This is a genomic window from Pseudaminobacter salicylatoxidans (genome assembly GCF_003148475.1).
GTDB lineage: Bacteria > Pseudomonadota > Alphaproteobacteria > Rhizobiales > Rhizobiaceae > Pseudaminobacter > Pseudaminobacter salicylatoxidans.
In genome coordinates this window covers 173,015-223,587 of record NZ_QGGG01000009.1, presented here as the reverse complement: position 1 = coordinate 223,587, position 50,573 = coordinate 173,015, and the positions used below count along the sequence as shown (strand labels likewise).

Sequence of the window (50,573 nt, the reverse complement as noted above, 5' to 3'; positions counted from 1 at the left end):
GGACTGCCGAAGGTCCCATCATCCGAAAAGATCTTCCTCAACCAACACGGACAGATCGAAGGACTGTTCTGACGAATCCGCCGCTACGCGGCGCATTTCTCCCAAGCCAGCGCGCCCTTCAGGCTTGGCACAATGCTGCCAAGCCTTTTTTTCTTCCTACGGGACTCCCCACAGTTCGATCGCTTTGCCATGCACCGCGATCCCGGAAGTCCCAGCTGTGGCCGAAGTCTTCGGAATTTGCCGAAAACTGGATCTCCTCTTCGTCCGAAATTTGTATCGATGACCATACAGCCCCATTCGATTGAATAGGGCTTTGCGCCATGACTGACGGAAACTCTACGCGGCTTCGATCGAGGCCGCTCGCAAGCCGTACTCGAGTGAAGAGTCAGCGATCATACGATACAGGCTATCGGCGAAGCTGGTAAATACCGCGAGATTGTAAACTGGTAGCCCTTCTGTACTGTCAGCGTCGCGCCAGATATTGACCGCAGTATGATCGACGGAGGTGGTGGCCGCAGCGTTTACCGCAAAAACGTCGTCATGCAGATCGAGCGACGTGAACTTGGCCATGGCCTGCGTCGCGCACGAACCGGAAATGCGCAGCAGTGAGCGGCCATCCGACTGATCCGACAACGAAGCAATGCCTGCGAAGGCTTCAGTGATCCGCCCAAATTGGCTGCCGTCGCCATATGGCGCAAAAACCAGAAACTGATCTGGCCCGGACCATATCAGCGTGGCGCCATTGCCGAACGCTGCGCCTGGTGCGGCTGGCGGTTCGACACCGAACAACTTTCTCGCAGCCTTGGCGGTTTCAGCCGTCTTGCCGCGACGGGCCATTACCTGCACCAACAGGATGCTCCGGATCTCTGTCAGCGTTACACCCGTCTGACCGTCGACACCGTGGACGCCGGCCACCAGCGCCTTGTCGAGGGGCGATTGACGTTCCCAAGAAAAATCAGCCACGTTGACGCACTCCCTCCGGATCGTAGAAGACCGGGCTGCAAATCTCAGCTTCGTAATCCTCGTTCCTCAGCGGATCATGGATACGCACCACCTCGCCGTATCTTTCGCGTCCGCGCCTGACCAGTCCAAGGCCCAGCCACTGGTTATGCGTCGGGGAGAAACACACGGAGGTCACGTAACCTTCATCGGTGTCCGGTCCAGGAAGCTCTTCCTTCGGGATCACATGAGCACCGGAACGGAGGCGGCGCTGCACGTCAATCGGCTTGATACCGACGACCACCTGGCGATCTGGCGCGGTCAGCGCCTCACGCCCGGCCATGATACGACCGATAAAGTCCTTCTTCCTGGACATCATCTTGCCGAGACCAAGGTCGTCCGCAGTCGTGGTGCCGTTGAGTTCGGGGCCGGCGACGTGGCCCTTTTCGATGCGCATGACGCTCAACGCCTCTGTGCCATAAGGCGTGACGCTGAAAGGCTTGCCGGCGATCATCAGGTTCTCGGCCATGGCATTCCCGTAGCGTGCCGGCACGGAAATTTCGAAGGCCATTTCGCCGGAGAAGGAGATTCGGAACAGGCGGGCCGTGACGCCACCGCGCAACTTGACCTCACGAGCGCCCATGAATGGGAAGCCTTCGTTGCTGAGGTCTTCGGCTGGGTCGCATAGCGCCTGCAGGAGATCGCGTGTCTTCGGCCCCGCGATGGAGAACTGCGCCCACTGATCGGTGGCCGACGAAAGCTGCACGTCGAGCTCCGGCCACAGCACCTGCCGGCAGAATTCCAGATGCTGCATGACGACGCCGGCCTTTGCAGTCGTCGTCGTCAGGAAATAATGGTCTTCCGCCAGACGCGATGTGGTGCCGTCGTCCATGACTATACCGTCTTCGCGCAGCATCAAACCGTAGCGCGCCTTGCCGATGGCGAGCGAGGAAAAGGCGTTGATGTAGACACGATCAAGGAAAACCCCGGCATCGGCGCCTCGCACGTCGACCTTGCCGAGCGTGGAGACATCGCAAAAGCCAACGCCGTTGCGTACGGCCATGACCTCGCGACTGACCGATTGCAGCCAGTCTTTCTCAGCCGGTTGCGGGTACCACTGCGCTCGCTTCCACAGACCGACGTCGACGAACACCGCACCGCGTGCCGCTGCCCAATGGTGCGACGGGGCGAGCCGCCAAGCATGGAAATTCTCGTCGCGATTGTGACCTGCGAAGGCACCGATCGCGACCGGTGCATAGGGCGGCCGGTAAATGGTGGTACCGGTCTCGGGAATAGAGCGGCCGCTGGCGGCAGCCATAATTGCCAAGCCGTTGATATTTGACGTCTTTCCCTGATCGGTCGCCATGCCAAGCGTTGTGTAGCGCTTCAGGTGCTCGACGCTCTCATAGCCTTCGCGCTGCGCCAGCGTCACATCGGACGCGGTGACGTCGTGCTGGAAGTCGACAAAAGCCTTACCCTTGCCCTTCACCTGCCACAGAGGCGAGATCGCATAGGCCTCCTCTCCCGCTTGTGCCGACGTGCCGGCATTCTTGTGATAGCCACAATCCGCAGCGGCAGCGGCGCCTGCGGCATGACCGTCGCGCAGGCATTCGCCGAGCGAGAACTCACCCTTCGCCGCACCTGCCATCGTCATCCCGGCCGGGCAATCACCTGGAACGAAAGCGGCAATATCTTCATGCCACACCGGCCGACCGCGATGAAAGCACGAGAGCCCAACATTCGGATTCCAACCGCCGGAGACTGCAAGGCAGTCCGCCGAAATTCGTTGGCTGCGACCGTCGTTCCCAATGACCACGATGCCACGAACGCCGTCCACACCGCCCTTGATATCGGACACGACCCCGGACAGCATACGCAGCCCGGAAGCCTTCGCCATCGCCTGATAGGCGGCAGGAATCTGGCCACGCGGGTCCACCACTGCCGCGACTGAGCCCCCGGCATCCTGGATCGCCTCCGCTGTGCGCCAGCCATCATCATTGTTGGTAAAAAGCGCAATCTGCCGGCCCGGCATAGCTGCAAAGCGGTTGACATACGTGCGAACGGCGGAAGCCATCATCACGCCGGGACGGTCGTTACCCGGAAATACAATCGGCCGCTCCAGGGCGCCTGCGGCAACCACGCTGCGCTTGGCGACGATGCGCCACAAACGCTGGCGTACCTGATGCGATCCAGGAACCGGAACATGGTCGTTGACACGCTCCAGCGCAGCATAAGTGCCGCCATCATAGACACCGAACAGAGCCGTGCGCGTCATTATACGAACGTTGCCCATCGCCTCGAGTTCGGCCGAGGTTTCACGAAGCCATTCGCCGGCCAGCATGCCGTCGATTTCGCCCCCGTCACTCAGCAAGCGACCACCAAGGCGCGTGTCCTCTTCCACCAGGATGACACGAGCACCCGTGCGCCCAGCCGCGAGAGCAGCCGACAGACCGGCGGCACCCGATCCGACGACCAGTACGTCGCAATGCGCCCAGACCTTGTCATAATGGTCCGGGTCGGGCTGACCCGCGCTCTTGCCCAGACCAGCGGCGCGGCGGATCAGCGGCTCATAGAGCGTTTCCCAGAACTTTGCCGGCCACATGAAGGTCTTATAATAGAACCCGGCCACGAAAATCGGCGACAGCAGCGAATTGATCGCCATGAAGTCGCGCCGGAGCGAAGGCCAGCTATTCTGGCTGCTCGCCACGAGGCCGTGATAAAGCTCCTGCGTGGTCGCTCGCGTGTTCGGCTCGCGGCGAGCGGCGGAACGCATCTCCACCAATGCGCTCGGTTCCTCGGAACCGGCCGTCATAATGCCGCGCGGGCGATGGTACTTGAACGAACGGGCAACAAGCTTGACGCCGTTTGCGATCAGCGCCGAGGCCAGCGTATCCCCGGCATAACCGGTCATTACCTGACCGTCGAAAGTAAAGCGCAGCGGCGCCTTGCGATCGATCAGGCCGCCAGTACGAAGCCGATGCGACTGCGCATTGCCCACTGCGCGCGGGCCTGCATCTTCTTCCTTCGCGGACGTCCTGCTGAAGGGTTGGGATTCGGTATAACCCGACATGCTCATTCTCCCTGCAGCGTCACCTTGGCCGCCCCCGCTCCAGGGGCAGCCTGCACCGATTTGAATTCGTGGGTGAGCGTGCTGCGCTCAGCTATCAGCCAGGAGCGGCAGCCGCCTCCGTGATACCAATATTCACGCATGGTACCGGCTACGTTGTCGCGCAGATAGACATACTCGTTGAAAGCTTCCTCCAGCACCACAGGATCGGTGCCGTCGTCGATGGTATAATGTGGGCGTTTGGGTGAAGCGTCGCCGAGATAGCTGAATTCGCCGACTTCGCGTTCGCCGCAGTAGGGACAAGCAATGCGCATTGGACCGATCCCGTTTTCAGTGAAGGTTTGGCTGGGCGCCCTGGCCCTTCTCGTCGATCATGGCGCCGCGCCGGAACCGGTCGAGCCGGAAGAGGGCCGCCTCGGGATGCGGCTCGTCGCGCGCCATGAGATGGGCGAAGACGAGCCCTGAGCCGGGCGTTGCCTTGAAGCCGCCATAGCACCAGCCGGCATTGAGATAGAGCCCCTCGACCGGCGTTCTGTCGATGATGGGCGTGCCATCCATCGACATATCCATGATGCCGCCCCACTGACGCAAAAGGCGCACACGACCGAGCATCGGCATGATGGCCATGCCGCCTTCGCAGACGTCCTCCATCACGGGCATGTTTCCGCGCTGGGCGTAGGAATTGTAGCCGTCGAGATCACCGCCGAACACCAGACCGCCCTTATCGGACTGGCTGACGTAGAAGTGACCGGCACCGAAAGTCACCACGCCCGGAATGAGAGGTTTGATCGCCTCCGAGACGAAGGCCTGCAGGACATGACTTTCGATGGGCAGTTTCAATCCAGCCATCGCGGCCACGCGTGAGGTGGAGCCGGCGACAGCCATGCCGACCTTACCAGCGGCGATGTTCCCACGGGTGGTCTCTACGCCGGTGATGCGACCGTTGGTTCGCTGAAAGCCGATGACCTCGCAGTTCTGGATGATATCGACGCCCAGATCGTTGGCGGCGCGCGCATAGCCCCACACCACCGCGTCGTGGCGGGCGGTTCCGCCACGCCTTTGCATGAGGCCACCCATGATGGGAAACCGCGGGTTGGAATAATTGAGGAAGGGCAGTTCCTTGCGGATTTGTTCGGCATCGAGCAGTTCGGCGTCGATGCCGTTGATACGCATGGAATTGCCCCGGCGCGCAAAGGCGTCGCGCTGCGCATCGGAATGGTACAGATTGATGATGCCGCGCTGGCTCACCATCGTGTTGTAGTTGAGGTCCTGCTCCATCCGCTCCCAGAGCTTCATCGACAGCTCGTAGAAACCGACATTGCCGGGAAGCATGTAGTTGGAGCGGATAATGGTGGTGTTGCGCCCGGCATTGCCGGAGCCGATCCACCCCTTCTCCAGCACCGCGACATTGCGGATGCCATATTCCTTGGCGAGAAAATAGGCGGTGGCCAGACCATGGCCGCCACCGCCTATGATAATCACGTCGTAACGGTCCTTCGGCACCGGATCGCGCCAGGCTCTCGTCCAGCCCCGGTGACCGGACATGGCAGCCTTGGCGAGGGAGAAGATCGAGTATTTCATCGTATATGCTCCGGGGATTTGCGGGCGATCCGGTGCGCCGGCTCAGATGTCGAGAGCGTTATCGCGTTCCCACTCGGTGAAGTGCGAGACGTAGGAATTCCACTCTTTCATCTTCATCCTGACGAAGGCATCCACCAGTTCGGAACCGAGCTGCTGCTTGAACTCCTCGCTGCCGTCAAGCAAGCGAAGCGCGTCCAATAGGTTGAGCGGCAGTCGCGGTGCATCCTTGATGGAGTGCCCGTCCTCATACATGTTGATGTCGCTGCGCGTGCCCGGATCCAATTCGTCGCGCAAGCCGGCAAGACCTGCAGCGAGGATGACGGCCTGCATCAGATATGGATTGGCGGCGCCGTCGGGCAGACGCAGTTCGAACCGACCGGGACCAGGCACGCGAACCATGTGGCTGCGGTTGTTACCTGTCCATGTCACCGCATTCGGTGCCCAGGTCGCACCCGAGGCGGTTCGGGGCGCGTTGATGCGCTTGTAGGAATTGACCGTCGGGCAGATGATCGCGGTCATCGCCGGCGCATACTTCATGATGCCGCCGAGGAAGTGCATGCCACGCTTCGACAAACCATCGGGCGCATTGTCGTCGGCGAAGATGTTCGTCGAGCCCGACAGATCCCAGGCGGAGATATGCGCATGGCAACCGTTGCCGGTAAGGCCGGGAAACGGTTTGGGCATGAAAGTGGCCCTCAGACCGTGCCGCTCGGCGATCGTCTTGATCATGAACTTGAAAAACGAATAGCGGTCGGCCGTTAGCAAAACATCATCGAAACGCCAGTTCATCTCGAACTGGCCGTTCGCGTCCTCATGGTCGTTCTGATAGGGCTCCCACCCGAGTTCCGCCATTGCATCGCTGGCTTCCGCGATGATGTCGTAACGACGCATGAGCGCCTGCTGATCATAGCAGGGCTTGGCCAGACGATCATGCTCGTCCGCAACCATCTTGCCGTCGGGCGTGGTCAGGAAGAATTCCGGCTCGACACCTGTCTTGACGCGGATGCCCTGCGCTGCAGCCTCGGCGATCAACCGTTTCAGCGTATTGCGCGGCGCCTGCTCGACGCTTTTACCGTCCATGGCGCAATCCGATGCCAACCATGCGACTTCCGGCTTCCAGGGCAATTGCGTGACCGACGCGGGATCTGGAATGGCCAGCATGTCGGAATTGGCCGGTGTCATGTCCATGCCACCGGCAAAGCCGGCAAAACCGGCTCCTCCCTTCTGCATATCGGCGATGGCACTGGTCGGAACCAGCTTGGCCCGCTGGTAGCCGAGTACATCGGTATAGGTGATCATGAAGAACTTTACGTTCCTCGCCCTCGCGTAAGCTTCAAGATCGATTTGTGCAGCAGCGTCCTGTTTTGCGTAGAAAGTGGTACCCATGAATTGCTCCTCCTCAATCCGGGCTTGTCAAAAAGCGCTTTTGCCAGGCACCCAATCCGTTCCTGCCAGTGGCACACCGGCCATAGCCGCCGCCTCGATCGTCAAGGCGCACAGATCCTCCGGCTCAAGGTTATGCACATGGTTCTTGCCACAGGCGCGGGCGATCGTCTGCGCCTCCAGCGTCATCACCTTAAGGTAGTTGGCAAGCCGACGGCCGGCGGCGACCGGGTCCACCCGCTTCATCAACTCCGGATCCTGCGTGGTGATGCCCGCAGGGTCCTTGCCCTCATGCCAGTCATCATAGGCACCGGCCTTCGTGCCGAGCATCTGATACTCGCTCTCCCAACGAGGATCGTTGTCACCCAACGCGATAAGAGCAGCTGTGCCGATCGAAACGGCGTCAGCGCCGAGCGCCAACGCCTTGGCCACATCCGCGCCGTTGCGGATGCCACCCGACACGATGAGCTGCACCTTGCGATGCATTCCCAAGTCCTGCAGCGCCTTGACCGCCGGACGAATACAGGCCAGCGTCGGCTGGCCGACATGCTCGATGAACACTTCCTGCGTGGCGGCGGTGCCGCCCTGCATACCGTCGAGCACGACCACATCGGCACCAGCCTTCACGGCCAGCGCGGTGTCGTAATACGGGCGGGCACCTCCGACCTTTACATAGATCGGCTTTTCCCAATCGGTGATCTCACGGATCTCCAGGATCTTGATCTCCAGATCGTCCGGGCCGGTCCAGTCAGGATGACGGCAGGCCGAGCGCTGATCGATACCCTTGGGCAGTGTACGCATCTCGGCAACACGATCGGAAATCTTTTGGCCCAGCAGCATACCGCCGCCACCGGGCTTGGCGCCCTGGCCGACCACAACTTCGATGGCATCGGCGCGGCGAAGATCGCGCGGGTTCATTCCATAGCGGGAGGGAAGAACCTGATAGACCAGTTTTTCGGAATGACCGCGTTCTTCTTCGGTCATGCCGCCGTCGCCAGTCGTCGTGGACGTTCCCGAAAGCGTGGCGCCTCGGCCAAGCGCTTCCTTTGCCGGACCGGACAGCGAGCCGAAGCTCATGCCAGCGATCGTGATGGGGATTTTCAACTCGATGGGCTTCTTGGCGAAGCGGGTGCCCAGTACGACAGACGTATCGCAACGCTCACGATAGCCTTCCAGCGCATAGCGCGAGATCGAAGCGCCAAGAAAGAGCAGATCGTCGAAATGCGGGACCTTGCGCTTGGCGCCGGAACCGCGGATGTCATAGATGCCGGTGGCAGCCGCGCGCCGGATTTCCGACATGCTATATTCGTCGAATGTAGCCGATGTGCGCGGAGTGGTCGGTGGATTGTGGTAGGTCATCTCGGTGGCCCTCAATACGCGTCGGCGTTATCGATGTTGAAGTTGTAGAGGGTGCGCGCCGAACCGTAGCGCTTGAATTCCTCCGGTTTCACATCCGCGATGCCGGCGCGGTCCAGCAGATCTTGCACGGTCCCGATATGCTCGGGCCGCATCTCCTTTTCGATGCAGTCGGCGCCCAGGCTCTTGACCTGACCACGCACGAACAGGCGCGCCTCGTAGATGGAATCGCCAAGCGCATCACCGGCATCGCCAAGGATCACCAGATTGCCCGACTGCGCCATAAAGGCCGACATGTGCCCCACATTACCGCGCACGACGATGTCGATGCCCTTCATGGAAATGCCGCATCGCGAAGAGGCGTTGCCCTCGATAACGAGCAGTCCGCCTCGGCCGGTTGCGCCGGCATATTGTGAGGCATCGCCCTTCACGATCACCGTTCCCGACATCATGTTCTCCGCGACGCCCGGACCGGCAGAGCCATGGACAGTGATCGTGCCGCTCTGATTCATGCCGGCGCAGTAGTAACCGACGCTACCGCGCACATCGACAGTGATGGGAGCATCCACCCCGACAGCCAGAGCATGACAACCCTTGGGGTTAAGAACCTCCCAGGCAGAATCGCGCGCGACTTCCCGAGGGTCGTGCAGCGCGCGATTGAGATCGCGCAGCGTAACTTCCGCCAGATCGACGATCCGGGCTTCATCGGCCTGCACGCCGACGGGCACGGTGGCAAGATTGGATGTAGGCATCGTCTCAATGCTCCCAGAAATAGACGGTGGACGGTTCGGGCTCCCACACCCGAGCCTGCTCGATACCCGGCAGGTTGGCCAGAGCGCGATACTCGGACCCGAACGCGACATAGCGGTCAGTCTCGGCCATGACGGCCGGCTTGCAGGCAATCGGGTCGCGCACGACGCCGAAGCCGTTCTTGGTGCCCACTACGAAAGTGAAAAAACCGTCGAGATCGTTCAAGCTTGATTCAAGTGCTTCGCCCAGCCCCATGCCGCCGGCGATCTTGTGCGACAGATAAGCGGCCGCCACTTCAGTGTCGTTCTCCGTCTCGAACGTCATGCCCTCGCGCTTCAGTTCGCGGCGGATATTGTTGTGGTTGGACAGCGAGCCATTGTGCACCAGGCACTGGTCAGGACCGGTCGAGAAGGGATGGGCTCCCATAGTGGTCACAGCCGACTCGGTGGCCATACGGGTATGGCCGATGCCATGCGAGCCAGCCATCTTCGACAGATCGAAGCGCTTGGCCACCTCCCCCGGCAAACCGACCTCCTTGTAAATCTCGATCGATTCTCCGGCACCCATGACGCGCGCATCCGGACGCAACTCGGCGATAGCGGCGCGCGAAGTGTCGACTTTGTCTGCCGGAATCTCGAGCACCGCATGGGTGGACTTGACTGTCATGGCCACAGGCGCGCCGATCTTGCCGGCAACCTCCTGATCGAGATTAGCGAAATCACGCTCCGGCGACGGGGACTGAATGGTAATTTTACCACGGTTCTTCTCAGGCGATCCATAGATCGCGATGCCGGCGCTGTCGGGCCCCCGGTCAGTCAAACAGACCAGCATTTCCGACAGCATCGAGCCCAATTGCGGCTCCAGCGATTTGTCCTTCAGGAACAGCCCAACAATGCCACACATCGTATTCACCTCTTCCTCTAGCCTGCCCAGGCACGGTAGCAAGCTCTGTTTTCAAATTCAACTGTCATGAATTTTTTTTTCATACTAGACAAGTCATCTCCCAACTGCCGGCCTGGTGCTGCAATTGTTTCTACGAACTGGAAAATGCAGGACAGATCAGATGAACCGGGATACCGGCACGCCGATTGACCCGGTAAGGCTCCTGGCTCCACATCATCGAGGCCATTAGCCAGCTTCGTCGGGGGTCGGCGCCCATGACAATCGCCGTACATCCTTGACACGCAGCCTCCCGAAGAATGCTTCTGGAGGGGGTGCGCGTAACGACGATATGACCATCAGCCTCCACGCCGAGTGCCTCCAGCCTGGAGATGGTCCAACCGACATTATCCTCCTGCTCGGCCACCTCACGCTTGCTCGGCCGTAATCCGGGATTGGGAAGGCCGAAGCTGGTCCCCCACAGCCGGGCGACAGTCAGCACACGGACGCTGCCGCCATGGCCGCGCGCGAGGCGCGCAGCCGTCTGGATAGCGTCCTCGCTGAAACGCCGCCCCTCCGAAGCGATCAGAACCTTCGGGGTCTCCTGCGAAACATCGCGCAAGGGCCTTCGCCGGAAAGGATTGCGAAACATCGCCCGTCCTCCTAGTTGCCCATCATGGCCATCTCACTCGGGACCACGCCGTCCCTGCGATCCTCCCATTTCCGATACCAGTAGAGCGGCAGGTACATGAAAGTGGCCGCAACGCCGAGGAAGTAGTAGATCGCCTGTCCGCCGATGTACGAATAGATAATTCCACCAAAAAGCCATACGAAGAAATAAAGAGCAGCCAGAGCAAGCGCGATGTACTTGAAATATTCAGGCAGCCGGAATGGCCGATAGACATTGGGCCGATCTTTGCGAAGCAGGTAATAGCCGATCAGCACAGGAACGAACGAGCCCAGATAGCCCACGTTTGAGAAGGAATAGATCTCGATCGCACCGCCCATGAAGGCGATCAGCAGGCTGGCGCCGACATTGGTCATCATGGCGCGGTCCGGCACATGGTGTTTGTTCAGATGCTGGTAGAAGCGCGGGAACTGACCGTCGAGCGACATCTGATAGAGCGAGCGCGAGCAGCCCATCAGCGAGTTCAGCGCCGACAGCACCAGGGCGATGATGAGCATGATCGCCATCAGCCATTCCATCACGGCACCGGCCACACCGGGGAAGATGTTGCTGGCAAATGTGACAAACATGGTCTTCGGATCGACCAGCGCAGGATCGGAGATGGCGCTGGCACCCAGCACGACCACGAAAGAGATCGGCAGCATCGTGTACACGAACACGCCGTAGCCGCCCTCGAGTGTCATCGCGATCTTGGCGTCACGCCCTGGATGCTTGCACTCGCCGATATAGCAGGCCGCCGCCTCATAGGCGATGACCGTCCACAGAAGCGGAAATGCGTAGGCTATGTACATGATCCAGGCAGGGTACCCACCAACGGGGTCGAAGAACCCGCTGCCGTCGAGATGCGGGAAGCCGCTCAGTTCATTCCAATTTGCGGTCTCGAGATTGAAGATGAAGCCGATAGACAGAAATGTCAGCGGAATCATCGACAGCACCGCCAGGATCGTCGCCATCGAGGTGCCGAAACGGATACCCAGATAGGCGGGGATCGCCAGGATCATCAGGCCCACGGCGGTGATGCCCAACGTCCACCATGGGATGAAGGTACTGACCGGTGTGATGCCGTGCGTGGCGTCGAGCCCCAGCAGGTGGGTGATATAGAACGACGCCAGTATCATGTTCAGCGGAGCCACCGGCATCCAACCGACCCAGTACATCCAGGCGGTGACGCCGTTGACATGCGGCGCCAGTCGCGGCCAGCGCTCCTTGTAAGCCGGATAGGCATAGGATGGCGAGCCGCCCGTGCGCCCTGGCATCATGGCCGACAATTCAGCCAGAAGGAGGCACAATATCACACCCGTCAAAGTGAAGAAGGTGATGAAGGGAATGTAGGAAGCACCGAACACCGTCAGGAATGCAGGCGCAGCACCCGTTACCAGTATGGTACCGGCAAGACCGATGACGAACGCCCCCCACCAGTTCGTCCCGGTCTGAAGATTGCCTTGTTCGTATTCAAGTACGTCTATCGTCGCCGTATCACTCATAGGATGCTCCTCCATTCATCCATGTCCAAAACGGTCGAAAGCACCCGATGGGCGCCACGCGGTCGGCAAACGCAAAGTCAGGTATTTGCTCCATCACTCGAATCTCCTCCATTCGGATTGGAACACCTGGATGTGGAGGCGACCGGCAAACGCCATCGTCGCCCCTAGCAACAGCTAAGAACCTGATAACTCTCCCTCTTTGGTCGGCGATGTCCCCACACCGCTCGACCCCGCCAACGGCGGCCTTTGCTTATGATTATATACTGTCAGGCAAATAAGTTTGATGTGGATGAAATCATCGGCTCTGGCCGTTGTCAACCCGGCTTCCCTAAAGTCACCCCATCCCCCACGAAATACCTGTCCCTCGCGATCGATGGCGAGATAGGCCACGATGGTTTGCCGAGGCATCGACCCGCGCTCAGATGGCCGCCGTCCTGAGTTCCGTGTCGGTTGGTCGCAAACCAGCCGAGACCGGTGACAGTTTAGATCGGCCCCATCTCGGAAGACGCGATCAAGGTTTCTCCCGATGACAGCTGGCGCCCGAACGGAATTCCTATATCCATCACCGGGAAGAAACATCGGTCGAGCGCACCATGGACCATGGATGGATTGTTCCCGGCGAGATCGTCCAGGAGCGCTGCGGCACCGAGACCAGGCGCCTGCAACTTTCCGTCATCTCTTGGTCCCAGCTCAAAAACTCCGCATTTTAAATCATATCAATCGCTTCAACGTCATGGCGAAGTGGAAGCTGTGTGCCGAGCCTTCGCCTGGTTTTCCTATCAGAACCTCTGATGCCCGCTCCATATCCTAACGCTACCTGCCGCGGCCGGTTTCCGTTGCGCCTCAATGCGACGCTACCAGATGTTGTGAAATGCCGACAAAATGTTTACCTTCAGGAAAGTTAATCGATGGGGGGAGCGGGCATGGCAAGGATGAAAAATTCAGAAAAGTTGGCGAAGGAGGACGGGGAACCCACCCGCATCGGCAAAGGGGCGGGCCCGGTGAACCGCGTATCACCTCTCATCCAGGATCCGCATACGGTACGCGATGAGCGGGAGAACGTACTCGAAGTCGCAATCGGCCACGAGGTACGGGCCTTCCGGAAGAAGCTTGGCATTACCGTGGCAGATTTGGCCGCTGCCACCAACATCTCGTTGGGTATGTTGTCCAAGATCGAAAATGGCATCACTTCGCCGTCGCTGACGACCCTGCGGTCGCTTTCGCGCGCACTTGGCACACCGCTCACGTCCTTCTTCCGCCGTTTTGAAGAAGAGCGTAACGCCGTTTTCGTCAAAGCCGGACAGGGTGTCGATGTTGAGCGCCGCGGCACGCGCGCCGGCCACCAATACACATTACTCGGACATGTCGGTTCGAATTCGGCAGGTGTCATGGTCGAGCCTTACCTCATCACCCTGTCTGAAGCGTCCGATGTCTTTCCGACCTTCCAGCATGGCGGCATGGAATTTCTTTACATGCTGGAAGGTGAAGTGGTGTACCGGCACGGCAATGAGCTCTACCGCATGACACCGGGTGACAGCCTTTTCTTCGACGCCGATGCGCCGCACGGGCCAGAGGAACTGACGCGTCTGCCCATCCGTTATCTGTCGATTATCTCCTATCCACAAGCCAGCAACCGCGACTGACGCTACCGGGCAGCTCCAGTCTCAGCCTCTCGGCGCTTTTGCGTTTCTTCCGGGCTTGACCACTTCAACCGTTACGACAACTTCCAGTGACGGCCGGACAAGCCCAATACCTGAACAATCGCCTTGAGCAGGGCCATCGATGTACGGAGCGCCGGATCAACGGCCTGCGCCGCCACGGGTCGTGTGATGGCGCAAGGGAACAGGAACCCCGTTCCGCCACACCAATTCTCAAAGGTCGTTGCTCTGCGGCAGGATAACGAGGTCGCGGATGGTGACATTGCGCGGCCGCGTCAGCATGAACAGCACCGCCTCGGCCACCTCCACCGGCTCGATCAACCCGCCTGCTGCAAGCTCGGCTTCCAGCTTGTCCCTGGGCCAATCGCTGATCAAGGCCGTCACGACCGGGCCGGGCAGTACCGCGCCGACACGGATGGAATGTTTGGCTACCTGCCGGCGCACAGTATGGACGAAGGCCTGCACGGCGTGCTTGGACGCGGTGTAGATCGGCTCCCACACGACCGGGACCACGCCCGCGATCGAACTGGTCACGATGATGTCGCCTGTCTTGCGCCCGACCATATGCGGCAGCACCGCATGCACGCTGCGAAACACGGCGTTTATGTTGAGGGTCAGCATGCGATCCCATGCATCGGGATCGCCGTTCAGGATTTCGCCACCGACATAGGAGCCGGCATTGGCATGGAAGATGTCCAGTTGCCCTGCCGCCTCGAGAATTCCAGGCATCATGGTCGCAACGCTTTGCGGATTGGTGAGATCGACCGCCAGCGGGATGGCGCTCGGGCCGAGGTCCGCGCAGACATCACGCAGTGCCTCTTCGGCACGGTCGACGAGAACGACACGCGCACCCGCATTCAACAGGGATTTCGCGCATTCGAGTCCGATGCCCGATGCCGCGCCGGTGATTGCCGCGACTTTTCCGGCGAGATCCTGAGCCATTAATCTACCTCTTCAAATGCATATGCGTGGAAAGCGTCCCGCACCGGATACGTGGGAAAGCCGGCGCTGGCCCTGGGAAAGGACCCGGCTGTCACATCCGGTGCTCACGCGGCACTTCAGGCCGCAAACAGATGCGACAGTTGCGGATCGAACGCGAACTCGACCGCACTGCCGGCTTCAAACACCTCGTCCTGCGGGATGGCAGCCAAAGCGCGCTCATTCGACATGGTTTCGAAGCTGACGATGGTTTCCGTCCCCAGGCGCTCGACCAGCGAGACATTTCCTTTTACCCGGCTGCCCCCGGTCGCATCGGTGTCGCGCCTCAGATATTGCGGCCGCACGCCGAGTACTGCCCGATCTCCGCTGGAAAAGCCTTTCGCCTCGACTGTTACCGGCGAGACGGTGGGCGATTCCACCGTAACCGACGAACCCGAAACCGCCGTTACCTTCACATTGAGGAAGTTCATTTTCGGCGAGCCGATGAAGCCGGCCACGAATTTGTTCGCCGGCTTCTTGTAAAGTTCGATCGGTGCGCCGATCTGCTGCACCACACCGCCTTCGAGCACCACGATCTTATCGGCCAGCGTCATGGCCTCGACCTGATCGTGCGTGACGTAGATCATCGTCGCACCGAGTTCCTTGTGCAGCTTCGCTATCTCCATGCGCATATCCATGCGCAATGCGGCGTCGAGGTTCGAAAGCGGCTCATCGAACAGGAACACAGCGGGCTTGCGGATGATCGCGCGGCCGATGGCAACGCGCTGCCGTTGCCCGCCGGAAAGCTGGCTCGGCTTGCGGTCGAGCAGGTGCTCCAGCTTGAGGATACGCGCAGCCTCGCGCACGCGCGTGTCTATCTCGGACTTGGGCGTCCTGTTGAGCGTCAGCCCGAAGCTCATATTCTCATAGACCGTCAGATGCGGGTAAAGCGCGTAGGACTGGAACACCATGGCGATGCCACGCGCGCGTGGCTCGATGTCATTGCAGCGCCTGCCGTCGATGAAAAGGTCGCCGCCTGTAATGTCCTCCAGCCCCGCGATCATGCGCAGCAGGGTCGATTTTCCACATCCTGACGGGCCGACGAAGACGACGAACTCGCCATCCGCGATATCGAGATCGACGTTCCTGATGACGTCGGTGGCGCCGAATTTCTTCCGCACACTCGCGAGGCGCAAGCCTGCCATGTCATTCCTCCCCGTTCATGATGCGACGAGTTGATGTTTCCGATTTCTGCAGGGCTTCGAATGCCGCGAAACGCCTGTCGTGCAAGGCGGCGATCTTGCCGCCGGCCGGCTCGAAGCTCTCCCCGACAGAGGACATCGCTTCCATTGCGCCGGAAAGGTTTTCGAACGCACCGGCCGCCGTTGCCCCGAGCATGGCCGCGCCGAGCAGAACGGGATCGGACTGGCGCGAAACCAGAACCGGCACGCCCGTGCAGTCCGCCAGAAGCTGGCGGATCAGCGGATGCCGGCCAGCGCCGCCACTCAGCGCCAGCGTGTCGATGACTGCACCTTGCGCCCGGCTTGCGGAAATGATCTGGCGTAGCCCGTAGCCCAATCCCAGTATCCCCGCGATGTAAAGCGAGACGAGGCTGTCGAGGTCGCGCTCCATGCCCAGGCCGGAAATCACTGCCCGCGCCTCGGGGTCGGCTTTGGGCGACCGGTTGCCGAGAAACTCGGGCACGACCGTCAACTCGTTGGCAAGATATGCCACATCCGATGCATTGGCGGCACGCGAGGCAGCTTCTTCGGCCAGCCATGACGGCAGGGAGAGACCCTGCTCCCCGGCTTTCGACCGCGCCTCGGCGGCGACCGGATGGAAGGAAACGAGCTGGTCTATCGCCGCACCGGCCGCAGATTGCCCGCCTTCGCTCAGCCACAGACCGGGTATCATCGCGGAATAGTAGGGACCCCATACGCCGGGAATGAAAACCGGCTGCGCACTGCTGGCCATCGTGCAGGCCGATGTGCCGAACACATAGGCCATGCGCGTTGTGGCCGAGCCCGCGCCCCCGCGCGCACCGACGGACCCGAGGCCGCCGGCGTGCGCGTCGATCAGCCCGGCCCCTACGGCAATGCCGGCGTTCAGGCCAAGGCCGGCAGCCGCCTCGGAGGTCAGGCCCTGCCCCAGTGCCTGACCAGCCGGCACTATCTCGGTTCCAATCCGCGTGAAGTTATTCTCGGCGAGGTCGCCCAGGCCGACCTGCCGGAAATAGCTCTCGTCCCAGCGCTCTTCGTGGGCGAGGTAAGTCCATTTGCAGGTTACGGTGCATACCGACCGCGCGAGGCTTCCCGTGGCGCGCCAGGTCAGGAAATCGGTAAGGTCAAAGAACTGCCACGTAGCGTCGTAGGTGGCCGGCAGGTTTTCCTTCAGCCACAATAGTTTCGGCGTTTCCATCTCGGGCGAGATCGCACCGCCGACATAGTCGAGCACGCGGTGCTTCGTCTCGTTGATCCTGCATGCCTGATCGGTCGCGCGGTGATCCATCCAGACGATGATGTTGCGCGTGCCGTCGCCGTGGTTGCCGACCGCAAGCGGCACTCCGCCCGGCCCGAGCACGACAAGCGAACAGGTGGCGTCGAAGCCCAGCCCACCGATATCGTCGGCATCCACCCCGGCCGTGGCAACCGCCTCGCGCACGCTCGCGCAAACCGCCTGCCAGATGTCATCGCTGGACTGCTCCACGAAATCGGCGCCGTCCTGAAAGAGCGCGATGTCGCGCCTGGCAGTCGACACCATGTTCCCGTGCAGGTCGAATATGCCGGCACGGGCGCTGCCGGTGCCGACATCGACCCCCACGAAATAGCGAGACGCCATAACCATCTTTCCTGTTTCAGCTCGCGATAGTCCTCGTCGGCCTGCGGCCCGGCAGGCGTGCAGCCCGGCCGCACGCCATCTCAGACGACGACCTTGTGATCCGGAGCTGATGCCCGCGTTCCATCCGGATTACGCAGATAGACACCGCGCTCGAGCTGCTGGCGACGCAGTTCCTGCACATCGATCTCCGCAGGCGCCCTGTTCCCGCGAACGGAGATTTTGGCCGCACGTCCGGCCGCCTCGCCCATGGCCATGCAGGTGGCCATGACGCGGATGGCACCCATGGCTTCATGCGTGGCCGAAATGCTCCTGCCGGCAACCAGAAGATTGCCGACCTTGTTGGGCACAAGCGAACGGTAGGGAATGTCGTAGCAGTCGCCGCACCAGATCAGCGTGCAGCCATCGTCGCCGGGACGGTGGATGTCGATCGGATAGCTCGCTACCGCAACCGCATCATCGAAATGAGTACAGCTCAGCACGTCTTCCTGCGTGAGTACGTATTGCCCCACGATGCGGCGCGTCTCGCGAATGCCGAGGAAAGGCGCGGTCTTGGTAAAGTAGGCCGTTTCGAAACCGGGAACGTAATTGATCAGATAGGTGACGATGTCATCGATCTGGCGTCGCCCCTCGATCTCGCCATTGGTGAGGCTGCGTGCATCGGTGCCGTCGGTGCCCTTCACACGCGTCATGTTGATCCACACCTCGCCCTTCTTCAGGCCGGTGATGATGATGGTGCGCTCATTGGGGATATCGAGTCCGCGTTCCTGCTTGGCCTTGGCCATCAGCTCGCGCAGGCCCACCACGATGAACTGGTGGTTCTGGCCGAAATATTCGGCCGGAATGAAATCGGTCAGGTAGGTACGGGCCTCGCGCGGTGTATTGGCGATGCTCATGCGCAGCTTGTCGGTATCCACGCCGCCCAGGCAGAACATCAGCGTCGGCGGCTGCATGCCGCCATTGCCGTCGCCCTTCTCGGTCGGCACACCGGCCTGGTAGGCGACATCGGCGTCGCCGGTGCAGTCGATCACCACCTTGGCGAGGATCGCACTGCGCCCGCTCTTACTCTCGGTGATGATGCCGCGAATCGTGTCGCTCTCCACGATGGCGCCCGCAAAGAACGTGTAGAAGAGCACATCGACGCCGGCGTCAGTCAGCATTTCCAGCGCGACGGTCTTCACCGCTTCGGGCTCGACCAGCGTTATGCCCATGTGCAGCGGGCACGGCCGGTGTTCGCTGGCGCCGTCGCGCTCATTGCGCAGACGGTCGATGAATTTCTGCGGCAGGCCGTCAATGATCTGGTTGCCCTTCTGACCGAGAAAGCCGAGCACCGGCAGGCCGATCGTCATGTTGCCGCCGACGAAGCTGCGGCTTTCGATCAGGCCGACACGCAACCCGTCCTCCGCTGCCGCGAGTGCTGCCGTCAGACCGGAAGGACCGCCGCCAACGACGAGGACATCATACTCGGCCGAGACCGGGATTTTGCGAGCAGGCTCTTCAATGGAGCGGACCGCGGGTGTGGACATGATCTGTTTTCCTGGTGATGTGTTCGTTTCGGAGTCGCCGGGCAAAGAGCCCGGCGACCAACCCTTTCTCAGGCTGGCATCATCGGCTTGACGCGCTCGATGATCGAGGCGACGGCTTCCTTGACCGGCTTGCGGCCGAGCACTGCGAGTTGCACTTCCTCAAGCAGAGTCGACTGGGCCCGCGCCGCCTCCGGGAAGGGCGGAAACGCGCCGCGCGCATGCGCCAGCACGCCGGCCTCCACCTCCGCAACCGGGTTCTTGGCGACAAAATCCTTTTCGGCATAGGTGGAGACGCGCACAGGCCCGTTGCCGTTGATTGCCATACCAAGGGTGACGCGCTTGCTCGAAACCTCCTTGATGAACTTCCAGGCCAGTTCCTTGTCCTTGGCGTTCCTGGGGATAACCATGCCCCAGGCCTCGACCACCGATGCCATCGGCGTCTTGCCCTTGAGCGCGGCGGAAATGGGGAATTCGATCGCCTTGATCTTGCCCGGGAACTTGCTCTGCTCGGGATTGTTGAGCTGGCCGTTGCGGGCAAAGGGCAGGACGGTGAAGGCCGCGCGGCCCTGCTGCATCCAGGTCACCTGATCGTCGTTCCTGGTGGTCGCGTAGCTGCGCGGCAATGCGCCCGCCTCGAACATTCCCCTCAGCGCATTCAGCCCTTCTTCCATGGCTGCCGGATCGGGAACCAGCTCGAAATTCTGCGTGATGAAATCGCCGCCGAAGGCGCGTGCGAACATGACCGGGAAAACGGCCAGGTCGCTGGCGAGAACCATGCCCACTACCGGCGTGCCGGCATTGGACTTGAACGTCGCCTTCTTCGCCTGTTCCACCAATTCTTCGAGCGTGGTGGGCGGCGCGCTGATGCCCGCCTCCTCCAGGAGCTCCTCATTGTAGAAGAGCCCCTGGGTGGCGTGGCGTACCGGAATGCCGATCAGCTTGCCGTCCACCGTCATGCCCTGCACCAGGCCAGGGGCGATGTCGCCGAAATCCTCGATGCCGTCCTTCTTCAGATAATCGTCCAGTGGCTCGAAAAGCGCGGCAATGTCCGAGGTCGGGCGGTTGTCGATGATGTAGCCCACGCCATAGTCGGTCTCGCTCAGGCTCGCTTCGCGGAACAGGCGATCCTGCAGCGGGTTGGAATCGAAGGTCGTCCAGGAAATCCCGGCATCGTTGGTCGCCTTCCAATCCTTCATCAGGTCGCCGTCATCCGCGCCGAGCACAGTCTGGTGAACCTTGTGGCTCAGCACGTTGAGCGTCTTGCTTGCGGCCCATGAGGGGCGCGTGGCGAACAGCGCCGCCGCACCTGCCGCGGACCCCAGGAATGCGCGTCGATTGATCGTGGCAAATCGCTTGTTGGACATGTTTTCCTCCCTGACAGACATTGGCTTATCCCTTGGTTGCGCCAGCGGTGAGACCGGCAACGAGGTAGCGGTTCATGAAGATGACGAAGAGCAGGACCGGCGCGAGCTGCACGGTCGATGCGGCGAACAGGATTCCCCAATCGACACCGTCGATGGAGCCGAGCATTTCGGAGATTACCAGTGGCGCCGTCTTGGCCCGGGTGGCCGTAAAGATGAAGGCGAACAGGAATTCGTTCCACGCGAAGACGACCACGAACACCGCCACCGCCAGGATGCCCGGCGATGCGAGCGGCACGATCACGCGCCGCAGGATGGTCAGCCGTCCCGCGCCGTCGATCTCGGCCGCCTCATCCAGCTCGCGGGGAATCTGGTCGATGAAGGTGCGCATGAGCACCGTGCCGAGTGACACGAAGAAGGTTGCATAGAGGACCATCAGCACGATGTGCGTGTCGTTGAGCTTCAGCGCGTTGACGATGGGAAACAGCGGCAGCGTGACGACGATTGGCGGGATCAGCCGCACTACGATCAGGGACAGCACGCTGGCGTTGAGAAGACGGCTGCTGTTGCGCGAATAGACATAGCCGGCGCAGGTGCTGGCCACCACCGCAAGTGCCGTCGCCCCGGCGGTAATGACCGTGCTGTTGATCAGCCCCTGGAAGAACACGCCCCACCGGGTCCACAGCTCGGCATAGTGCTGCAAGGTCGGCTCGAAGATGTATTTGGGCGGCACCGCGAAGATGTCCGCACCGGGCTTCAGCGAAGACATGACGATGAAGCCGATCGGCACGAGCGACCACAGCAGGATCACGCAAACGGCGACAGTCTTGCCAATGCCTGTAAGGAGGGTTTTAGCGCGCATTGGCGGCCACCTGCCGGCGGAGAATGAACACATAGCCGGAAGCCAGCAACAGCGATGCCAGCACCATGATCCACGCGGTGGCGGCAGCCGAGCCGAAGGCGTTGTAGCTGAAGGCTTCCTGATAGAGATAAACCGCGACGACCTCGGTCGAGCGTGCCGGTCCGCCCTGGGTCAGCAGCCAGACCTCGGAGAAGATGCGGAACGCGAAGATATAGCGGAACAAAAGCGCCACGATCACCGCCGGTCCGAGGAGTGGCAACGTCACCCGCCTGAAGGCCTGCCACGGCGTGGCGCCATCGATGCGCGCCGCCTCATAGAGATCGGCGGGGATTGCCAGCCGCGCGGCATAGAGGATGATGAAGGTAAACGGCAGATGCAGCCAGATGGTAAGCAGTGCGATCAGGATCATCGCGTGTGACGGCTCGAACGACCAGTCCAGCGTCGGCAATCCGAGCGATAGCAGCGCCTGCGTCACCGGACCGACATCCGGATCGAACAGAAAGCGCCACATCACCACCGCGATCACCTCGCTCACCGCATAGGGCGCCAGCACCGCCACCAGCAAAACGCGCCGGAACGGCAGGCCGCTGGCAAAGAGCAGCGCCATTCCAAGCCCGATCACCAGTTCGACATGGACGGCCACCACCACCAGCACCACCGTGTTCCAGAGAGCGCTTCGGAAGGCCGGGTCCGAGATCGTGTCTATATAGTTGCGCAGCCCGACGAAGGTCGGCTCCTGTCCAAAGCTGGAGGCATTGAGGCTCAGCCAGACCACATAGATCGACGGCAGCACGATCACGCTCAGGATCAGGATATGAACCGGCGCGAGCAGGGGCACGAGGCTGGTGATGCTTCTGGAACGCAAATTGATCCTCCCGGCCTTTACGACCGTCCCGCTTGCTATTGTGCCGCCTTGAGTATTTCGGCCGATGGCGCACGCTGCGGCTCCTCCGGCCCTTGCCCGATGACGGCTCGGACGGAATCGCGCACTTGCAGGCTGGTCTTGAGCACTGTCGGGCAAGCCGGCGACCTGTCGCCCGACATGCGCCTGCTGAGCCGCTCCCAGATGACGCCGGCCATCTCCTCAATCGGCTGGCGAATGGCGGTAAGCCCCGTCTTGCGCGCGCTCATCCACGGATAGTCGTCGAAGCCTATAACGGATACGGGATCGGGAATGTCGATCTGGCGCCTAGCCAGCGCCGAAAGCGCGCTCAAGGTCGTGACGTTGGTAAGCCCGATGACCGCGCAAGGGCGTTCATTGCGTTCAAGCCAGCCGGAAAAGATCTCGGCCCCGCGCTCGCCATTGGAGGTAAGCTCCAGGACAACAGGTGCAGCGCCAATGGTTTTGTGCAACATCTCGCTGACACCGCGAACACGTTCGCGGATGGGGGAAATCTCCAGGCTCGAAGCGGCCAGAACGATTTCGCGATGACCGAGCTCCATGAGATGCCGCGCGGCGATCTCGCCGGCTTCGCGATTGTCGATGGCCACGGTATCGACGAAAGACCCTTCCGGCGCAACACGGTCGGCGAACACCATCGGCAAGCGGTCGGCTTCACTGCGCAACAGGGCCGGCGCGACATCGGAACACGGCACAGCGATCAGGCCGGACGGACGCCAGCCCAGCAGCGCCCGCAGGCGTGACTGCTCGAGCTCCACATCATCGCGCGAGCTGGCGACGATGACATCATAACCGTCCTTCATCGCCATGACCTCGATGCGCGAAACCAGCGAGGTGAAGAAGACGTCGTCCAGATCCGGGACGAGCACACCGACGACGCGTGCCTGACCGGAGCGGAGCTGCGAAGCGGCGCGGTCGAGCTGGTAGGAAAGCTCGCGCGCGGCCTTCTCGACGCGTTCGCGCAACTCCTGATTCACCGGCTTGGTGCCGCTGAAGACGTTAGAGACCGTGGCGATGGAAACACCCGCCCTGGCTGCAACGTCCTTGATTGTCACTCGCTTGCGGTCCACGATATCACATCTGTTAAACGTTTTACTGTAAAACGTTTAACACCACTTTCATCGCCTCGTCAAGCACCCGGCAAGGGCCGCCGTCGCTGCTGATTATCTCTGGTGTCTGGATTCTAAATTCAGCTCAAAAAAGCACACACCGGATCGGACTGCGGGTGCGGACCTTCCGACCGAAAGCGTGTACGTGGGTAACGGACCGCCAAAGACCTTCCCTTCGACATCCGATTTGTCACAGGACGTCTGAAAGAGATTCCGATTCCATCGCGGATACGCTAGTCGAAGCAGGCTGGAGTCGGTTGCTTCGATCCGCCGCCCTCCTGGCGGATCGGTGTCGCAGCCATATCCGTTGGAGGCAACATGTCTGGCACCCTCGAACCCCTCACCGGCATCGTCACGACCGATCTGGCCGCCGTCACGCGCGGGCGCTTCGTCGCGACGACTGATGTCGAAGGTACCGCGGCGACTGGCGTGGGCTGGATCCAGTCGAACCTCTCGCTGACTGCGTTCGGCAGGCTTTCCACCCCCAATATCTGGAAGTCATCCGGTGATCTGCGCCTGATCCCCGATTTCGGTGCACGCTTTCTGACCCATGCCACCGGCGGCGACATTCCGTTCGACATGGTGATCGGCGACCTTGTGGAGATCGACGGCAGCCCATGGGCAGCCTGTCCGCGCCACGCGCTGCGGCAAGCCGCGGCCGCGTTGGAAGCCGAGGCCGGTCTGAGGCTGAGAGTATCTTTCGAGCAGGAGTTCTACCTGCTGAGAGCTGAAGAGGAGCACGATCACCCCCTGGCTTTTTCAGCCCTGCGGCGCTCCGGCACGTTCGCCCCACAGCTGGTGGCCGGGCTGCGCGAGGCCGGATTGCGGCCGGAAACCATTCTGGCCGAACTCGGCCCCGGACAGTTGGAGATCAGCATTGCCCCCTCGGCTCCGGTTGCCGCTGCCGATCAGGCCGTTGCGGTGCGCGAGATCGTCCGGGAGCTGGCGCACAATCTGGGCCAGCGGGCCAGTTTCGCACCAAAACCCTACGCAGGCCATTCGGGTAGCGGAGTGCACATTCATTTCAGCCTGACGGATTGCGAAGGACATGCGCGAACCTATGACACCGACGGGCCAGCAAGGCTGTCACCGGAAGCCGCGCACTTCTGCGCCGGCGTCCTGCGTCACCTGCCGGCGCTCACCGCCTTCACCGCTTCCAGCCCCGCCTCTTATGAGCGGCTGAAGCCATATAGCTGGAGCGCGTCCTATACATGGCTTGCCGATCAGGACCGCGAGGCAACGCTGCGCGTCTGCCCGGTCCTCGCAATGTCGAAGCGCGCGCCAGCCGATCAACTCAACATCGAGTTCCGAGCCGCGGATGCTACCGCCAATCCTTATCTGGCGCTGGCTACCCTCATCCGCGCCGGGTTGGAAGGGTTGCGCAACGACTACAAACTACCGCCGCTGGCCTCGACCAATCCGGAAGAGCTTTCGGAGACGGAGCGTCAATATCATGGGCTGGAGCGCCTGCCGGCGAGCCTGTCACAGGCGCTTACGCATTTGGAGGCCGATGCTGCTGCAAGGAAATGGTTCCCACGCCCGCTCCTCGACACGTTCCTTGCGGTGAAGCGCACGGAAGCGGAAATCGGCGAAAGCCTTGACGAAGATGGCCTGCGCGAGACCTATCGCACACTTTACTGAACGAACACCCGCCCCGTTTCTGGGGCAGGCGTTGACGAGCTTTGCGGACATCAGCCCTTTGTGGCTTCGAGGAAGCCCAGCGTCTCCTGCGAAGAGGCGACATGGCAGTAGATCATGTTGATGATCTCCAGTTCGTTATCGTGCAACTGTTTGGTGGCGGCCGCGCAGCAGTCTTCCACGACCACGACATTGAAGCTTTCGTCGGCAAGGCTGCGCACCGTGGACGAAACGCACTGGTCGGTGAAGATGCCGACGACGATCACATTCTTCACGCCCATGTTCTGCAGGATGAGGCGCATATTGGTGCCGGTCAGCGCACTGTCAGTCGTCTTGCAGAACACGATCTCGTCGCCCTGCGGCTCCAGTTCGGGAACGATCCTCGATTCCTCGCTGTCCTTGGGCAGCAGCAGGTAGTTCCAGCCCGGCTTCTTCTGGCTCAGCGAGCGATCGCGGCCATCGTTCTTCATGCAAGCGATGCGGGCAAACATCACCTCGACACCCTGTTCGCGGCTGGCGGCTACCAGCTTGGCGATGTTGGGGATGACGACGTCGTTCATACGCTCCCGGAACGGCTCCCAGCGATCGCGCTGAACCGGATCCTCCGAGGGCACGAGATAGGTGCTCTGCACATCGACCACCAGAAGCGCGGTCTCGGTCGGGTCGAGGACGATGTCTTCCGGCTCCGGGGCTCCCTGATAGTAGAACGAGCGATAGTTCGTCTTCCAGTTCATGACAGTCTCCAAATGAACGGGTGGGTGAAATCGGTGAGCCGCCGTGTCAACCGCGGCGTCGCCATTTCCGCCAGGTGGCGCCGAACTCCTCGGCCTCGATCAACCCGCCTGGCCGCAGCACCAGCACAGCGATCATGGCCAGCGCCAGCACGATCTCGGTCAGGCCGACGAGCTGCCAGGGAAACACGGACGAGCTGTTGAGCGCGTTTTCGGTGGCGCGCAGGGCCTCGAAGGCGAAGGTAACGACAAAGGTGCCCAGCACCGCGCCGGATACCGTGCCCGCGCCGCCGATGACCAGCATGCCGAGGATGACGAAGGTTTCCTTCAGGTAAAAAGCCGACGGTTGGTAGGAGGTGATGAAATGTGCCCACAGCCCGCCGGCAAAACCGGCAAACAGGGCGCTAAGCACGAAGCCTTTCCAGCGCAGGAGAGACAGGTTCGCCCCCATGGCGCCGGCAGCGATCTCGTCGTCGCGCACGGCCCGCAGCAAGAGGCCGGTCCGCGATTCCTTGAAATACAGCGCCACCAATGCGGCCAGGATCGCGCCCCCGGCCGCAAGATAGATCGTGGTAGCCTTCGGCACCCCGAACAGGGTGCGCGGACCGTTGGTCACTTCGCTCCAGTTGACCATGATGGTGTGCATGACCACCAGAAGCGCAAAGGAGGTAATGACGGCTGCGGCATCGGAAAGCCGCATCAGCGGATAGGCCACCAGCGCCGCGACCAGCATGGCCGCCACGGCACCCACCGCAATCGCGGCATAGGGGCTGAGCAGGATCGGTTTCAACACCGGATAAAGGTCGGGCAGCACCATACCGCGCATCTGCAGCGGGATGGTGAACAGTGACGATGTGTAGGCGCCAATACCCATGAAGGCGATATGGGCGAAGGACAGGATGCCCGAATTGCCCATGAACGCCTGAAGCCCGAGCACAAGGATCATGTTGATGAAGAGCAGGGTGGCAATGCGTTCGAATACCGGGAAGCCCAGGAAGCGCGCGGCCAGCATGACGGCCAGGACCGGAATGACGATCGCAACGAAGGTGATCAGCTTGCTGTTGTTCATTGTCTTGGTGCCTGTCAGGTGCGCTGGCCCGTTGCCGGCCCCTTGATCAGCCCGTCAGGACGCCACAGCAGAATCAGGATGACGAGCGAGAAGGTGAAAGCATCACGGAATTTGAGAAGCTCGGGCGGGAGCGAATAGTTGAAGGTTGTGACGATGAGCGCCAGCAGGAACCCGCCAACCACCGCGCCCTGCAGGCTGCGCATGCCGCCGATGACGGTGGCGATGAAGGCGACCAACAGCGGCTCGAGGCCGATACCCGGCACGACCGAGCCAATGCGGCCAAGCCAGAACAGCGAAACCACACCAGCCAGCAGGCCACTCAGCGCAAAGGCAGAGGTGATGACCAGATTGGCCGGAATGCCCAGCATCCGCGCCATGGTGAACTTGGTGGCGGCAGCGCGCATCGCCAAACCCAGAACGGTCTTCTTCATGATGAAGGAGAAGATCGCGAGCATTATCGCGGCTGCTACGATGGTGAGGATGTTACGCAACGGAATGGTCGCGCCCCCCAGCACCACGGTATCGGAGAAGATGTCCGGGAGCGGCACGGTGCGGGCGCGCGGCGAGATGAAGAGCAACGCCGCGTTCTGCAGCAAGGTCGAGAAAGCGAAGGAGGTAATGAGCACCGCCGTCACAGATTTGGAACGCACCGGGCGAAAGGCGGCGTATTCGGTGGCGATACCGGCCCCGATGGCCATCAGCACGGCGATTGCCGCCATCACCAGCCAGGGAAGCGGCGTGCCGCCGAGCAGGAACAGCGAATAGCCCGCGACCATGATGAGTTCGCCATACGCGAAGTTCACCAACTTGAGGATGCCGTAGACGATGACCAGCCCGAGCGCCATCAGCGCATAGAGGCTGCCGAGACTCAGCACGTCGATCAGGAACTGTACATAGACCGCCATGGCGTCACCCCAGATAGATCGATTTCAGGTCGGAACGCGCGGCGATGTCGTCCGAAGTGCCAGATGCCGCGACGCGGCCGAGCGACAGCACATAGGAGCGGTCGCTGATCTTGAGCGCCTTGGTGGCGTTCTGTTCCACCAGCAGAATCGTCACGCCGGATTGACGCAGTTCCACGATCATTTCGAAAATGCGGTCAACGATCACGGGCGCGAGACCGAGCGAGGGCTCGTCGAGAAGCAGCAGCCGGGGATCGGACATCATGGCGCGCGCGATGACGAGCTGTTGCTGCTGGCCACCGGACAGCGTTCCGGCCGGCTGGCGGGTGCGCTCGGCAAGCAGCGGGAAAAGATCGAACATTCGTTCGCGGCTGGCCGCAACACCGCGCGTATCCCTGCGGCGGCAGAAAGCACCGAGCTGAAGGTTTTCCTCGACAGTCAGATCGGGGAAAACGTCGCGTGTTTCAGGCACCATTGCCACACCCCGGCGCACGAGCTGTTCTGGCGACAGCCCGGAAATATCCTGCCCATCGAGCCGGATCGTACCCCGCGCCGGTTTCAGGACACCGGCGATGGATTTCAGCGTGGACGACTTGCCGGCGCCATTCGCGCCCAGCAGCGTGACCAGTTCCCCCTGCTCCATCCGCAGGCTGACGTCGCGTACCGCCTTGACGGCGCCGTAGCGCAGTTCGATCCCTTCGATCTCAAGCATGGTCTTCAGATTCCACAGCGTCGGCGCCCAGATAGGCCTCGATCACCGCCGGCAGGCGGCGCACTTCGTCCACACCGCCCTCTCCGATGGTCTTTCCCTGAGCAATGGCCTGCAGGCGATGGCACAGACGCATGATGAGCGGCATGTCGTGGTCGATGATGATGATGCCGAGGTCGCGCTCCTGCGGCAGGCGGGCGAGAACCTGCATGAGTGTTGCCGACTCGTCCTCGTTCATGCCGGCGGCGGGTTCGTCAAGCAGCAGATATTTCGGCTCTGCCGCCAGCGCCCGGGCGATCTCGACGCGGCGCTCGTCGCCGTAGTTGAGCGAACTGGCGAGCTCGGCACGATAAGCCCCGAGCGAGAACTCCTCCAGCAGACGGTCGACGATCCTGCCGGCCGCGCGACGCGAACTGCCTTTGGCGATTGCAGCGACCTCGATATTCTCCTCCACCGTAAGATTGGAGAAGAGGCGCACGGTCTGGAACGACCTCAGGATGCCGCGCAACGCCCTTTCGCGCGGCAGCAATGCGCTGATGTCCTCGCCGTCGCAAGTGACTGTGCCGGAGACCGGCTTCACCTGTCCGGTGAGCACATTGATGAGTGTCGTCTTACCCGAACCGTTCGGTCCGATAAGGCCGAGAATCTCGCGCCGGTTGAGCGTGAGGCTGACATTGTCGAGCGCCCGCAGGCCGACGAATTCCACCGTGACGGAATTCGCCTTCAGGCTTTGATTGACCATATTTATTGCAACCGGATTGTTTGGTTGACCCGGACATGAAGGCTCCGGGCCGTTAGAAGCCGGTGCTGGCGGCCTGATGGAACTGAAACGTCCCGCCCTGCCGCCAGCTGTCCGGCATGTCAGGGAGCCGGCTGGCTCTCGGCGCGACGCCATCCGAGGAAAGACGGCTTGCCACCACTGATGCCGATGAGCGCTGCGGACTTGTTCGGTTGATGACCAAGCTCGGCATTGGAATAGGAGAGCTTGCCCGTGAGCAGGTCGAACTCGTTCTCCTCAAGCGCCTTGGCCACGGCCGCGCCATCGGTGGAACCGGCGATCTTGACCGCCTGCGCCATCAGCATGACCGTATCCCAGCCGGTGGCAACAAAGGAGGTGTCGGGCTCGGAACCATGCTGCGCCTTATAGAGCTCGATGAACTTACCCATGTCGGGATGCGCCTCAGCGCCCATCCAGGTATGGCCGACGAAATAGATTTCGTTGCCGAAGCGCTCGCCCAGAGCTTCGAACAGGCTCGGGTCGTCATAGGAATCGCCACCCATGATCGGCGTCGTGATCCCAACCTCACGGATGGCGCGGATGATGGTGCCGAGGTCCGGCATATAGGATGAGATGAAGATTACGTCCGGCTTTTCGGGCAGCGCCTGCAGACGGGCAAGTTGCGCTGAAAAGTCCTGCGCGCCCTGCGTGTAGGCGTCTTCAAGCACGACCTCACCGCCCAGATCCTTGAAATGCTGGGTGAAATACTTGCTCAGGCTCTTGGTGTAGGCGATGAACTGGTCGGTCACAACATAGGCAGACTTCCAGCCGCGCTCCTTGAAAGCGTACTCGGCTGCGGTGGCGCCCATCGCCGTGTTCCACATCGATAGCGTGAACTGCTTGTCGCCCAGCGACCAGGAGCTATAGAGTGGATCGGAGGCGCACGTCGAGATGCCGACGATATTGGCGTTCTGCGCCTCCCGGCTGGCGGGGCCACCGAAATCGAAATCGCAAGGCGCAATGACCAGTTCAGCCCCCTGGTCGATCACATTGATGGCGTTGTTGCCGACCGTCACGGGGTCGCTCTTGCCGTCGATGTTAATCAGCTTGATCTTCTTGCCAAGCAGGCCGCCCTGATCGTTCAAGGCCTTGACCGCAACTTCCGCGCCCTTGAGACCGGCCTCATCAAGCGGCGCCTGAACGCCGGTCAGGCTGAGCGCGCCGCCGATGATGATCTCGTCCTCCGCCATCGCGCTGCCCGTCAGACCCATGCCAAACGCTGCAGCCAGTACCAGGCGTGAAACTCCCCCGCGAAAAACCACGTCCACTTCCTCCGCTGATCCAAATGAGTTCCGGGACGTCCCGCTCAAGCCGGCTCCCTGGGGTGACGCTAGGTAGAGGCGGCAAAATTGTCAATAACGAAAATTTTCTTATGTGAAAATCAAGTGGGAGCACCATGAGGAGGTCGCGTCGACACGAAGATGATTTCGGCCGGACCCGTGCTCGTGCAGACATAGGCATGGGGAATGCCCGAATCGAAACAGGCGCTGTCGCCCTGCTCCAGAACCAGCGGTTCATCTCCGTCGAGATGCAAGCGTATAGAGCCGGAGAGTACCGTGACCACTTCCTCCCCCTCGTGATTGCTCCAATCGATACGGTCCGGCACTTCCTTGGTATGGACTACCATGATGCTGGAATTCAGCCGCCCATGAACGCGGGTAGCCTGCGGATAGTAGTCGTAAAGCGAAGTGCGGTGCGGCTCGATTTCACCACGCCGCCGCAATACGATCTTCTCGTCCTGATCGACGTCCGGTTCCAATATGTCTGTCACCAGAAGGCCGAGTCCTCTTGCGATCTTGTAGATCGTCTGGAACCCACCGGAGACTTTACCGGTCTCGATCTTGGAAATGGTGGCGAAGGACACGCCACATTTTTCGGAAAGTTCGACGAGCGTCAGCTTCAGTTCCAGTCGCCGCTGCCGCAGATGCCGCCCCACATTGGCCATGGTCTTTGGCGGCAGGGCGTCATCCTGCGCATGCTTGGTTCTCTTCACCGCCATCAGTTGCAGCGCCCTGCCCTGTTCCTGCTCTATCCTGCCGCTTTGCCAGGATCTCCCATTCCCGACCGAAAGTGACCACAGTGACCTGCCACTTCGTCTCTTACCACCACCATATTCGCGATTTTCATCTTTGAAAATGCCCGGGCGGGAGATGCACCAATCGCGACGGCGGATTCATAAGTTGGGGAGTTACTATTCGTCATGCATCGTAATGGCGGGAAAAGCTGCTCGCAGGCAAAGGCGCCGTTGCAGGTCGCGACCGCGCCGACGAGATGCGGGATTTCACGTCGAAGGCGGGATACCAGCCACGGCCACCGATGAGGCAGCCGAGTGGCTGGAAGGCCTCAAGAGTGCATTCCGATCCAGACGCCGAACCCGAGGATCGCAAGCACGCATGCCGAGATCAGAGCATAGGCAAGATCGCGGCGGCACAGGAAGATACCAAACAACACCAGCACGCGCGCGACCGGCAGCATGATCAGCACTGCCACGCCTGTTTTCATCAAGCCATAGCCGAGTGTGCCGACGTCGGCAGTTCCAGAAATCCGAGAGGCCGCTCCCGACAACATCCCGATCGCTATCAGCGTCGAGGCGGCCCATGTTCCGTAGCGGAGGAGCGCAGCAAGTACCCGGCCCAGTCGTTCGTTTTCGACGCTTTCCGACATTCATTTCCTCACATAATCCGAATGCCGAATGCAGCCAGCATCATCACAATCGCCAGCAGCATCAGTACGACCACGAAGAAAAGACGCAGCCTGTCAGCCGGAATACCCATCAAGAGCCGTGCGCCAAGCACGGCGCCCAGCACTGATCCGAGCGCCACAGGTCCGGCCATGTCGATGTCGATGTTCCCACGCATGAAATAGGCCCCGGCACTTGCCGTTGCCGTCACGCCGATCATGAAGTTCGAAGTCGCCGTTGAAACCTTGATGGGGAGACGAAGGGCGCTATCCATCGCCGGGATTTTCAGGACACCCGACCCGACACCGAGCAGCGCCGAAACTACGCCCGCGCCGTACATCAGGGCAAGACCGAGTGGGACACGGCTGACGTGATAGTGCACATCATGGCCGGCGGCACACTCAGGAAAGCTTGAATGGAGGCGCAACAACGTGCCCCAACTGCGGGCCGCCGGGGCAAGACTGCCCGCTTCGCGACGACGCGCCAGCATCTGCAGGGCGGACAGTACGAGGATCAACGCGAACAGCCCATAGAGAAATTCAGTCGGGATGATGCCGATAAGAAGTACTCCGGTCAGGGCGCCGAGCGTCGTCGCGACCTCCAGCACGACGGCAAGGCGAATATTGGTCAGGCGTGCCTTCAGGAAGGGAGCCGCGCTGCCGCAGGAACAGGCGATCACCGATACGATGCTCGCGCCGATGGCCAGATGGATATCGATCCCGAAGAACAGCATCAGGATCGGTACGATGAAAATGCCGCTCGCCATGCCGAGCACGCCCCCAAGGGCGCTGGCCCCGAACGAGACGACGAACAGCCAGAAGATCGTTTCCGCCGACAAGATGCTTCCGATCAGACGGGTGAGCGCCGCGACAGACGCGTCGAGAAGCGGATCAGGTCGCCTCGATAGAAGAGCTTTTCATAATCGACCGGCCGGTTCAGCTCCACGTAACATGTACGCTCGATGAGAAAGATGGCGCTGCCAACATCGACATTGAGCGCGGCCGCGACATGGGCACTCGCCGTAACTGCCTCGAGTTGGTAACGCGCCTCGACAAGCGGCAGACCGTATTTGCCTTCGAGCAGATCGAAAATCGGCTCGGCCTCCAGATCGTTCGCGACAATTTTATCACCGATATCGAGCGGGAGATAAGTTTCATCGAACGACATCGGCACACCATCGCCCAGCCGAACCCGCTCGATCCGCCACACCTGCGCGCCCTGTGGCAGTTCCAGATTGGCGGCTACATCCTTCGATGCAGCGACAATCTCCTTGAAGAGCAGACGCGCGGTCGGATGGCGACCAATCAGCACCATATCCTCGGCAAAGCCGCGCAATTCGGTCAGTTCCTGGGTGATCTTCGGCTCGGAAACGAAGGTGCCTTTGCCGCGCCGTATTTCGACCAGACCGCGAGCGATGAGATTCTCGATTGCCTTGCGCACCGTCGTGCGGCTGACGCCGAACCGCTCCGTCAGGCGGTCCTCCGGCGGCAGCTGCGCGCCGCAGGCAAGTTCGCCCGCGGCAATTTCGGCAGCCAGGATGGCCTCGACCTGAGCGTATCGCGGAAATTCTTCTGACTTGAACGACATAGTGACATCATGACGTCACCATGTCGTTGTGTCAATGTAATGAGGGCAGGAACGTAACGGACGCATCGCGCCCGTTCGATTTGCGCTGTACCCTCCAATAGTTTCCCGTTGTGAGGCACACCCGTCCATAACAGACGCGCAGGCGCAAACATCGCAGGCATCGCCTGAGTGGTGGTCGGGCAGGCCTATCCCTTTTGGTCAAGCGCATCAAGAAAGCCGCGAACCTCTACAAGCCCGTCATATATCGCTTCTTCGGCGCTGCGGGCGATGGTGCAGTCGCCGATGGTGATGAAGGGCAGGCCGCAACCGCCGAGCTCTTGTTCCAAAGCCGCGTCCGGGGCACGGCCGGAACAGAGGATCAGACTGTCGACGCCTTCCATTATGGTCGGCTGCCCGCTGGCGCCATGAAGGAAATAGGCGTTGTCGTCATCAATCCCGAAAAGGCGCGCATAAGGGATGACCTCGATCCCGGCTTCATGCAGACGGCCAGCCCAGTGATCGCGGACATATTGCTGCAGATTCTGTCCGGCTGCGATGCCGTTGACCGCAAGGCGTACATGATGGCCCGCCCGCTGTAAAAGCACGGCGATGCCGATGCCGATCCAGTCGCAGCGCCAATCGGCGACGACCACGCGCGCGCCGGGTCTGGCGCGGCCCGCCAACAGGTCGCAGGCCTCGATCACATTGCCGCTGTCGCGGCCCTCGACCGGGGTTTCGACGGGCTTGGAGCCAGTAGCAAGGATCAGGGCATCGGGGGCAATCCTGGCCGCCAGTTCCGCCGAAACCCGCGTATTCAGCCGTAGATCGACGTCATGACCGGCCAGTTCCGCCAGAAGATTCGTCACAAGGCCACCGAATTCGGCTCTTTCTGGCAACAGTTGCGCCAAAAGCGCCTGCCCTCCAGCCTGCGGCCCGGCCTCGGCCAGAATGACCTTGTGGCCCATCTGAGCGGCGGTGATCGCCGCCTTCATCCCCGCGGGGCCTGCGCCTGCGATCAGGATTTTCCGCTTTTGGCTGCTTTGGGGAATCCCGGCCAGCCTGACCTCGCGCCCGGTGATCGGGTTCTGGATGCAGGAGATCGACTGACCGGCGTGAAAATGGCCGATACAGGCCTGGTTGCAACCGATACAGGCGCGGATATCGTCGGACCGTCCGCTGTGCGCCTTGTTGGGCATCTCGGGATCGGTGATCAGCGCCCGGGTCATCGCGCACATGTCTGCCTGACCTGCGGCCAAGACCTCTTCGGCGATCTGTGGCTGGTTGATCCGGCCCGCGACGAAGACCGGAACGGTCACGACCGCGCGGATGCGTCTGGAATGCTCGGCGACATAGGCCGGGGCGATTTCCATCGGCGGCACCACGTGGACCGAGGCTCCAAGTGCGGCCATCGTTCCCACGGTAGTGTTGACGTAATCGACGAGCCCTGCCGCGCTGAGATCGCGACAAGCCTCAAGCACCGTGGCCTGATCCAGCCCGCCTTCGTCGAGTTCGTCGGCGGAAATCCTGAGCCCGATCATCGGCCCCGCGCCGATCGCCGAGCGGGCGGCTATGAGGCTTTCGCGCAACGCCCGCATCCGGTTTTCCAGAGATCCGCCATAGCAATCCTTGCGCAGATTGCTTGCCGGATTGAGGAATTGCGCAAAGAGCAGCCCGTGGCTCGCCATCAATTCGACGCCGTCATAGCCCGCCTCGATATAGCGACGCGCGCCTTCGGCCAGAGCAGCGACGATTTCGGTCACCATCTCGGTGGGCATTTCGCGCGGCACGGTATGGAAGCGGTTCTCGGGCACCGAAGACGGGGCGAACACCACGCCACGCATGCCGTTTTGCATCCTGCGGCTGACGCGCCCGGCATGGGACAATTGTCCGATGATGCGAGCGCCATGCTCGTGCACGGCACTGGCAAGGCGCGCGTAATGCCCGATCGCGTCGTCGCTGACGATCACGAGATCGGGGCTTTGCGTCATCGAGGAGGAGTGGAAGCGCGCGGCCTCGGTGACGATCAACCCCACGCCGCCGCGCGCGCGTGCCGCATGATAGGCGATGAAATCCTCGCCCGGCAGGCCAGCTTGCGCCAGATAGGTCTGATGCCCGGTCGACAGGATCCGGTTGCGGATTTCATGCCCGCGGATGGTCAGCGGCGAAAACAATCTGGGATAGCTTGCGGACATCGCGGCTGCCTTTGCGGTTGGCTGTCGACGAATGGATGGTCAGCCTCGTGAGAGATAGTCATGGGCCGAAAGCACATGCGTGCGCACGACATGGAGGAATTCCTCGATGTCGACATGCTCGTCATGCGAGCCCATACCATATGGATAGGGGCCGTAGACATAGGCGGGCACATCGGCATAGCGCCACAGCCGCGCATCCGTGCCGCCGATGCTGACGATGGGAACGGGGCGTGGCCGGCCGAAGGCCTCGACATTCTTCTGGATGATGCCGACCATTTCGTGATCGGGGGCGCACCACGAAGGTTCTGCCCCGCCGATTTCGCGCCATTCGGCCTGCGGATAACGCGCAACGATTTCGGCCACTTTCGGCAACAGATCTTCCTTGCTCATGCCCACCGGCAGGCGCAGATCGGCGGTGAAGCGGCAATGCGAGGGGATCATGTTCACCTTCTCGCCGCCTTGGATCATGCCGATATTGAGCGTGACCTGCGAGACGAGATCTCCTGCGCCCTCGCCCATCATCCGGTCCATCGTCGCGCGTCCGGCGTCGATATAGCTTTGCACATTGCCCGAAACCTCGCCGGTCAGCGTGGTCAGCGTCTCAAGATCGCCGGCGATGGCCATGGCGATCTTGGTGGCGCTTTCGGTGGCGTGGACATAGGCGCCATGCGCGCCGGCTGTTCGCACCTCGAATTCCAGCCACAGTGGACCGCGTTCGCCAAAGCGGATCGATTCCGGTCCGCTCGGCTCGCCGTTGAGCATGCAATCACCCAAAACCTCTGGATGGTGCTCGACCAGATAGCGCGCGCCCCATGGCCCGAAGGTTTCTTCGTCGGAGACGCAGGTCAGCGTGAGCTTGCCGAACAGCGCCTCTTGCAGCTTGCTCAGTGCCACATAGGTTACGATCGAGGCGATCGTTCCGGGTTTCATGTCAGACGCGCCGCGGCCATAGATTTTGCCTGCACGCGCCTCGGGCTGCCACGGATCCGAGCTCCAGCCGTGATGATCTTCCGGCACCGGAAAGACATCGATATGGCCGTTGAGCACAAGATGGCGGCCCGGATTGGCGGCATCGAAAGCGGCGACGACATTGGGCATCTCGGGATGGGGCGAGATGATGCGGTGGGAAAGTCCGTGGCGGTCGAGGTAATCGGTGATGACCTTCGCGGCGTCGCGGGTATCGCCGGGCGGATTGGGGCTGCGTGCACGCAGAAGATCCATCAACAGGGTGACAATGTTTTCGCGCTCTGCATCGAGCCATGTGAGCAACCGGTCGCGGGTCGTGGTCATCGTCGTTTCCTATCCTCTGGTCCGGTCGATCCAGTCGCGCAGGTGATACCAGGCCAGAACGGCTGGCAGCATCCAGGGATCGCCGGAGTAAAGCGGCTTTGTCGTGAAGGGAAAGCGCGCGAACATGCTGTCGCTTGGTTGCGCTGAAATCATCGCCCGCGCCGCCTGAAAGCCGAGCCAGCTTTGCATCGCCACGCCATTGCCCTGACAGCCAAGCGCGTAATGCACGCCATCATGCGCGCCGAGATGGGGAAGGAAATCGAAGGTGAAGGCGACGTTGCCATTCCATGAATGCGTCACCTTTGCCTTGGCCAGTTCCGGCCAGACCTGCGTCATCACGCGATGCAGCCGCCGCGCGCTTTCACGCGGATCCATGTCCTGGGTGCCGACGCGTCCGCCCCACAGCACGCGGCGATGGTCGGGCGAGAGGCGGAAATAGCTGAGCACACGGCGGGTATCGGCCTTGGCGCGGGCCTTCGGCGCGATCTTCCGGACGAGGTCCTCGGGCAGTTCCTCGGTTGCGATCATGAAGCTGGCGACCGGAACCAGGCGCCGGCGAAACCAAGGGGTCTCGGGGCCGGTATAGGCGTTGGTCGCAAGCATGACATTTGCCGCCGAAACTTCACCCCGCGTGGTCGAGACAATCCAACCTGAGCCCTCGCGGCGCATGGACGTCATCTTGCAGGCGCCGACCAGCCGGGCGCCTGCCTGCGTTGCCGCCCGCGCGAGGCCGCGGACATATTTCGCCGGATGCAGCGTGCCCGCGCCTTCGGCGACCTGGCCGCCGCGATAATGATTGCTGCCGATCTCTTCATGCTGGCGTTCAGGCGGAACCATCCACGCTCCCGCTCCGGTGAGCCGCGCCACGCTTTCGACCGAGGCCGCAAGCTTGTCGTAATGGCTTTTCGACCATGCGCAGGTAAAGCGTCCCACGGGGGCGAGGTCGCAGTCGATCCCTTCGCGCGAGGTCAGATCACAGACGAAGCGAAATGTTCCGATCGCCTCGGCCACCAGCCTTTCGCGGTCTTCATCAGGCAGTTGCGCGGCCTGCGGGCTGTTCGCGATCTTGAGCCCGCCGGTGATCAGCCCGCCATTGCGCGAACTGGCGCCCCAGCCGATGCGATTTTCATCGATGACCAGACAGCGCACGCCGTTGCGCGCCAGTTCGAGCGCGCAATTCAGCCCGGTATAGCCACCGCCGATGATGCAGACATCGACCTGACCCGGCAGCGGGTCAGGAACGGGGGGTTCGGGTGCGGCGGCCTCCCACCAATAGGGTGCGGAACGGAAATCCGCGGCGAAAATGCTGTCATCCGCCATCGCACGCGCTCCCGCCTCAGACCTTCACTACGAATTCCGGCTTGACGCGGCTGAGAACCTCCGGTGCGCCGTCGCGGGTCAGGATCGTATAGCCGAGCGACATTGCCAGATTGGCCTCCGCATCGACCAGAATCGCATGGAGGAACAGCGTCATCCCCGGCTCGATGATCATCTCATTGCCGGAATAGATCATCGGCGGCACATCCATCCAGCTCGGCCGATAGGTCGCGCCCAGCGAATAGCCACAAGCCGACATCCGCGCATGGCCATAGCCGCGGCGATCGAAAACCGCGCGATGCGCGTCATCTATGCCGCCGATGGTCGCGCCCGAGCGCGCGGCGTCGGTCATGGCGGTGATCGCCTCCAGCGTGACGTCGAACATATGTTCCTGTTTCGCGCTGGCCTTGCCGATGGCGATGGTGCGCATCAGGCAGGCGCAGTAATGACGGTAGCTCGCCGCATGTTCGAGGGTAAGCTGGTCGACCGCATCCATCGTCCGGTAGCCGGTGGCCGAGCGCACCAGAAGCGCACGATCCCCTGAGCCGAGTACCGGGCCGGAGGGCGGTGGATCACCACCTCCGGCAAGGATCGGCACCGCGCCCGCGGCTGCCACCTTGCCCTCAAAGACACCGGGACCCGCCGCATCGATCATTGCCTCAAGCGACTGGTCAGCCAGTTCGGCGGCCTCGCGGACATAGTCGATTTCCGCGGGGCTCTTGATCACGCGCAGGCTGCGCACCAGCCAGGAGGCATCGACCAGTTCGCACCAGCCCGCAAGCCGTGCCGCGATCAACGCATAATTATCGGCGGTGAGGCCGAAGGTGCGCATCTCGATGCCGACCCGGGCTCCTTTGAGCTTTTTCTCCTCGAGGATCGAAAGCAGCTCGCGCGAAGGGTCCATGCCGGGACGGTCATACCAGAGCCGGATGTCGGTGAAAGTCGAGGTACGCCGCGCCTGTTCCAGATCCGGGCGTCGCGTCAGCAGAACCGGCGGGTCGGTCTCGTCGGAAGTCAGCAGCGCGCACTGGAAGAACACGAAGCCGGATGTGTCGAAGCCGGTCAGGTAGAAATGGCTTTCCTGCGCGAAGAGCAGCAGGGCATCCAGTCCCTCCTTGCGCATCAGCGCGCGTGCGGCCTTTATGCGGCGGTCGAATTCAGATCTGTCGAAATGGAGCATCTTGCACCTGTCGGGCTATTTGGAGCGCTTGCGATCCAGAAGCTGGGACAGGCCCAGAAGGAGGATCGAAAGCAATATGAGGATGGTCGAGATCGAGGCGATGGTCGGGTCGATCTCGTCGCGCAGCGCGAGGAACATCCGGCGCGGCAAGGTGGCCATATCGCCCCCGGCAATCAGAAGCGCGATCACCACTTCGTCCAGCGAGACGACGAATGAGAGCAGTGCGGCCGAAAGGACCGAGTTCCTGATCTGTGGTAGCGTCACGGTGACAAAGGCTCTGGGCCGGGAGGCGCCCAGGCTGCGCGCGACCTGTTCCTGATTGAGATCGAAATTGCGCATTCCGGCGGTGACGGTGATCAGCACCAGCGGGATCGCCAGCGCCGAATGCGACAATACGAGCCCGGTGAGCGAGCTGTTGAGTTGCAGCGGCGCAAACAGCATGAAAACGCCGACCGCAAGCAGGATGACCGGAATGATCATCGGCAGCACCAGCAGCACCGACAGATGTTTCGTGATCTTCAGTCGCGAGCAATGCAGCCCATAGGCAGCCAGCGTTCCGGTCACGGTAGCGACGACGGTCGTCCATGCAGCCGCCTGCAGCGAAACCGACGTGGCCGCGCGCCACTCGACGGAGTCGAAATAGGCTCTATACCACCGCAAGGACCACGTTTCGGGCGGAAAACTCAGGAAACGCGACCCCGAAAAACTCATCGGGATTACCAGCAGCGTCGGCACGACCAGATAGAACAAGACAAGGCCGCAGAGGATATATAGCCAGAGCCGCTGCAGATGGGTGATCTGGGTCGAGGTTGCAGGACGGCGTAGCATCTATCTCCCTCCCGCAGCGGCGTTGACCGCACCTGTCAACCGCGAGAACAGCCACAGCATCGCAAGTGTGATCACTAACAGCACAACGCCGAGAGCACTGGCTGCCCCCCAATCGGAATAGACCGCGAGCGAGCGTTCGATCTGCATCGCCCACATCATCACGCGCCCTCCGCCCAATAGCGCCGGGGTGACGTAAAACCCGAGCGACAGCACAAAGACGACCATCACGCCCGCGCCAAGGCCGGGCAGCGATAGCGGCACATGGATCTGCCAGAAGGCCTGCACCGGCGAGGCGCCCAGATTGGCCGCCGCGCGCATATAGTTCTCATCGATGGATTTCATCGCGGCATAGAGCGGCAGGATCATAAAGGGCAGCATGATATGAACCATGCCGATCGCGGTGCCGGTGAAATTATGGACCAGACGCAGCGGCGCGTCGGTGAGCCCCCAGTCCTGCAGCCATGTGTTGAGCTGGCCGCGCCTTTGCAGCAGCACAAGCCACGCATAGGTCCGCACCAACAGCGAGGTCCAGAACGGAAACAGCACGCATAGAAGCACAATCCGCGCTGCCCGAGGCGACATCTGCGCTGCGATATAGGCAAGCGGATACCCCAGAACCACGCAGACCGCCGTGACCAGAAAAGCCAGCTCGAAAGTCGTGCGCAGCGTCAAGCCATAGGACGGATGCAACAGACGCTCATAATGCGCCAGCGTGAAACCATCGGCATCCAGGAAGGACAACCAGAACAGCCATCCCATGGGAATCAGTACGATGAAGCCTACGAGCAGGAGCGCGGGAAAAGACAACGACAACAGCTTCAGCTGTTCTGTGAACGCCTGCCTCGCAAGGGCGGTTTCATTTTGCCGGACCCCGCTTTCAGCGCTGCTCATCGCTCGCCTCCCGCCTGCTCTGCCGCGGGCACCACAATCGTATCTTCGATCCCGTAGCCAAGCCTGACATGTTCCCCGGGTTGGGGCAGCACGACGTTGCCGCGCAGCGGGATGCGCAGGGCGATTTCATGCGCATCGCGAACGGCCACGTAGATCATCACGCTGTCGCCATGGAACACCGACTGGCGCACCTGTCCCTTGATGACATTGACGCCTGCTTCGCCGTCCACGGAATTGGGCAGCAATGTGAGTTTCTCGGGACGCAGCACGAGGAAATACGGCTCCGATCCCGCAATTTTGCGCGGCAGGTGCAGCGCCTGATCAAAAAGCGTGGCGCCGCCATCGTTCACCGTCACCGGAAGAGAAAAGGACTCTCCGATAAAGTCGGCGACGAAATGCGTTTTTGGCCGCTCATAAAGCGCTTGCGGCGGATCGACCTGCTGGATCCTGCCCTTGTCGAGGACCGCGATCCGATCGGACATGGTCAGCGCTTCGCGCTGATCATGCGTAACATAGACGGTGGTCATTCCCAGCCGGTCATGCAGCCTGCGCACTTCAAGCTGCATCTGCTCGCGCAGATTCTTGTCCAGCGCCGAAAGCGGCTCATCCATCAGCAGGATGCGCGGCTCAAAGATCACCGCCCGCGCGAGCGCCACTCGCTGTCGCTGACCACCGGAAAGCTCGTCCACGCCGCGCGCTCCGAGCCCGCCAAGCTGCACCAGATCCAGCGCTTTTTCGACCCGCGCCTCGATCTCGGCGCGGTGGACATGACGCAGTTTCAGCGGATAGGCCAGGTTTCCTGCCACCGTCATATGCGGAAACAAGGCATAGTTCTGAAACACCATGCCGATATCGCGCTTGTGCGGAGGCAACAGCACCACCTCGCGCTCTGCAAAGCGCACGGACCCCGAATCCGGGCGCACGAAGCCCGATAGCACCATCAAAAGCGTGGTCTTACCCGACCCCGAGGGCCCGAGCAGGGTCAGGAATTCGCCGCTGCGGATGTCGAGACTGACATTGTCCAGCGCACGAAAGCTGCCGTAGTTTTTTCTGATATTGCTGATCGTGATGGGAAGCGCAGCAGCGCCTCCCATCCCGTCAGACCGGAGAGGTCCTGATGTCATGCCCTCGCCTTACTGCTGGATGAACAGGTCGAAACGCTGGGTCAGCTTGTCCAGATTGTCTGCCCAGTAATTCGCATCCAGAATGAAGCCCTTCGCGAGATTATCGGGATAGCTCGGCAGCTTTTTCGCGGCATCTTCCGGGATGACGCCGGTTTCGAAGGCCTTGCTGTTGGCCGGTCCGTAATTGATGTAAAGGGCGATCCGCGCCTGAACCTCCGGGCGGCTCATGATCTCGATCGCCTTCATGGCAAGGTCCTTGTTGGGCGCGCCTTTCGGCACGATCCAGCAATCGGTCAGCAGCATCTGCTGATTGTAGGTGATGCTGATCGGCTCACCTTCGTCGGCGATGCTCTGCGCCCGTCCGTTCCACAGGCCGCTCATATCGACCTCGCCGTCCTGCAGCACCTGCGCGGATTGAGCGCCCGAGCTCCACCAGACGGTCACATCGTCGCGCAGGCTTTCAAGCTTGGCAAAGGCGCGGTCGACATCAAGCGGATAGAGCTTGTCCATCGGCACGCCGTCCGCGATCAGCGCCGCCTCCATGTTATAGACCGGACTACGGCGCATGCTGCGTCCGCCGGGGAATTTCTCGGTATCCCAGAGATCGGCCCAACCCTGCGGTTTATTATCGGGATAGGTTTCGTCGTTCCAGGCGAGCACGTTCGAGTAGACCAGATTGGAAATCCAGCCCTTGCCCTTCAGGCTGGCGTCAAAGCCTTCCATGTTCTGGATCGCATCGGAAAGCGGCTCGGCATTGCCTTCCTTGTCGAGAATGGCGCAGCCGTAATTGCCCTGCTGCACCAGATCCCATGTCGGCTTGCCCGAGGCCACCTGAACGCGCACATCGGCAACACCCGAGGTGGTGTCTTCCTTGATGGTGATCCCGAGTTCCTTGGCAACGATGTTAAACCAGGCTTCACGCTGGGCGTCCTGATAGGCGCCACCCCAGGAGGCGATGGTAAGGGTCTGTTCAGCGTAGGCAGCGGTTGCGAAGGTGGACAGGGCCAGCGCAGCCGCCATGCTCATCCTGCGAAATCGTCTTCTCATTATCTAAAACCTCCCTGTTGGTGTGATTCCATCGCAGCCGCGTCCGATGCGCAGTCCTGTCGATCTGATCTCTCTCCCCTGCCGGTTAAGTTCCGGTCGTTCTTGCCTGTCGGGGCAGTAGGTCTGCCTTGGCCGTGGTTCGGCTGTTCTTCTCGCAACTGCATCTTGTCTGATCGTTGAAAGATGCTAGTCTGTGAGAAATTGGCAATCAAATGAAAAATAATCACCTTTCCATGGAGAAAAACTCACATATTGCAGATGCTCCACCCAGAGACGCAAGCGCCATGAGAGAGCTTCCTCCCTTGAACGCGCTGCGCGCCTTCGAGGCGCTTGGCCGGCGCGGCTCGTTGAGCGCGGCCGCCGACGAACTGAATGTGACCCACGGCGCAATCAGCAAGCAGGTGAAGCAGCTGGAGGGGCGCCTTTCCACCCGGCTGATCGCGCGCTCCGGGCGCGGGGTGGAACTGACCCCCGAAGGACGGCGGTTGATGGAGCGGCTCACGCGTGCCTTCGGGCAGCTGGACGCGGCGATGCAGAGTCTTGACGCAGGCGCACATGAAGGCACGATCACCATAAGCTGCATGCCCGCGCTGGCCAGCAACTGGTTGATCCCCAAACTCGAGCAATTCTCGACACTCTATCCCAAGATCGACATCGTGGTCATGGCTTCCAGTTCCGCCGATGCCAACGCCATCGATGCCATCAGAGCCGACCTGCATCTGCTGTATGGCCGGCCCGACTGGCCCGGCAAGGAAATCCGGCTGCTGACCCAGTTGACGCTGTTTCCGGTGTGCAGCCCCGGCGTCGCGAACAGCTTGCCCGGGCTCAACAGCGTGCAGGACCTGTTCAACTATCCGCTGATCGACAATCCCGAGGGCACGCAATGGCGCGATTACTTCCTGTCCTACGGGCTTGATGATTCCGCGGCGCGACGCCCCTATCGTTTTCAGGACTTCACGCTTTGCCTTGCGGCAGCACGCGCCGGGCTTGGCATTGCAATGGGCGACAATGTGAACGCCGAGCCCGACCTCACGGCGGGCAGGCTGGTGCGGCCATTCCGGGAAACGATAAGGCGGCAAAGCCAAGCATATTATCTCGTCTCGCGGCCCGGAAGCCAGAACGCTTCGCTGACCGCATTTTCCAACTGGCTGGTCGCGGAGATGCAGAAAACCGCGACCCTTCCCTGACCCCAATCGCGCGGGTGTTGCCCGGCGCCGAAAACAAGGTGACTAATGGAACTTCGCCCCATCGAGACCATCGTGGTCAACGGAAAGATCGCGACCATGCGCCGGCGCGGGGAATTTTTCGAGGCAATGGCGATCTCGGGCGGGCGTGTCCTGGCGCTTGGCTCCAGCTCCGAGATACGGGCACTCGCGCCTTCGGCGACCGTGGTGGATTGTGGCGGGCGGGTTGTGCTGCCAGGCTTTATCGACAGCCATTGTCACCCCGATCTGCATGGTGCGCGGCTTGGGAGCTGGGTAGAACTTGCCAAAGGACCGGACACCAAGGCTGCCCTGTTGCGCGAAATCGCCGCCACGCTGGCCGATACGCCGCAGGAGCGCTGGTATGTGGGCTTTGGTTATGATGACCTGCGGCTCGGGGGCTATCCGAGCCTCGATGAGCTTGACAACGCAGCGGGCGGGCGGCCGGTCTTTCTCTATCGCCGCGACGCCCATCTCGGCATCGCGAATTCGGCTGCCCTGCGGGCCGTGGGGTTCGACGAGACCGCGGCTGACCCGGCCTTCGGGCGCATCGACCGTGATCCGGCCACAGGCAAGCCGACCGGGCTTTTGCGCGAATCCGCCGCCCATGCCATCGTCAACCATCTGCAAGACCGCTTCACCACCGAGAATTTCCAGGCCGGCTTGCAACAGGTGTTTGCGGATTTCGCAAGCTACGGCATCACCTCGGTGCACAATTCGCTGTGTTCGACCGGAGGCATTTCCGCCTATCAGCAGATGCGGGAGAAAGGCGAGCTGCGGCTGCGCGTCGGCCTTTTGGCCAGCGGACGCGAGGACGCGCTGATCGACGCCATCATCCGCGCGGGCTGGCGCACCGGATTCGGTGACGAATGGCTGCGACTGACGGGGGTGGAATGGTGCCCCGATTGCTCGACCAGCGGGCGCACCGCCGCCTATTACACGCCCTATCTCGGCGACAAGGTTCTGGGCGAGCCCGAAGACAATCGCGGCATGCTTGTTTACGAGGCCGAGGACTTCAAACAGCGCGTCCTGCGCGCGCACAAGGCGGGCCTGATGGTCGGAGCCGATGGCGTGGGAGACCGCGGCATCGATTTCGTGCTGGATGCTTTCGAACATGCCCTGACCCATCACCCGGTTGAGGATCACCGGATGCGGGTCGAGCATTGCTGCAATGTGACACCTGCGATCCTCCAGCGGTTGCAACGGCTGAAGGTGGTCTGCTCTTCCGCCACCGGCTTTGCCTATGATCTGGGAGATGCCTACCGCCAGAATCGCGGCGCCGAGGCCATGCGCCATATGTGGCCGCATCGGAGCATGAACGCGGCCGGAGTCATCGCGCCGGGGCATTCGGATTCGCCGGTCTGCCACCCCAATCCCATGCGCGGCATGCATTCCATGGTCAATCGCGTCACCGCGACCGGTCAGGACCTCGATATATCGGAAGCAGTCGACGTCTTTGACGCGATCCGTGCCTATACGGTGCTTGGCGCCTATGCCGGCAAGGAAGAACACCTGAAGGGCGACTTGTCACCGGGCAAGCTTGCCGATTTCGTCATGCTGGAGGACGATATTTTCGCGAACGACCCGATGGCCATCATCGAGACCCGCGTTGCCGGTACGTGGGTCGGTGGCCGCTGCATTCATAGGCGGGCCTGAACCCTGTGTGGGTTCGGCGCGGCTCAGATCGCCAGTCTGCGCTCGCGCCGATGTCGCCGGGATTTAAAAAAGGCGGCGATGGGTTTTTCCAGGAGTTCGTAGGCCGCCAGCCCGACCGCCGTGCCGCAAACCACCGCCATGCCAAAGGTGATCGAGGGTGGCCAGGAGAGCACGGCGCCAAGCTTGGCGACCACTGAGATTGCCATCGTGTGCCACAGATAGATTGAATAGGACGCATCGCCGAGATATCCGGCCGAAGCGACGCGGGGCATCAAGCCGCTCTTTTCCAGCGCGAGAACGCCGATCAGGAGGGCGCCGGCCAGCGGGCCGAGAATGAAGGTGTTGAAGCCTGAATAGGTGACGCCGACAAAGGCAAAGCCCACGACAGCGGCGACGATGAGTGCCATCCCTGTCATGGCCGTCGGAATCCTGCCTTCCAGCCACAATTTGCCGATGCAGCATCCGAGCAGAAACTCGAGCAGCAACGGGCTGGTATAGGTCATGAGAACGGCGTCTTGCGGCTGAAGCAGCAATCCGGCCGCAATCAGGCCTGCAAACAGGCAGGCCAGGACAAGCAGCCGTCTGCCAGCGGCCAGCGTCAGCACGAAGGCAAACAGGACATAGAAGAACAGTTCGTAATTCAGCGTCCAGCCCTGCACAAGCACCGGCCAGATCTGGCCATCGCTCGGTGATCTGTGCGGCAGGAAGGCAAGCGAGCCGAAGACATGGAATGCAGTGAGCCGCATATTGGGAAACAACCCGGCCAATCCCCCCGCCACCATTACGCCCGTAGCAATCCAGTAAGCCGGCGCGATACGTTCGACGCGGTCGCGCAGGAACGCCGCCGGCGCGGGATGCCGGATTTCAGCGATGACCCACATGATGAAACCGCTGACGACAAAGAAAATGTCCACGCCGGCCGCGCCGATGACGAAATGGCCGCCCGCGCGTTCGGCCGCATGGAAGGCCACCACGCCCAGTGCGGCAACCGCCCGAAGATATTGCACCCCGAGCAGCCTGTTCATGCGATGGCTTTCAGGAACGGATCGCGTTGCCCGGTGGAGATGACTGCATGCCGGCTTCCCAAGGGCGAGGCAAGAAGTCCGGCCACATAGTAGAGTAGGAAACTGCCCACGACATAGGGATTGATGACGTCGACCTCCACGAAGGAGCGTATGAGAAACATCCAGGCAATGCCGAACGCGACCAGCGAGACCGGGTCGTGGCGTGCGCTTGCCAGCCGCGAAATGAATCCGAACGGAACGCGGATCATGAGCATGGCGATGAGCACCAGCCCGACCGCCCCGAGCTCGACCAGCACCTCGATATAGGTGTTATGGAAATGAAAGCCACTGCGCGAACCGATGTAGAATTCAGCCCACAGCCGCTCTGCCTCTGAAAAACCCTGGACCCAATAGGCCTGATAGCCGACACCGAAAACCGGTGCCTGGGCCGCGGCTTCCCAGCCCTGTGACCACAGATAGGTGCGACCGGTGAGCGTCGAATCCTTGCCGAACGCGCCGAGCACGACATCGAATGCACCCAGACTGGTCGCCGCGAAAACCGCGACAACAGCTATTATCGAAGCGGCAACAAGGGCGATCTTGCGGATCGAGGGCGGGAACTTCATGACGACCATCAGGCAGCCAACGGCCCCCAGCGTCGCCACGATTGCCAGAACCGAGGTGGCAGACTGCGCCTTGGCCAGCGCAACGGCTGAAACCGCTCCGCAGACAAGCGCCAGAAGCCGCCATGCCGCGCGCTCACGCAGGATGAAGATGCCGGAAAACGCGAAATAGATGCCGAGCGAGGCGAAGAGCCCGATCTGGTTCTTCGACGAGAAGGCACCGACGAAGCTGTAGGTGCCGTCAAGCGGATCGTAATTGTATTGCCCGAATGCAAAGGAATAGAGCAGCACGACGAAGATGCCGACGATGGCGCCCCGGCACAGGGTGTGCAAGCTGATCGTGCGTGCCGCGATCAGCGCGCAAATCACATGTGAGAGCAACTGTACGCCCGCGCGCGCGGTGGCGGTGGGCGCGGCCGACCAGAACACGGAAAGGCAGGCGAGGACCGCGAAGGCCACGATCCAGCCGAACCGCCAGTAGCAGTCAAGGATGCGCCGGCGATCCACAAGCAGAAGCGGCAGCCAGCAAGCGTAGTAGGCAAGGACAAAGACCTGACCGAACCGCGTCGAATAGGCAAAGACGAAGATGGAAAGCGCGACCGCGGCGCATCCGTACAATGAGTTGCGCTCGGGATCGACCAGAAGGGCCTTGGAAATCTTCATCTCGAATTCCGCTCGCAGCCGGGCCGCACGCTTTGCGCGGTCGGCTTCAGTTCGAGTTCACCTGGGGTGCGGCGACCTCGACCTTGATCACGTCTCCCGGACGAACGGGAGTGTCCTCCTGCGCCTCGGTTTCACTGGATTTGCCGTTCGCGCTGCGCACGATCTTGTAGTGTATCGTCGGTGCGGAAGCTGTCGCGGATGCGGCGGTGGCGGCTGCCTGCGGGGCTCTGCCCAGCGCTTCGGTCATCAATCCCGCATACATGCCCATCTTCACGCTGACCTCGTTGAGATCGGCTTCCGCCTGTTGGCGATCCCGCGCGATCTCCGTCTCGCGGTCGTTCTGAAGGCTGATGGCATCCTGGGCCGCCTTGGCAATATCCTGCTTGGCGCGCAGGCTCGCCGTCTCCATGTCAAGGATCTTGCCCTCGAGCTCGGCATTGCTCTGCTCAAGCGACAGGATACGCTGGTTCACCACCAGACCCTTTTCCTGCAGGTTGCCGATGCTCTTCAGTTCATTGCGCGCCAGATCGAGTTGCCGCGTCTGGGTCGTGATCTTCTGCTGGAGCGATTCGATCTCGGACTGGAGCAGCTTCTTGAGATCGTCGAGCGCCGAAAGCTGCAGCCGCAGCCGCTTTTCCCGCGCCGCCATCAGGGCTTTCTCGTCATTCATCAGCTTGCGCCCGGCGTCGCTCTTGCCGAGTTCATCGGGGAACACGATGTCGTCCTTGCCCTCAGCCTCGGCAACGAGGCGAGCGCGACGGGCGAGCAGGCCGTTTCGCTGCGCGACCAGCACATCATAATTGCCCTGCGCGTTAACGAAATCGCGCGGGCCACCGAGCCCCGCCGAATCGGAGCGGCGCAAGCCGCCGGCCAGACTCAGGGCCTTCAGAACGGTAAGCTGCGGATCGTAAGGATATTTGCCCGGCGTCTGCACGTCACCGGCAATGAAGATCGGCCGGAACTCGGCGATCTCCACCGAGGCCTCCGGCCGGTCCGGCAGGCCGAGCTTCTGCTGAAGCTGCTCGCCTATGGCCGAAGCCAGCTCCGCCGTGGACCGGCCACGGGCAGCCAGTTCGCCGACGAAAGGCATGGAGATGTCTCCCGAGGGACCAACGACATAGTCGCCATTCAGGATTGCCCAGTCGCGCAGCGCACCCTCCGCGCTCTGCCATTCGGCAATGCGCACGCGCAGCCGGTCCATCGTGTCCAGCACATAGCCGCCATCGGTCTGTGCAGCCGGCGCAGCGGTCGCGACCAAGGATGCTATCAGCAGGAGCGCCGCGCCGAGAAAGGCGCTGATTGATGGGGGAACAAAACGGTTTGCGGGGAGCATTTTCAAGTTTCTGCCGTCCTTTTGCGATGCGCGAAGCCGAGACTCCGGGGACTCAGTAGCTTCCACGCGAGGCGAACACCGCCGGAACGGTTCGGATGAGGATTTTGAGGTCAGACGCAAACGACCAGTTCTCGACATAGTGCCGGTCGAAGGCGACGCGGGTATCGTAGGACACGTCGTTGCGGCCACTCACCTGCCAAAGTCCCGTCAGTCCGGGGCGTGACCGCAGGTAGAAGCTGGCGGCCTTGCCGTAAAGTTCCAGCTCGTCCTTCACCACGGGACGGGGCCCCACGAAGCTCATTTCGCCGCGCAGGATGTTGACGATCTGGGGCAGCTCATCGAGCGACAGTTTGCGCAGGACCGCTCCGACGCGCGTGACGCGCGGATCGTTCTGCAGCTTGCGGGTTGCGTTCCATTCTTCCCGGTCACCCGGATTGGCGGCCAGATGCGCGGCCAGGACCTCGTCACCATTTTGAACCATTGTGCGGAACTTCCAGCACCGGAAAACGGTGCCGTTGTGGCCGATCCGGCGATGGCCGTAGACCACGGCGCCTCCGTCGGAGAATTTTACGAGCGCCGCCAACATCACAAGCAGCGGGCTGATCAACACGATCCCCGCCAGTGCGGCGGCTATGTCGAAACTGCGCTTGAGAGCGCCCCCTATCGCAGAAGGCGCTTCCGCCCGCGATCGGGGCGAGAATCTGCTGGCCAATCTGGCGGCGTACCTCATGTCCTGTTACTCCACGAAAAATAGTAACGTGATTGAATACTGCACCGCAGCACGCGGACAATAGGGCGCTGGATATGTCGCGTCTGTGATGAAAATCGGTCGCTTTGGCGATCCATCAGTCAT

The 50,573-nt window shown here is 61.6% G+C and carries 44 protein-coding genes; 4 read left to right on the top strand and 40 right to left on the bottom strand.

Annotated features, from left to right (window positions below; all coding sequences use genetic code 11):
* Nucleotides 1-336: 336 nt before the first annotated feature.
* The 10 genes from C7441_RS14235 to C7441_RS14190 form a co-directional block, all read right to left on the bottom strand.
* Nucleotides 337-963 (bottom strand): sarcosine oxidase subunit gamma, encoded by a 627-nt coding sequence (locus tag C7441_RS14235; protein WP_109613436.1) that lies wholly within the window; start codon nt 961-963, stop codon nt 337-339.
* Nucleotides 956-4,015 carry a sarcosine oxidase subunit alpha family protein gene (locus C7441_RS14230; RefSeq protein ID WP_425326589.1) on the bottom strand — a complete coding sequence of 1,020 codons (3,060 nt, stop codon included), beginning with the start codon at nt 4,013-4,015 and terminating at the stop codon, nt 956-958. The genes C7441_RS14235 and C7441_RS14230 overlap by 8 nt, the downstream gene beginning before the upstream one ends.
* The gene (locus tag C7441_RS14225) at nt 4,012-4,320 is read right to left on the bottom strand and encodes a sarcosine oxidase subunit delta (protein ID WP_109613435.1); all 309 of its coding nucleotides are present in this window, start codon (nt 4,318-4,320) and stop codon (nt 4,012-4,014) included. The genes C7441_RS14230 and C7441_RS14225 overlap by 4 nt, the downstream gene beginning before the upstream one ends.
* A gap of 16 nt (nt 4,321-4,336) precedes the next feature.
* Complete coding sequence (locus tag C7441_RS14220; protein WP_109613434.1) at nt 4,337-5,587, bottom strand: sarcosine oxidase subunit beta family protein; 1,251 nt, start codon at nt 5,585-5,587, stop codon at nt 4,337-4,339.
* A 42-nt stretch (nt 5,588-5,629) separates the two neighbouring features.
* Complete coding sequence (gene glnT / locus C7441_RS14215) at nt 5,630-6,973, bottom strand: type III glutamate--ammonia ligase (RefSeq protein ID WP_109613433.1); 1,344 nt, start codon at nt 6,971-6,973, stop codon at nt 5,630-5,632.
* Between the two features lie 27 nt (nt 6,974-7,000).
* The gene (locus C7441_RS14210; RefSeq protein WP_109613432.1) at nt 7,001-8,329 is read right to left on the bottom strand and encodes an FMN-binding glutamate synthase family protein; all 1,329 of its coding nucleotides are present in this window, start codon (nt 8,327-8,329) and stop codon (nt 7,001-7,003) included.
* An 11-nt stretch (nt 8,330-8,340) separates the two neighbouring features.
* Complete coding sequence (locus tag C7441_RS14205; RefSeq protein WP_109613431.1) at nt 8,341-9,078, bottom strand: GltB/FmdC/FwdC-like GXGXG domain-containing protein; 738 nt, start codon at nt 9,076-9,078, stop codon at nt 8,341-8,343.
* Between the two features lie 4 nt (nt 9,079-9,082).
* The gene (locus C7441_RS14200; protein ID WP_109613447.1) at nt 9,083-9,979 is read right to left on the bottom strand and encodes a class II glutamine amidotransferase; all 897 of its coding nucleotides are present in this window, start codon (nt 9,977-9,979) and stop codon (nt 9,083-9,085) included.
* 130 nt (nt 9,980-10,109) lie between these two features.
* Nucleotides 10,110-10,607, bottom strand: a complete 498-nt coding sequence (locus C7441_RS14195) for a universal stress protein (protein WP_109613430.1) — start codon at nt 10,605-10,607, stop codon at nt 10,110-10,112.
* Nucleotides 10,608-10,618: 11 nt separating this feature from the next.
* On the bottom strand, nt 10,619-12,127 hold the full coding sequence (locus C7441_RS14190; RefSeq protein ID WP_109613446.1) for an APC family permease: 1,509 nt from the start codon (nt 12,125-12,127) through the stop codon (nt 10,619-10,621).
* Nucleotides 12,128-13,050: 923 nt separating this feature from the next.
* Here C7441_RS14190 and C7441_RS14185 point away from each other — a divergent pair.
* Complete coding sequence (locus C7441_RS14185) at nt 13,051-13,770, top strand: helix-turn-helix domain-containing protein (protein WP_244916155.1); 720 nt, start codon at nt 13,051-13,053, stop codon at nt 13,768-13,770.
* Nucleotides 13,771-13,998: 228 nt separating this feature from the next.
* Here C7441_RS14185 and C7441_RS14180 read toward each other — a convergent pair whose 3' ends face one another.
* The 8 genes from C7441_RS14180 to C7441_RS14145 form a co-directional block, all read right to left on the bottom strand.
* Nucleotides 13,999-14,727, bottom strand: a complete 729-nt coding sequence (locus C7441_RS14180) for an SDR family oxidoreductase (RefSeq protein ID WP_109613428.1) — start codon at nt 14,725-14,727, stop codon at nt 13,999-14,001.
* 116 nt (nt 14,728-14,843) lie between these two features.
* Nucleotides 14,844-15,908: an ABC transporter ATP-binding protein gene (locus C7441_RS14175; protein WP_109613427.1), complete on the bottom strand. Its 1,065-nt coding sequence runs from the start codon at nt 15,906-15,908 to the stop codon at nt 14,844-14,846.
* A 1-nt stretch (nt 15,909) separates the two neighbouring features.
* Entirely contained in the window at nt 15,910-17,541 is a 1,632-nt protein-coding gene (locus tag C7441_RS14170; RefSeq protein WP_109613426.1) for an FGGY-family carbohydrate kinase, read from the bottom strand.
* 80 nt (nt 17,542-17,621) lie between these two features.
* A complete protein-coding gene (locus C7441_RS14165) occupies nt 17,622-19,064 on the bottom strand; it encodes an FAD-dependent oxidoreductase (protein WP_109613425.1) in 1,443 nt (480 codons plus the stop codon).
* A gap of 68 nt (nt 19,065-19,132) precedes the next feature.
* A complete protein-coding gene (locus C7441_RS14160; RefSeq protein ID WP_109613424.1) occupies nt 19,133-20,428 on the bottom strand; it encodes an ABC transporter substrate-binding protein in 1,296 nt (431 codons plus the stop codon).
* Nucleotides 20,429-20,453: 25 nt separating this feature from the next.
* Nucleotides 20,454-21,287 carry a carbohydrate ABC transporter permease gene (locus C7441_RS14155; protein WP_109613423.1) on the bottom strand — a complete coding sequence of 278 codons (834 nt, stop codon included), beginning with the start codon at nt 21,285-21,287 and terminating at the stop codon, nt 20,454-20,456.
* On the bottom strand, nt 21,277-22,152 hold the full coding sequence (locus C7441_RS14150; protein ID WP_109613422.1) for a carbohydrate ABC transporter permease: 876 nt from the start codon (nt 22,150-22,152) through the stop codon (nt 21,277-21,279). Before C7441_RS14150 ends, C7441_RS14155 begins: the two co-directional genes overlap by 11 nt.
* Before the next feature lie 35 nt (nt 22,153-22,187).
* The gene (locus C7441_RS14145; RefSeq protein ID WP_146201472.1) at nt 22,188-23,243 is read right to left on the bottom strand and encodes a LacI family DNA-binding transcriptional regulator; all 1,056 of its coding nucleotides are present in this window, start codon (nt 23,241-23,243) and stop codon (nt 22,188-22,190) included.
* 372 nt (nt 23,244-23,615) lie between these two features.
* Here C7441_RS14145 and C7441_RS14140 point away from each other — a divergent pair, with 372 nt between their 5' ends.
* On the top strand, nt 23,616-24,938 hold the full coding sequence (locus C7441_RS14140; protein ID WP_109613420.1) for a type I glutamate--ammonia ligase: 1,323 nt from the start codon (nt 23,616-23,618) through the stop codon (nt 24,936-24,938).
* Nucleotides 24,939-24,988: 50 nt separating this feature from the next.
* On the opposite strand, the gene C7441_RS14135 is transcribed toward C7441_RS14140, so the two are convergent.
* The 18 genes from C7441_RS14135 to C7441_RS14050 all read right to left on the bottom strand — a co-directional run bounded on the left by C7441_RS14135 (nt 24,989) and on the right by C7441_RS14050 (nt 43,239).
* Nucleotides 24,989-25,669, bottom strand: a complete 681-nt coding sequence (locus C7441_RS14135; protein WP_019173252.1) for a cysteine hydrolase family protein — start codon at nt 25,667-25,669, stop codon at nt 24,989-24,991.
* A gap of 46 nt (nt 25,670-25,715) precedes the next feature.
* On the bottom strand, nt 25,716-26,735 hold the full coding sequence (locus tag C7441_RS14130) for a branched-chain amino acid ABC transporter permease (protein WP_109613419.1): 1,020 nt from the start codon (nt 26,733-26,735) through the stop codon (nt 25,716-25,718).
* Nucleotides 26,736-26,749: 14 nt separating this feature from the next.
* Nucleotides 26,750-27,640 (bottom strand): branched-chain amino acid ABC transporter permease, encoded by an 891-nt coding sequence (locus tag C7441_RS14125; RefSeq protein WP_109613418.1) that lies wholly within the window; start codon nt 27,638-27,640, stop codon nt 26,750-26,752.
* Nucleotides 27,641-27,644: 4 nt separating this feature from the next.
* Nucleotides 27,645-28,349: an ABC transporter ATP-binding protein gene (locus tag C7441_RS14120; protein WP_109613417.1), complete on the bottom strand. Its 705-nt coding sequence runs from the start codon at nt 28,347-28,349 to the stop codon at nt 27,645-27,647.
* Nucleotides 28,342-29,088 carry an ABC transporter ATP-binding protein gene (locus C7441_RS14115; protein ID WP_109613416.1) on the bottom strand — a complete coding sequence of 249 codons (747 nt, stop codon included), beginning with the start codon at nt 29,086-29,088 and terminating at the stop codon, nt 28,342-28,344. The genes C7441_RS14120 and C7441_RS14115 overlap by 8 nt, the downstream gene beginning before the upstream one ends.
* Before the next feature lie 119 nt (nt 29,089-29,207).
* Entirely contained in the window at nt 29,208-30,335 is a 1,128-nt protein-coding gene (locus tag C7441_RS14110; protein ID WP_109613415.1) for an ABC transporter substrate-binding protein, read from the bottom strand.
* Between the two features lie 170 nt (nt 30,336-30,505).
* Nucleotides 30,506-31,123: a helix-turn-helix domain-containing protein gene (locus C7441_RS14105; protein WP_109613414.1), complete on the bottom strand. Its 618-nt coding sequence runs from the start codon at nt 31,121-31,123 to the stop codon at nt 30,506-30,508.
* Between the two features lie 344 nt (nt 31,124-31,467).
* Nucleotides 31,468-31,788 carry a DUF1634 domain-containing protein gene (locus C7441_RS14100; protein ID WP_109613413.1) on the bottom strand — a complete coding sequence of 107 codons (321 nt, stop codon included), beginning with the start codon at nt 31,786-31,788 and terminating at the stop codon, nt 31,468-31,470.
* Nucleotides 31,789-31,796: 8 nt separating this feature from the next.
* Nucleotides 31,797-32,645, bottom strand: coding sequence for a sulfite exporter TauE/SafE family protein (locus C7441_RS14095; RefSeq protein ID WP_244916160.1), 849 nt, complete (start codon nt 32,643-32,645; stop codon nt 31,797-31,799).
* A gap of 8 nt (nt 32,646-32,653) precedes the next feature.
* Entirely contained in the window at nt 32,654-33,391 is a 738-nt protein-coding gene (locus C7441_RS14090; protein ID WP_109613411.1) for a GntR family transcriptional regulator, read from the bottom strand.
* A gap of 185 nt (nt 33,392-33,576) precedes the next feature.
* Nucleotides 33,577-35,562: an oxidoreductase gene (locus tag C7441_RS14085; RefSeq protein ID WP_109613410.1), complete on the bottom strand. Its 1,986-nt coding sequence runs from the start codon at nt 35,560-35,562 to the stop codon at nt 33,577-33,579.
* Nucleotides 35,563-35,601: 39 nt separating this feature from the next.
* Complete coding sequence (locus tag C7441_RS14080; RefSeq protein WP_109613409.1) at nt 35,602-36,852, bottom strand: M20/M25/M40 family metallo-hydrolase; 1,251 nt, start codon at nt 36,850-36,852, stop codon at nt 35,602-35,604.
* A gap of 9 nt (nt 36,853-36,861) precedes the next feature.
* Complete coding sequence (locus C7441_RS14075) at nt 36,862-38,172, bottom strand: NAD(P)/FAD-dependent oxidoreductase (RefSeq protein ID WP_109613408.1); 1,311 nt, start codon at nt 38,170-38,172, stop codon at nt 36,862-36,864.
* A gap of 16 nt (nt 38,173-38,188) precedes the next feature.
* Entirely contained in the window at nt 38,189-39,349 is a 1,161-nt protein-coding gene (locus tag C7441_RS14070) for a M24 family metallopeptidase (protein WP_109613407.1), read from the bottom strand.
* Nucleotides 39,350-39,364: 15 nt separating this feature from the next.
* Entirely contained in the window at nt 39,365-40,177 is an 813-nt protein-coding gene (locus C7441_RS14065) for an ABC transporter permease (protein WP_109613406.1), read from the bottom strand.
* On the bottom strand, nt 40,178-41,068 hold the full coding sequence (locus tag C7441_RS14060; RefSeq protein ID WP_109613405.1) for an ABC transporter permease: 891 nt from the start codon (nt 41,066-41,068) through the stop codon (nt 40,178-40,180).
* Nucleotides 41,065-42,192 (bottom strand): ABC transporter ATP-binding protein, encoded by a 1,128-nt coding sequence (locus tag C7441_RS14055; RefSeq protein WP_342353276.1) that lies wholly within the window; start codon nt 42,190-42,192, stop codon nt 41,065-41,067. Before C7441_RS14055 ends, C7441_RS14060 begins: the two co-directional genes overlap by 4 nt.
* 9 nt (nt 42,193-42,201) lie before the next feature.
* The gene (locus C7441_RS14050) at nt 42,202-43,239 is read right to left on the bottom strand and encodes a polyamine ABC transporter substrate-binding protein (RefSeq protein WP_109613403.1); all 1,038 of its coding nucleotides are present in this window, start codon (nt 43,237-43,239) and stop codon (nt 42,202-42,204) included.
* A 284-nt stretch (nt 43,240-43,523) separates the two neighbouring features.
* Here C7441_RS14050 and C7441_RS14045 point away from each other — a divergent pair, with 284 nt between their 5' ends.
* Both C7441_RS14045 and C7441_RS14040 read left to right on the top strand, forming a co-directional pair.
* Nucleotides 43,524-44,426 carry a LysR substrate-binding domain-containing protein gene (locus C7441_RS14045; protein ID WP_170125137.1) on the top strand — a complete coding sequence of 301 codons (903 nt, stop codon included), beginning with the start codon at nt 43,524-43,526 and terminating at the stop codon, nt 44,424-44,426.
* Nucleotides 44,427-44,471: 45 nt separating this feature from the next.
* A complete protein-coding gene (locus tag C7441_RS14040; protein ID WP_109613401.1) occupies nt 44,472-46,097 on the top strand; it encodes an amidohydrolase in 1,626 nt (541 codons plus the stop codon).
* A gap of 23 nt (nt 46,098-46,120) precedes the next feature.
* On the opposite strand, the gene C7441_RS14035 is transcribed toward C7441_RS14040, so the two are convergent.
* The 4 genes from C7441_RS14035 to C7441_RS14020 are packed head-to-tail and all read right to left on the bottom strand — an operon-like array spanning nt 46,121 to nt 50,450.
* On the bottom strand, nt 46,121-47,122 hold the full coding sequence (locus C7441_RS14035; protein ID WP_109613400.1) for an acyltransferase family protein: 1,002 nt from the start codon (nt 47,120-47,122) through the stop codon (nt 46,121-46,123).
* A complete protein-coding gene (locus C7441_RS14030; protein WP_109613399.1) occupies nt 47,119-48,387 on the bottom strand; it encodes an O-antigen ligase family protein in 1,269 nt (422 codons plus the stop codon). Before C7441_RS14030 ends, C7441_RS14035 begins: the two co-directional genes overlap by 4 nt.
* 46 nt (nt 48,388-48,433) lie before the next feature.
* The gene (locus C7441_RS14025) at nt 48,434-49,720 is read right to left on the bottom strand and encodes a polysaccharide biosynthesis/export family protein (RefSeq protein ID WP_109613398.1); all 1,287 of its coding nucleotides are present in this window, start codon (nt 49,718-49,720) and stop codon (nt 48,434-48,436) included.
* Nucleotides 49,721-49,772: 52 nt separating this feature from the next.
* On the bottom strand, nt 49,773-50,450 hold the full coding sequence (locus C7441_RS14020) for a sugar transferase (protein WP_109613397.1): 678 nt from the start codon (nt 50,448-50,450) through the stop codon (nt 49,773-49,775).
* Between the last annotated feature and the right edge of the window lie 123 nt (nt 50,451-50,573).

Excerpts from the sequence above, each read along its gene's own strand:
- C7441_RS14230 (WP_425326589.1), bottom strand. The coding sequence starts at position 4,015 with ATGAGCATGTCGGGTTATACCGAATCCCAACCCTTCAGCAGGACGTCC.
- C7441_RS14225 (WP_109613435.1), bottom strand. The coding sequence starts at position 4,320 with ATGCGCATTGCTTGTCCCTACTGCGGCGAACGCGAAGTCGGCGAATTC.
- C7441_RS14220 (WP_109613434.1), bottom strand. The coding sequence starts at position 5,587 with ATGAAATACTCGATCTTCTCCCTCGCCAAGGCTGCCATGTCCGGTCAC.
- glnT (WP_109613433.1), bottom strand. The coding sequence starts at position 6,973 with ATGGGTACCACTTTCTACGCAAAACAGGACGCTGCTGCACAAATCGAT.
- C7441_RS14210 (WP_109613432.1), bottom strand. The coding sequence starts at position 8,329 with ATGACCTACCACAATCCACCGACCACTCCGCGCACATCGGCTACATTC.
- C7441_RS14205 (WP_109613431.1), bottom strand. The coding sequence starts at position 9,078 with ATGCCTACATCCAATCTTGCCACCGTGCCCGTCGGCGTGCAGGCCGAT.
- C7441_RS14200 (WP_109613447.1), bottom strand. The coding sequence starts at position 9,979 with ATGTGTGGCATTGTTGGGCTGTTCCTGAAGGACAAATCGCTGGAGCCG.
- C7441_RS14195 (WP_109613430.1), bottom strand. The coding sequence starts at position 10,607 with ATGTTTCGCAATCCTTTCCGGCGAAGGCCCTTGCGCGATGTTTCGCAG.
- C7441_RS14190 (WP_109613446.1), bottom strand. The coding sequence starts at position 12,127 with ATGAGTGATACGGCGACGATAGACGTACTTGAATACGAACAAGGCAAT.
- C7441_RS14185 (WP_244916155.1), top strand. The coding sequence starts at position 13,051 with ATGGCAAGGATGAAAAATTCAGAAAAGTTGGCGAAGGAGGACGGGGAA.
- C7441_RS14180 (WP_109613428.1), bottom strand. The coding sequence starts at position 14,727 with ATGGCTCAGGATCTCGCCGGAAAAGTCGCGGCAATCACCGGCGCGGCA.
- C7441_RS14175 (WP_109613427.1), bottom strand. The coding sequence starts at position 15,908 with ATGGCAGGCTTGCGCCTCGCGAGTGTGCGGAAGAAATTCGGCGCCACC.
- C7441_RS14170 (WP_109613426.1), bottom strand. The coding sequence starts at position 17,541 with ATGGCGTCTCGCTATTTCGTGGGGGTCGATGTCGGCACCGGCAGCGCC.
- C7441_RS14165 (WP_109613425.1), bottom strand. The coding sequence starts at position 19,064 with ATGTCCACACCCGCGGTCCGCTCCATTGAAGAGCCTGCTCGCAAAATC.
- C7441_RS14160 (WP_109613424.1), bottom strand. The coding sequence starts at position 20,428 with ATGTCCAACAAGCGATTTGCCACGATCAATCGACGCGCATTCCTGGGG.
- C7441_RS14155 (WP_109613423.1), bottom strand. The coding sequence starts at position 21,287 with ATGCGCGCTAAAACCCTCCTTACAGGCATTGGCAAGACTGTCGCCGTT.
- C7441_RS14140 (WP_109613420.1), top strand. The coding sequence starts at position 23,616 with ATGTCTGGCACCCTCGAACCCCTCACCGGCATCGTCACGACCGATCTG.
- C7441_RS14135 (WP_019173252.1), bottom strand. The coding sequence starts at position 25,669 with ATGAACTGGAAGACGAACTATCGCTCGTTCTACTATCAGGGAGCCCCG.
- C7441_RS14130 (WP_109613419.1), bottom strand. The coding sequence starts at position 26,735 with ATGAACAACAGCAAGCTGATCACCTTCGTTGCGATCGTCATTCCGGTC.
- C7441_RS14125 (WP_109613418.1), bottom strand. The coding sequence starts at position 27,640 with ATGGCGGTCTATGTACAGTTCCTGATCGACGTGCTGAGTCTCGGCAGC.
- C7441_RS14120 (WP_109613417.1), bottom strand. The coding sequence starts at position 28,349 with ATGCTTGAGATCGAAGGGATCGAACTGCGCTACGGCGCCGTCAAGGCG.
- C7441_RS14115 (WP_109613416.1), bottom strand. The coding sequence starts at position 29,088 with ATGGTCAATCAAAGCCTGAAGGCGAATTCCGTCACGGTGGAATTCGTC.
- C7441_RS14110 (WP_109613415.1), bottom strand. The coding sequence starts at position 30,335 with ATGGGTCTGACGGGCAGCGCGATGGCGGAGGACGAGATCATCATCGGC.
- C7441_RS14105 (WP_109613414.1), bottom strand. The coding sequence starts at position 31,123 with ATGGCGGTGAAGAGAACCAAGCATGCGCAGGATGACGCCCTGCCGCCA.
- C7441_RS14100 (WP_109613413.1), bottom strand. The coding sequence starts at position 31,788 with ATGTCGGAAAGCGTCGAAAACGAACGACTGGGCCGGGTACTTGCTGCG.
- C7441_RS14090 (WP_109613411.1), bottom strand. The coding sequence starts at position 33,391 with ATGTCGTTCAAGTCAGAAGAATTTCCGCGATACGCTCAGGTCGAGGCC.
- C7441_RS14085 (WP_109613410.1), bottom strand. The coding sequence starts at position 35,562 with ATGTCCGCAAGCTATCCCAGATTGTTTTCGCCGCTGACCATCCGCGGG.
- C7441_RS14080 (WP_109613409.1), bottom strand. The coding sequence starts at position 36,852 with ATGACCACGACCCGCGACCGGTTGCTCACATGGCTCGATGCAGAGCGC.
- C7441_RS14075 (WP_109613408.1), bottom strand. The coding sequence starts at position 38,172 with ATGGCGGATGACAGCATTTTCGCCGCGGATTTCCGTTCCGCACCCTAT.
- C7441_RS14070 (WP_109613407.1), bottom strand. The coding sequence starts at position 39,349 with ATGCTCCATTTCGACAGATCTGAATTCGACCGCCGCATAAAGGCCGCA.
- C7441_RS14065 (WP_109613406.1), bottom strand. The coding sequence starts at position 40,177 with ATGCTACGCCGTCCTGCAACCTCGACCCAGATCACCCATCTGCAGCGG.
- C7441_RS14060 (WP_109613405.1), bottom strand. The coding sequence starts at position 41,068 with ATGAGCAGCGCTGAAAGCGGGGTCCGGCAAAATGAAACCGCCCTTGCG.
- C7441_RS14055 (WP_342353276.1), bottom strand. The coding sequence starts at position 42,192 with ATGACATCAGGACCTCTCCGGTCTGACGGGATGGGAGGCGCTGCTGCG.
- C7441_RS14050 (WP_109613403.1), bottom strand. The coding sequence starts at position 43,239 with ATGAGAAGACGATTTCGCAGGATGAGCATGGCGGCTGCGCTGGCCCTG.
- C7441_RS14045 (WP_170125137.1), top strand. The coding sequence starts at position 43,524 with ATGAGAGAGCTTCCTCCCTTGAACGCGCTGCGCGCCTTCGAGGCGCTT.
- C7441_RS14040 (WP_109613401.1), top strand. The coding sequence starts at position 44,472 with ATGGAACTTCGCCCCATCGAGACCATCGTGGTCAACGGAAAGATCGCG.
- C7441_RS14035 (WP_109613400.1), bottom strand. The coding sequence starts at position 47,122 with ATGAACAGGCTGCTCGGGGTGCAATATCTTCGGGCGGTTGCCGCACTG.
- C7441_RS14030 (WP_109613399.1), bottom strand. The coding sequence starts at position 48,387 with ATGAAGATTTCCAAGGCCCTTCTGGTCGATCCCGAGCGCAACTCATTG.
- C7441_RS14025 (WP_109613398.1), bottom strand. The coding sequence starts at position 49,720 with ATGCTCCCCGCAAACCGTTTTGTTCCCCCATCAATCAGCGCCTTTCTC.
- C7441_RS14020 (WP_109613397.1), bottom strand. The coding sequence starts at position 50,450 with ATGAGGTACGCCGCCAGATTGGCCAGCAGATTCTCGCCCCGATCGCGG.